Annotated in this window: 57 protein-coding genes and 1 pseudogene (2 of these 58 cut by a window edge); 31 read left to right on the top strand and 27 right to left on the bottom strand. The window is 70.4% G+C overall.

Annotated elements, in window-relative coordinates; translation table 11 throughout:
- Positions 1-349: the start of a serine/threonine-protein kinase gene (locus AB0G28_RS17550; RefSeq protein ID WP_361089416.1), read on the bottom strand. Its footprint begins 368 nt before the window's first position; the window shows 349 of its 717 coding nt (coding positions 1-349); the start codon lies at positions 347-349; its stop codon lies off the left edge, out of view.
- Positions 350-818: 469 nt separating this feature from the next.
- Here AB0G28_RS17550 and AB0G28_RS17545 point away from each other — a divergent pair, with 469 nt between their 5' ends.
- A complete protein-coding gene (locus AB0G28_RS17545) occupies positions 819-1,556 on the top strand; it encodes an ANTAR domain-containing protein (protein ID WP_361089414.1) in 738 nt (245 codons plus the stop codon).
- Between the two features lie 71 nt (positions 1,557-1,627).
- Here AB0G28_RS17545 and AB0G28_RS17540 read toward each other — a convergent pair whose 3' ends face one another.
- Both AB0G28_RS17540 and AB0G28_RS17535 read right to left on the bottom strand, forming a co-directional pair.
- On the bottom strand, positions 1,628-1,990 hold the full coding sequence (locus AB0G28_RS17540; RefSeq protein ID WP_361089412.1) for a hypothetical protein: 363 nt from the start codon (positions 1,988-1,990) through the stop codon (positions 1,628-1,630).
- Between the two features lie 473 nt (positions 1,991-2,463).
- A complete protein-coding gene (locus AB0G28_RS17535; protein WP_361089410.1) occupies positions 2,464-2,592 on the bottom strand; it encodes a hypothetical protein in 129 nt (42 codons plus the stop codon).
- A gap of 3 nt (positions 2,593-2,595) precedes the next feature.
- Between AB0G28_RS17535 and AB0G28_RS17530 the strand changes: the two genes are divergently transcribed.
- The 3 genes from AB0G28_RS17530 (at position 2,596) to AB0G28_RS17520 (ending at position 3,718) form a co-directional block, all read left to right on the top strand.
- Positions 2,596-3,003 carry a hypothetical protein gene (locus tag AB0G28_RS17530; protein WP_361089408.1) on the top strand — a complete coding sequence of 136 codons (408 nt, stop codon included), beginning with the start codon at positions 2,596-2,598 and terminating at the stop codon, positions 3,001-3,003.
- Positions 3,004-3,089: 86 nt separating this feature from the next.
- A complete protein-coding gene (locus tag AB0G28_RS17525) occupies positions 3,090-3,434 on the top strand; it encodes a hypothetical protein (RefSeq protein WP_361089406.1) in 345 nt (114 codons plus the stop codon).
- A gap of 122 nt (positions 3,435-3,556) precedes the next feature.
- Entirely contained in the window at positions 3,557-3,718 is a 162-nt protein-coding gene (locus tag AB0G28_RS17520; protein ID WP_361089404.1) for a hypothetical protein, read from the top strand.
- 339 nt (positions 3,719-4,057) lie between these two features.
- Here the strand turns inward: AB0G28_RS17520 and AB0G28_RS17515 are convergent, their stop codons facing one another.
- Entirely contained in the window at positions 4,058-5,053 is a 996-nt protein-coding gene (locus AB0G28_RS17515; protein WP_361089402.1) for an alpha/beta fold hydrolase, read from the bottom strand.
- A 633-nt stretch (positions 5,054-5,686) separates the two neighbouring features.
- Between AB0G28_RS17515 and AB0G28_RS17510 the strand changes: the two genes are divergently transcribed.
- From AB0G28_RS17510 to AB0G28_RS17500, 3 genes are all read left to right on the top strand, one after another.
- Complete coding sequence (locus tag AB0G28_RS17510; protein WP_361089400.1) at positions 5,687-5,902, top strand: hypothetical protein; 216 nt, start codon at positions 5,687-5,689, stop codon at positions 5,900-5,902.
- Positions 5,903-6,038: 136 nt separating this feature from the next.
- Positions 6,039-6,224: a hypothetical protein gene (locus AB0G28_RS17505; protein ID WP_361089398.1), complete on the top strand. Its 186-nt coding sequence runs from the start codon at positions 6,039-6,041 to the stop codon at positions 6,222-6,224.
- 714 nt (positions 6,225-6,938) lie between these two features.
- Positions 6,939-7,937, top strand: coding sequence for a chemotaxis protein CheB (locus AB0G28_RS17500; protein WP_361089396.1), 999 nt, complete (start codon positions 6,939-6,941; stop codon positions 7,935-7,937).
- A gap of 147 nt (positions 7,938-8,084) precedes the next feature.
- Here AB0G28_RS17500 and AB0G28_RS17495 read toward each other — a convergent pair whose 3' ends face one another.
- Entirely contained in the window at positions 8,085-8,225 is a 141-nt protein-coding gene (locus AB0G28_RS17495; RefSeq protein ID WP_361089394.1) for an ANTAR domain-containing protein, read from the bottom strand.
- 162 nt (positions 8,226-8,387) lie between these two features.
- Here AB0G28_RS17495 and AB0G28_RS17490 point away from each other — a divergent pair, with 162 nt between their 5' ends.
- Positions 8,388-8,546, top strand: coding sequence for an SDR family NAD(P)-dependent oxidoreductase (locus AB0G28_RS17490; RefSeq protein ID WP_361089392.1), 159 nt, complete (start codon positions 8,388-8,390; stop codon positions 8,544-8,546).
- A 9-nt stretch (positions 8,547-8,555) separates the two neighbouring features.
- Positions 8,556-8,768, top strand: coding sequence for an SDR family oxidoreductase (locus tag AB0G28_RS17485; protein WP_361089390.1), 213 nt, complete (start codon positions 8,556-8,558; stop codon positions 8,766-8,768).
- Between the two features lie 601 nt (positions 8,769-9,369).
- On the opposite strand, the gene AB0G28_RS17480 is transcribed toward AB0G28_RS17485, so the two are convergent.
- The 3 genes from AB0G28_RS17480 to AB0G28_RS17470 all read right to left on the bottom strand — a co-directional run bounded on the left by AB0G28_RS17480 (position 9,370) and on the right by AB0G28_RS17470 (position 11,832).
- The gene (locus tag AB0G28_RS17480) at positions 9,370-9,843 is read right to left on the bottom strand and encodes a hypothetical protein (RefSeq protein ID WP_361089388.1); all 474 of its coding nucleotides are present in this window, start codon (positions 9,841-9,843) and stop codon (positions 9,370-9,372) included.
- Positions 9,840-11,474, bottom strand: coding sequence for a cytochrome bc complex cytochrome b subunit (locus AB0G28_RS17475; RefSeq protein WP_361089386.1), 1,635 nt, complete (start codon positions 11,472-11,474; stop codon positions 9,840-9,842). The genes AB0G28_RS17480 and AB0G28_RS17475 overlap by 4 nt, the downstream gene beginning before the upstream one ends.
- 85 nt (positions 11,475-11,559) lie before the next feature.
- On the bottom strand, positions 11,560-11,832 hold the full coding sequence (locus AB0G28_RS17470) for a hypothetical protein (protein ID WP_361089385.1): 273 nt from the start codon (positions 11,830-11,832) through the stop codon (positions 11,560-11,562).
- A 346-nt stretch (positions 11,833-12,178) separates the two neighbouring features.
- Here AB0G28_RS17470 and AB0G28_RS17465 point away from each other — a divergent pair, with 346 nt between their 5' ends.
- From AB0G28_RS17465 to AB0G28_RS17455, 3 genes are all read left to right on the top strand, one after another.
- Positions 12,179-12,733 (top strand): DUF2231 domain-containing protein, encoded by a 555-nt coding sequence (locus tag AB0G28_RS17465; RefSeq protein WP_361089383.1) that lies wholly within the window; start codon positions 12,179-12,181, stop codon positions 12,731-12,733.
- Positions 12,733-13,218, top strand: a complete 486-nt coding sequence (locus tag AB0G28_RS17460) for a hypothetical protein (RefSeq protein WP_361089381.1) — start codon at positions 12,733-12,735, stop codon at positions 13,216-13,218. The genes AB0G28_RS17465 and AB0G28_RS17460 overlap by 1 nt, the downstream gene beginning before the upstream one ends.
- A gap of 99 nt (positions 13,219-13,317) precedes the next feature.
- Positions 13,318-13,707, top strand: coding sequence for a hypothetical protein (locus AB0G28_RS17455; protein WP_361089379.1), 390 nt, complete (start codon positions 13,318-13,320; stop codon positions 13,705-13,707).
- 56 nt (positions 13,708-13,763) lie between these two features.
- Here AB0G28_RS17455 and AB0G28_RS17450 read toward each other — a convergent pair whose 3' ends face one another.
- The 6 genes from AB0G28_RS17450 to AB0G28_RS17425 form a co-directional block, all read right to left on the bottom strand.
- A complete protein-coding gene (locus tag AB0G28_RS17450) occupies positions 13,764-15,182 on the bottom strand; it encodes a tetratricopeptide repeat protein (RefSeq protein ID WP_361089377.1) in 1,419 nt (472 codons plus the stop codon).
- Between the two features lie 30 nt (positions 15,183-15,212).
- Positions 15,213-16,157 carry an ATP-binding protein gene (locus tag AB0G28_RS17445; protein WP_361089375.1) on the bottom strand — a complete coding sequence of 315 codons (945 nt, stop codon included), beginning with the start codon at positions 16,155-16,157 and terminating at the stop codon, positions 15,213-15,215.
- Between the two features lie 360 nt (positions 16,158-16,517).
- Positions 16,518-17,510, bottom strand: coding sequence for an aminoglycoside phosphotransferase family protein (locus AB0G28_RS17440; protein WP_361089373.1), 993 nt, complete (start codon positions 17,508-17,510; stop codon positions 16,518-16,520).
- Between the two features lie 9 nt (positions 17,511-17,519).
- Positions 17,520-18,068: a DUF4267 domain-containing protein gene (locus AB0G28_RS17435; protein WP_361089554.1), complete on the bottom strand. Its 549-nt coding sequence runs from the start codon at positions 18,066-18,068 to the stop codon at positions 17,520-17,522.
- 164 nt (positions 18,069-18,232) lie between these two features.
- The gene (locus AB0G28_RS17430; RefSeq protein WP_361089371.1) at positions 18,233-18,886 is read right to left on the bottom strand and encodes a response regulator transcription factor; all 654 of its coding nucleotides are present in this window, start codon (positions 18,884-18,886) and stop codon (positions 18,233-18,235) included.
- Entirely contained in the window at positions 18,874-20,184 is a 1,311-nt protein-coding gene (locus AB0G28_RS17425; protein WP_361089369.1) for a histidine kinase, read from the bottom strand. Before AB0G28_RS17425 ends, AB0G28_RS17430 begins: the two co-directional genes overlap by 13 nt.
- Positions 20,185-20,383: 199 nt before the next feature.
- Here AB0G28_RS17425 and AB0G28_RS17420 point away from each other — a divergent pair, with 199 nt between their 5' ends.
- Entirely contained in the window at positions 20,384-21,514 is a 1,131-nt protein-coding gene (locus tag AB0G28_RS17420; RefSeq protein WP_361089367.1) for a serine hydrolase domain-containing protein, read from the top strand.
- A 5-nt stretch (positions 21,515-21,519) separates the two neighbouring features.
- Here the strand turns inward: AB0G28_RS17420 and AB0G28_RS17415 are convergent, their stop codons facing one another.
- Complete coding sequence (locus tag AB0G28_RS17415) at positions 21,520-22,983, bottom strand: FAD-dependent monooxygenase (RefSeq protein WP_361089365.1); 1,464 nt, start codon at positions 22,981-22,983, stop codon at positions 21,520-21,522.
- Between the two features lie 114 nt (positions 22,984-23,097).
- On the opposite strand from AB0G28_RS17415, the gene AB0G28_RS17410 reads away from it, so the two are divergent.
- Positions 23,098-24,063, top strand: a complete 966-nt coding sequence (locus AB0G28_RS17410; RefSeq protein WP_361089363.1) for an Lrp/AsnC family transcriptional regulator — start codon at positions 23,098-23,100, stop codon at positions 24,061-24,063.
- 344 nt (positions 24,064-24,407) lie between these two features.
- Here the strand turns inward: AB0G28_RS17410 and AB0G28_RS17405 are convergent, their stop codons facing one another.
- Both AB0G28_RS17405 and AB0G28_RS17400 read right to left on the bottom strand, forming a co-directional pair.
- Positions 24,408-25,043: an SDR family NAD(P)-dependent oxidoreductase gene (locus AB0G28_RS17405; RefSeq protein WP_361089361.1), complete on the bottom strand. Its 636-nt coding sequence runs from the start codon at positions 25,041-25,043 to the stop codon at positions 24,408-24,410.
- A 140-nt stretch (positions 25,044-25,183) separates the two neighbouring features.
- The gene (locus tag AB0G28_RS17400) at positions 25,184-25,870 is read right to left on the bottom strand and encodes a TetR family transcriptional regulator (protein ID WP_361089359.1); all 687 of its coding nucleotides are present in this window, start codon (positions 25,868-25,870) and stop codon (positions 25,184-25,186) included.
- Between the two features lie 74 nt (positions 25,871-25,944).
- Here AB0G28_RS17400 and AB0G28_RS17395 point away from each other — a divergent pair, with 74 nt between their 5' ends.
- Entirely contained in the window at positions 25,945-26,430 is a 486-nt protein-coding gene (locus tag AB0G28_RS17395) for an SRPBCC domain-containing protein (protein WP_361089357.1), read from the top strand.
- Positions 26,427-26,807, top strand: a complete 381-nt coding sequence (locus AB0G28_RS17390) for a DUF1304 domain-containing protein (RefSeq protein WP_361089355.1) — start codon at positions 26,427-26,429, stop codon at positions 26,805-26,807. Before AB0G28_RS17395 ends, AB0G28_RS17390 begins: the two co-directional genes overlap by 4 nt.
- Here the strand turns inward: AB0G28_RS17390 and AB0G28_RS17385 are convergent.
- The gene (locus AB0G28_RS17385; RefSeq protein ID WP_361089353.1) at positions 26,788-27,315 is read right to left on the bottom strand and encodes a hypothetical protein; all 528 of its coding nucleotides are present in this window, start codon (positions 27,313-27,315) and stop codon (positions 26,788-26,790) included. The genes AB0G28_RS17390 and AB0G28_RS17385 overlap by 20 nt on opposite strands.
- A 218-nt stretch (positions 27,316-27,533) precedes the next feature.
- Here AB0G28_RS17385 and AB0G28_RS17380 point away from each other — a divergent pair, with 218 nt between their 5' ends.
- The 7 genes from AB0G28_RS17380 (at position 27,534) to AB0G28_RS17350 (ending at position 34,876) form a co-directional block, all read left to right on the top strand.
- Positions 27,534-28,070, top strand: coding sequence for a hypothetical protein (locus AB0G28_RS17380; protein ID WP_361089351.1), 537 nt, complete (start codon positions 27,534-27,536; stop codon positions 28,068-28,070).
- Positions 28,071-28,165: 95 nt separating this feature from the next.
- Positions 28,166-29,008, top strand: a complete 843-nt coding sequence (locus tag AB0G28_RS17375) for a polyprenyl synthetase family protein (RefSeq protein WP_361089349.1) — start codon at positions 28,166-28,168, stop codon at positions 29,006-29,008.
- Entirely contained in the window at positions 28,996-31,029 is a 2,034-nt protein-coding gene (locus AB0G28_RS17370) for a hypothetical protein (protein ID WP_361089347.1), read from the top strand. The genes AB0G28_RS17375 and AB0G28_RS17370 overlap by 13 nt, the downstream gene beginning before the upstream one ends.
- Positions 31,026-32,075, top strand: a complete 1,050-nt coding sequence (locus tag AB0G28_RS17365; protein WP_361089345.1) for a VCBS repeat-containing protein — start codon at positions 31,026-31,028, stop codon at positions 32,073-32,075. The genes AB0G28_RS17370 and AB0G28_RS17365 overlap by 4 nt, the downstream gene beginning before the upstream one ends.
- A gap of 20 nt (positions 32,076-32,095) precedes the next feature.
- Entirely contained in the window at positions 32,096-33,697 is a 1,602-nt protein-coding gene (locus AB0G28_RS17360) for a hypothetical protein (protein WP_361089343.1), read from the top strand.
- 23 nt (positions 33,698-33,720) lie between these two features.
- The gene (locus tag AB0G28_RS17355) at positions 33,721-33,939 is read left to right on the top strand and encodes a hypothetical protein (RefSeq protein ID WP_361089341.1); all 219 of its coding nucleotides are present in this window, start codon (positions 33,721-33,723) and stop codon (positions 33,937-33,939) included.
- Between the two features lie 34 nt (positions 33,940-33,973).
- A complete protein-coding gene (locus AB0G28_RS17350) occupies positions 33,974-34,876 on the top strand; it encodes a glycoside hydrolase family 6 protein (protein WP_361089339.1) in 903 nt (300 codons plus the stop codon).
- Between the two features lie 278 nt (positions 34,877-35,154).
- On the opposite strand, the gene AB0G28_RS17345 is transcribed toward AB0G28_RS17350, so the two are convergent.
- Together AB0G28_RS17345 and AB0G28_RS17340 are read right to left on the bottom strand one after the other, a co-directional pair.
- Positions 35,155-35,937, bottom strand: coding sequence for a hypothetical protein (locus tag AB0G28_RS17345; protein WP_361089338.1), 783 nt, complete (start codon positions 35,935-35,937; stop codon positions 35,155-35,157).
- A 670-nt stretch (positions 35,938-36,607) separates the two neighbouring features.
- Complete coding sequence (locus tag AB0G28_RS17340) at positions 36,608-40,303, bottom strand: NB-ARC domain-containing protein (RefSeq protein WP_361089337.1); 3,696 nt, start codon at positions 40,301-40,303, stop codon at positions 36,608-36,610.
- Between the two features lie 345 nt (positions 40,304-40,648).
- Between AB0G28_RS17340 and AB0G28_RS17335 the strand changes: the two genes are divergently transcribed.
- The 4 genes and pseudogenes from AB0G28_RS17335 (at position 40,649) to AB0G28_RS17320 (ending at position 43,949) form a co-directional block, all read left to right on the top strand.
- Positions 40,649-40,789 carry a hypothetical protein gene (locus AB0G28_RS17335; RefSeq protein ID WP_361089336.1) on the top strand — a complete coding sequence of 47 codons (141 nt, stop codon included), beginning with the start codon at positions 40,649-40,651 and terminating at the stop codon, positions 40,787-40,789.
- 233 nt (positions 40,790-41,022) lie between these two features.
- On the top strand, positions 41,023-41,748 hold the full coding sequence (locus AB0G28_RS17330) for a hypothetical protein (RefSeq protein WP_361089334.1): 726 nt from the start codon (positions 41,023-41,025) through the stop codon (positions 41,746-41,748).
- A gap of 202 nt (positions 41,749-41,950) precedes the next feature.
- Complete coding sequence (gene sfnG, locus AB0G28_RS17325) at positions 41,951-43,081, top strand: dimethylsulfone monooxygenase SfnG (RefSeq protein ID WP_361089332.1); 1,131 nt, start codon at positions 41,951-41,953, stop codon at positions 43,079-43,081.
- Positions 43,078-43,949: pseudogene (locus AB0G28_RS17320) on the top strand (acyl-CoA dehydrogenase family protein). Before sfnG ends, AB0G28_RS17320 begins: the two are co-directional and overlap by 4 nt.
- A 145-nt stretch (positions 43,950-44,094) precedes the next feature.
- Here the strand turns inward: AB0G28_RS17320 and AB0G28_RS17315 are convergent.
- Positions 44,095-44,997: an endo-beta-N-acetylglucosaminidase H gene (locus tag AB0G28_RS17315; protein WP_361089330.1), complete on the bottom strand. Its 903-nt coding sequence runs from the start codon at positions 44,995-44,997 to the stop codon at positions 44,095-44,097.
- A 225-nt stretch (positions 44,998-45,222) separates the two neighbouring features.
- Between AB0G28_RS17315 and AB0G28_RS17310 the strand changes: the two genes are divergently transcribed.
- Positions 45,223-46,155, top strand: coding sequence for a hypothetical protein (locus tag AB0G28_RS17310; RefSeq protein WP_361089328.1), 933 nt, complete (start codon positions 45,223-45,225; stop codon positions 46,153-46,155).
- A 12-nt stretch (positions 46,156-46,167) separates the two neighbouring features.
- On the opposite strand, the gene AB0G28_RS17305 is transcribed toward AB0G28_RS17310, so the two are convergent.
- From AB0G28_RS17305 to AB0G28_RS17285, 5 genes are all read right to left on the bottom strand, one after another.
- On the bottom strand, positions 46,168-46,923 hold the full coding sequence (locus AB0G28_RS17305; RefSeq protein WP_361089327.1) for a hypothetical protein: 756 nt from the start codon (positions 46,921-46,923) through the stop codon (positions 46,168-46,170).
- A gap of 25 nt (positions 46,924-46,948) precedes the next feature.
- Entirely contained in the window at positions 46,949-51,520 is a 4,572-nt protein-coding gene (locus tag AB0G28_RS17300) for an RHS repeat-associated core domain-containing protein (RefSeq protein ID WP_361089325.1), read from the bottom strand.
- Positions 51,517-51,855, bottom strand: a complete 339-nt coding sequence (locus tag AB0G28_RS17295; protein ID WP_361089323.1) for a type VII secretion target — start codon at positions 51,853-51,855, stop codon at positions 51,517-51,519. The genes AB0G28_RS17300 and AB0G28_RS17295 overlap by 4 nt, the downstream gene beginning before the upstream one ends.
- 17 nt (positions 51,856-51,872) lie before the next feature.
- Positions 51,873-52,379, bottom strand: a complete 507-nt coding sequence (locus AB0G28_RS17290) for a YbaB/EbfC family nucleoid-associated protein (protein WP_361089321.1) — start codon at positions 52,377-52,379, stop codon at positions 51,873-51,875.
- Positions 52,380-52,495: 116 nt separating this feature from the next.
- A complete protein-coding gene (locus AB0G28_RS17285; RefSeq protein WP_361089319.1) occupies positions 52,496-53,071 on the bottom strand; it encodes a TetR family transcriptional regulator in 576 nt (191 codons plus the stop codon).
- Positions 53,072-53,171: 100 nt separating this feature from the next.
- Here AB0G28_RS17285 and AB0G28_RS17280 point away from each other — a divergent pair, with 100 nt between their 5' ends.
- From AB0G28_RS17280 to AB0G28_RS17270, 3 genes are all read left to right on the top strand, one after another.
- The gene (locus AB0G28_RS17280) at positions 53,172-53,726 is read left to right on the top strand and encodes a hypothetical protein (protein ID WP_361089317.1); all 555 of its coding nucleotides are present in this window, start codon (positions 53,172-53,174) and stop codon (positions 53,724-53,726) included.
- Positions 53,727-53,781: 55 nt separating this feature from the next.
- Complete coding sequence (locus AB0G28_RS17275) at positions 53,782-55,260, top strand: hypothetical protein (RefSeq protein WP_361089315.1); 1,479 nt, start codon at positions 53,782-53,784, stop codon at positions 55,258-55,260.
- A 62-nt stretch (positions 55,261-55,322) separates the two neighbouring features.
- The gene (locus AB0G28_RS17270) at positions 55,323-55,865 is read left to right on the top strand and encodes a hypothetical protein (protein WP_361089313.1); all 543 of its coding nucleotides are present in this window, start codon (positions 55,323-55,325) and stop codon (positions 55,863-55,865) included.
- A gap of 14 nt (positions 55,866-55,879) precedes the next feature.
- Here AB0G28_RS17270 and AB0G28_RS17265 read toward each other — a convergent pair whose 3' ends face one another.
- Positions 55,880-56,044 carry the final stretch of a VOC family protein gene (locus AB0G28_RS17265; RefSeq protein ID WP_361089311.1) on the bottom strand. Its footprint extends 231 nt past the window's final position, so only the last 165 of its 396 coding nucleotides appear in the window; its start codon lies off the right edge, out of view; it ends in the stop codon at positions 55,880-55,882.

The following is a 56,044-nucleotide window of genomic DNA, read 5'->3' as shown; positions in this document are numbered from 1 at the left end:
TGCCGGTGACGTGGGTGGCGTCCAGCTCGTGGGCGATGCCGAAGTCGCTGATCAGGGAGCCTTCCGCGCCGAGCAGGACGTTGGCCGGTTTGAGGTCGCGGTGCACAATCCGCCGATCGTGGACGTGGGCCGGTGCCTCGGCCAGCTGGTGCGCCAGCTCGGTGACCTGTGCGGTCGGCAGCGGGCCGGCGAGCAGCCGCTGGGCGAGGTTCTCGCCGTCGACGAGCTGCATGATCAGGTAGGGCCGGTCGCCGTCGGTGCCGCTGTCGTAGAGGGCGACGATGCGTGGGTGGTCGATGCCGGCCTGGTAGACCCGGGCGGTGCCGCCGCGGCCGATCAGCCCGGCCACCTCGTAACGGTCCGCGATCAGCTCGGGGGCGTCGGCGGGAGACCACCACGGTGGGACACCGGCCGCATCGACCTAAAGCCGCGGCGACGTCAGGGGGCGTCCCCGGTGGCCTCACCGAGCATGGACACCCCTGATCACTCGGGGCGAGGGCAGTGGGCCGGGCATGGGGTGGACCTCCGCGGGCGAGCAGGAACACCGGCCGTGGGCGTCGGCGCGGCACCGGACTACGGCTGCTGGGCTGAACCACGCAGGGCATCCGACTTTACGCCGTCGATCGGGGGCTACCTGCGCCGTTGTGCGAATCCCGACAACGTGGTTCACCCTTGCGGTGAATGGGCAATAACACTTGTCACGCAGGCGGTTGTCTGCGCCGACGCTCGGAATTACGGTGTCGCGACGACCGCCCTGTTGGAGCTCACCGCCTCGTGCGTCGTGCGGTGGCCACACGACACGCAGGTGGAGAGGAGCGATGACCATGTCGCGCGCGGTGCTGGACGCGATCGCCGCCGACCCGGCGTTCGGGGCGACGGCCGCCCCGTACCTGGTGCTCGACCCGGACCTGCGGATCCACGCCGCGAACCCCGCCTACACCGACGCAACGTTGACCACGGCCGCCGAGCTGGCCGGCACGTATCTGTTCGACGCATTCCCGGACAACCCCGCCGACGCGGAAGCCGACGGTGTCGTCAACCTGTCCGGTTCGCTGGAGCGGGTGCTGCGCCGCGGGCGCCGTGACTACATGGGACTGCAACGCTACGACGTGCCGGACCCCCGGGACCGGTCCCGGTTCGTGCCCAAGGTGTGGGCGCCGCTGAACGTGCCGCTGCGGGACGCCGACGGCCGGGTCGCCGGCATCCTGCACCACGTCGAAGACGTCACCGACCTCGACGCGGCGCTCACCGACGGCGACGGGACCGGTTGGTCGCCGGACCAGCCCCGCCGGCTGTACGAGGCCGTGCAGCTTGCGTCCCGGTTGCGTCACGCCCACGGCGAGGCCCAGCGCGAGAACCGGCATCTCCGTGAGGCGCTGCGCACCCGCGGCGTCATCGAGCAGGCGAAAGGCGTCCTGATCGGCCAACGCGGCTGCGGCCCCGACGAGGCGTTCGCCATCCTCGTGCGGCTGTCACAGGAGACCAACACCAAGCTCTACGACGTCGCCCGAGCTCTTCTGGACAGTGTCATCAACGGGCATCAGCCCACGGCCTGAGCCGGACGAACTGCGTCGCCGGCGGCGCGATCTTTCTTGAGAAAGAGACGATGGCTCGGTGCAGTCGTCGGTCACGTGAGGTCGTCGGCGCGCCGGCGATCGGCGCGCGCTGCGGATCGGTGGTCAGCGGCCTTGCGGTGGTGTTCCTGCGCGGCAGCGCCGTGGCCGTGGGCCGCCTGTTCGTGTCGCTCGGCGGCGCGATCGTGAGCTTGTGCCGCGCGTCGCAGCGCGGCGTGCAGCCGGGCCCGCGCGGTCCGTTCCCGTTGCTGCGCTGCCTGGAGCGCGGCCTCCGCGCCCTGCTTCCAGGCGTCGGCGTCGCTGGAGCGCCGGCGGGTGGCGAGGTCTGCCCGCCGCCGGCGGAGGTTGTCCGCGCGCTCCGCGGCGAGGCGCGCGGCCTCCGCGGCGACCGCGCCAGGATCGTCCGAGACGTCCATTCGACGACGATCCCACGTTTCCCCGGCGCGGTGTCCGCAGTCGGGCCGACGGAGCCACATCCGCTAGCTATTGGCTGGAACGCCGACGGCGAGGCAGCCTTGGATTCGGTGCCGGTACGGCGGTATGCCCGGGCCACGCGGGGCCGACAGGATTCGTCGATCTCGGCGCGCGGCTGCTGGAGCTGCACACCACCGCGGTGGCGGCGACCGTGTGCGTCCACCGGCGTTGTCTCGAGGCGTCCGGGTTCGCCTGGCGCCTGCACCGCATCGACGTCGCATGCGGTGATAGACCCAGGCCAAGGGTGCGCTCATGGCGGTCCGGCAGATCGGTGCGGACGAGGCGTTCATCTTGCTGGTGGGCGATCCGAGCGAAAGAACAGCACGCTGTGTTCGCTCGCCGAGCGCTTCGTCGCCGGGGTCCTGAACATCAACGGGCAGCCCCGCATCTGAATCAACGGGCCTCGACCGGATCGTCAGGCGACGACGGTGAACAGGCCCGCGAAGCCGATCGCGTAGATGACGAGGACGGCTTCGCCGGAACGCAGGGAAGCGGCCAGGGACAGCATGGACAGAAAGGCGTCGCCGCGGGCGATGGCGGACACCACATGAACGTCGGGTATGTCGATCCGCCGTCCTTACTGGCCGAGCCGCGACCGATGGCCCTTTACCCGATCCAGCACGCCGGGCCGCTGGTCGAGCTGACCGGCCCTAAGTTCAGGGCCGCCCGCCGGGCCACCACCGATTTCAACAAGACCGAGCTGCCAGCTGTCGAGATCGCCGGTCCGGATGCCGATTTGTCTCGATGCCCAGCACATGTCGTCACCGTGCACGACACCGGCGAGGGGCTCGGTGACCCGTTCGCCGGGCTGTCGCCCGCCGCCCGCAACATCGGCGGCCGCGGGCGGCGGATTACCCCACCAGGTGTGCAGCCGAGTCGGCCTGCGTCGCGACGAGACCGGCTTCCCCGTCCGCCTCACCGCGGGACGACCTGGGTTTCGCCACCGGCGCACTGACACATCTGCTCGTTTGTGGGCAGGTTCCCCGGGTATCTACCGGCGAGTAGGAGTCGGGTGAGAGACATCCGGCCGAAGGGAGCACCATGACCAGCGCAGCACGCCCGGCCGGACCCGTGTCCGGGCAGCCTGTTCCCGCGAACGCGGCTCCGGCCGGCCCGCAGGCGAGGGACCTCGGTCCGGCGACGTCCGGACACGCCACCGGCGCGGAGACGAAACCGGCTTTCAAGACGACCGAGTTCTTCGTTTTCCTGGCCGGTGTCGTGGCGATCGTGATCACCGCCCTGACGGTCGACGGTGACGCCAGTACCGGTGGTGACCCGTTCAACGCCGAACAAGCGTTGCGCTACATCACGTTCCTCGCCATCGGCTACATGATCAGCCGCGGCTTGGCCAAGGCGGGTGCCCGTCAGCGCGCCGACCGCCGCTGATAGATCCGCGGACCGCTCATTTCGGTGGGGCGGACAGCATGCGCTGAGCCCGGGAGCGTCAGTCGCGCTCTCGGGCTCAGCGGGTGTTTGAACCTGGTCCGGGTGGACGAGGTGGGGGCGATGTGTCTTCAGCGGTCACCGCGGTACTGTCGCCGTTGATCGACGGGGCCGACCCGGTCGTGCTCGGCCGGGCGGGATACAGCTTCAGCTGGCGCGCCGGCTGTCCGGGCGGGTCCGTAGCCGGGGCGCCGTCCAGCCTGCCGCCGAGCCCGGCCCACTGCTGACCACGCGCTGAGTGTTGTCAGGGCGCCGGTACGCAGTCTGACAGAGGATGCCTTCGGCTACCTGGAGTCCCGCGACACGGTGGCGATCGGCCGCTTCCGAGCTCTGGTCGGGATCATCACGACGTCCTCATTGATCGGACGGCCCGGCGGTGCCGTGCGGTCGGAGGCGTGCGGCGAGTTCGGTGGGCTGATTCCGGTCCGGCCGGGGACCGGAAAGAAGCGCGTCATGCATGCCCTCATGCCGCCGTGGTGGTGAGGGAATTGCCTGTGGTGGCTTGCTCGCCGCGTCGGCATTGTCCACGGTAGGCCGCCGCGGCAGGGCTCGTCGCCGATGCGATATCACCCCGCGACCGCTACCTCGCGACCCTGTCGACTGTTGGTGCCCAGCCACTCGAGCAGCGTTTGGTAGACGGCATCGTCGTGGAGCAGGCTGAAGTGGTGCAGCCCGCCGAGCCAGGCGATGTCGGCGGCTTCGGGCAGGTCGTCGTCGGTGATCGGTGACACCAGGAGGTCGCCGACGAGGCGGCCCCAGGTGCTTCCTTCGGTCCGGGACAGCGTTGCGGACACGAACAACCGGCGGATTCCCGCCCCGCCTTCCGGCCGCCACGGTGAATTCGCGCCGGTGTCCCACTGCGTCCGGTGGATGTAGCCGTGGGCGAGGTCCTGGATGCCGTCGCTGCGGATGGCGAGCAGCCGCGCGAGGGGAGCGGTCAGGGATGACTTGCTCAGCAGCTCGGCAAGCTGGGCGACGCGGCGTTCCAGCGGTGCTCCGGTGTGCGGGGTGCCCAGGCAGACCAGCCGGCTCGCGAGAGGCAGCCACGGCGCATTCCGCTCGTGTGCCTGGTCGAGGGCACTTCGGGCTACCAGGCCGCCCATGGAGTGTCCGATGAGGACGATGTCGGTGATGGGCACCGGCCACGAAGCGACGAGCCGGGTCAGCAGGGTGACGAGGTCGCCGCCGTTGTCGGAGACGTGGCGGCCGGAGTTGTAGCGCACGTACACGGCGCTGGTACCCAGGTCCTCGGCGAGGCGCGTCCCGAAGTTCCTCCCGCGGAACCAGCACCGTTCGGTTTCGACGAGCCCGTGCAGGAAGACCACCAGGCGGCCGGTCGCGTCGGGGAAGGCGGTGGAGAGGGATCGGTGGTCGAGGCCGACCGGTCGCCGGGCGGACCGGACGGTCATTTCCGCGGTCGTCGCTCGCTTGGCCGTGGGCAGGTGTGCGCCGAACATTCCGTGGGCGATACCGGTGGCGCAGTGCGCGGGTGGCGATTCGAGGGCGAGGGCCGTGAGCCCGCTCGCCAGGTCGCCGAGCGCTGAAGTGGCCGTTTTGATCATGTGCTTCTTTCGTGCTGCGTCGCCGCAGGACCGGCAAGCTTCGAGGGGCGGATACCCACCGCTGGACGCACTATGCCGATCGGCGCAGGCCTTCGATGTGACGTGTGCTGGGTGGTCACCGAGTTCGTGGGGATCGATGGTCCGCCGAGGTTCACCACCGCAGCGGGTGACCGTTTTCCGACGGTCTCGAACGGGCGCCGCACCGTATTTGAGTGATTTGAGTGCCGCTTGCGCGCTAGCAGGTACCGGACACCGACACCGACGTGGCCGTGGGTCAGAAACCGCAGCAGGTAGGGCAGCGTCGACACACGGGCGGTCTACGCGGCCGGAACGTCCGCGAGCCGCCGGTCCAGCAGCACCCGGTTTCCGGCGGCCGGACAGCGCTTCGGCTCGGTTGCGGCGCGGCATGTCGTGTCCCACCATCTGCGAGAACTCGACGACCTGACGCCCAGGCATTGCGCCAAGCTGACGCCCGCTGCAGACGGTCACTCTCGAGGTGTCTTCGGGCGGCCGTGCGGCCGGGTCTTCGCGGGAGGAGCTCGCGCAGAAGATCAGGACGGTGCTGGCCGGGCACTGACTGAAAGAGCTGGACCAGGGTTACAGCATGGGCTTGGGCGCGACGACGGCCTCGCGGTGACCGGGCTCGCCGACGTCGTCGCGGCCTTGGCCGAGGCCACGGTGGACACGCTGGTGATCGGCGATCCGGCCGACACACCGGTCTGGCTGGGTAATAACCCCGGGGAACTCCCGACCGACGCGAAGGCCTGCGGGCTTCCGGTGTCGACGGTGGCCGCGAGCACCCGGTTGACGAAGTCCTGCCTGAGTGGCCCTGGCGACCGGGGGCGGTGACCGTCATGGACGAGCGTGTCGAGCTCAAGGACGGAGTAGGGACACTCTTGCGGCACAGCTGACCACCTTGCCGGCAGGCCTCTTACTGGTGCGCGCGGCCGGGTGTGAGCAGCACATGCGGGGGTAGCCGCCCTTCATGACGACTTCACCTTTCGAGCCGAACCCGCACGCAGGCGAGGAACGGATCGCGGCGGCCGATCCGGGCCCCGGCGCACCCGAACCCGCGGAAGGATACGGGCCCGGCGAGAACGAGCCCGACGTCATCCTGCCGGCGGACGAGTCGGACGCCGGTCCGGACGCCCCGGAGGTAGGCGACGCCTGACCGGGACCTCCCGTCAGAACGGGTTTCACGACGAGCTTTCGCGCGGCAGCCGGCCGGCGTGCCAAGCTCACCGGGTGGGACGCCGTCACCCGCGTGCTGACGCTGCTGCCGGGGACTTTCCCGCTACATCGTTGTGATGCAGCACCTGGCTCCCGGCGTGCTGAGCATTTGCCGCGGATCCTCGCCGATGGGACCGCGCTGCCGGTCGTGGCACCCGTCCACGGCTCCCCGCTGCTGCCCTGACGGGTTCTGGTAGTCGCGCCAGGGCAGGACCTGGAGCCGCCACCAAGGCACGGTGGCCACGATGCTCGCCGACGGGGGCCCGCTCTACCGGCCCTCCGCCGATTCGCCATGCTGGCTGTCGTGGTCGGCGCCCGGGCCGTCGCCGTGGTGGTGTCCGGTAGCGGCAATGATGTCCCCACCGGGGCGACCGCCGTCCGCCGGTCGCCGGTACGGTCATGGCCACCGCGGCGGCTCCGGCGATGTCCGGAGCGTCCATCCCGCGCGGCTCGATCGTCGACGCGGTGCCGACCTCGACAACATCGCGCTCTGCGGTCGCTGACCGAGTCCTTCGACCTCGGCTCGCCTCGTGCGGCTGCTGGAACCGCCGAAGAAGCCGGGCCCGGCCGCAGGGGTCCGGACCGCGGCCGCGAGGAGCCGTCGGCGCCGGTTCGCCCGTCTCGGCGTGGGTACTCCGGTGGTCAGGAGGCTCTCATGACCGTCCGGCCGCGAGACGTGGTTGTCGTCGGCGCTTCGGCCGGTGGTGTCGAAGCCCTGATCGCGATGGCCGCCCGGCTGCCCGCCGATCTGCCGGCCGCCGTACTGGTCGCGCTGCACATGCCCAGCGGGGGGACGAGCTCGCTGCCCGCCATCCTCGACCGGGCCGGCCCGCTGCCGGCTCGGGCCGCGCGGACGGGCGAACCGCTGGAACACGGGCGTGTCTACGTCGCACGCCCGGACCACCACCTGCTGGTGGCCGACGGCGTGGTCGCGCTGTCCCACGGGCCGACCGAGAGCGGGCACCGCCCGGCGATCAACGCCTTGTTCCGCTCCGCGGCGGTCGCGCGGGGCGCCGCGGTGACCGGGTTGCTGCTGAGCGGCGTGCTCGACGACGGCGTGGCGGGGTTGCAGGCGATCGCCGCCCGAGGTGGCCGGGTGGTGGTCCAGGACCCGCGGGACGCGCTGTACCCCGGCATGCCCGAGCACGCGCTGCAGGCGGTCACCCCCGACCGGGTGGTGCCCGCGGCCGGGCTCGGTGAGGTGCTCGCCGAACTCACCCGCGAGCAGGTCGAAGTGGAGTCCGAGCCGGTGCCGGAGTTGCTGCGGTGGGAGAACGACATCGCGAGCATCGGGCGTGTGGGAAAAGGGATGAGTGCCATGGGCGGACCCTCGGAGTTCGCGTGCCCGGACTGTCACGGCGTGCTCGCCGACGTCGAGCCGGGCGTGCGCTACCGCTGCCGGGTCGGGCACGCCTGGACCGCCGAAGCGCTGCTCGCGGCCCAGGGCGATGTCGTCGAGAACGCGGTCTGGACGGCCGTACGGGCGCTCGAGGAGAAGGCGACGCTGCACCACCGGCTGGCCGCACTGGCCCGTGAACGCCGCAGCCACCAGATCGCCGAGCGGTATGACGCCGAAGCGCGGAAGGCACTGGACGCCGCCGATGTGCTCCGGCGCCAGGCGATCGAAGACGAGGAGAGCGCCGCGTCCGGGTGATCGTCCTGCCGCACGGAAACACGATCGCGCCGCGGGGATGCCTCCGGCGGGGCGGGGCATCCGCGGTGCGGGCTCTCGGTTGTCGGTCATCGGGCCGAGATACCTGGGACTTCCGTTCTTTCTCAAGCGCAAACCGGAACGGCGGCGTCACTCGCTTTCGGCGGGGGCCAGCGTGGTGTGGTTGCGGACGAGGGTGGCGGCGATGTCGGCCAGTTTGACGTTGAGGTCTTGGGAGGCGTGGCGCAGCAGGTGGAAGGCGGCGTGGGCGTCGATGCCCTGGCGTGCCATCAAGATCCCCTTGGCCTGCCCGATCAACGTCTCGGGAGGCGATCGCCCGGCGGAGCTGGATGCGTTCGAGGTCGGCGATCTCGCCGCCGCGGGCCTGCTGGGGATTTCGACCGAGCAGTTCGACCGGGTGCTGAAGACCAACCTGTACGCGATGTTCTGGCTGTGCAAGGCGGCCGTGCCGCACATGAGCAGGGGTCGGCGATCATCAACACGTCGTCGATCCAGGCGTTCCAGCCGTCGCCGGAGCTGCTGGACTACGCCACGACCAAGGCGGGCATCGTCAACTTCACCAAGGGGCTGGCGCAGGACCTGGCGGACTAGGGGATCCGGGTGAATTCGGTGGCGCCGGGTCCGGTGTGGACGCCGCTGATCCCGGCCACCATGCCCGCGGAGAAGGTGGGCTCTTTCGGGGAGCAGACGCCGATGGGTCGGGCCGGGCAGCCGGCCGAACTCGCGCCGGCGTTCGTGTTCTTCGCGTCGCAGGAATCCAGCTACGTCACCGGCGAGGTCCTCGGGGTCACCGGTGGTCAGCCGCTGACCTGATCGGGTTCTGTTGCTGCAGAATCGCTTCCGCTCGGCGAAGGGTGGGGGAGACCTGCGAGCGGAAGCGTTGGCTTGGGGCCGGTACGGGGTCGCCTCTCGGCGAGTGGCGCGACCCGGCTCCGGGGCAAACCGGTGATCCGGGAGGGCTGAAGGGGTGAGGCCCGGGGAACTCCGCCGTACCGACACCCTCTACAACGCCGCTCACGGCGTGGTGTTCCCCGCCGACGGCGGCGGTGGGCGTGACGTGCGTCGCGCACAGGTCGACCGCGTTGACGGGCCAGCCACGGAGGTCGCCGCAGCGCGGTGATCGAGGTCCGCTCCCAGAGCGCGACTACCTACTTGCTGTGCGACGTCGTTGCCCGTGACGCAACCGGACTGACCGTGTAGCTGCGGTGCGCGGCAGCGGATGGCGGCGGGCGCCGCGGAAACGATGTCCCCGCCCGACAGCGCGCCGTGGCCGGAGTAGAGGAGTGGATGGGTGGCTGACCGGCGGTTGGCACAGGAATGCCGCGTGGCGGTGCCGTCTGCGGGGCGAGTGGCCGCTCGTTCGACGGCAGAGCGCCCGATCGAGTGAACTGACGGCAGCAACCCGGGAGCGGGCTCAGCGGGCCGCGACCGGGATAGTGCCCGCCAGACAGCCGCGCCGCTGTGCGGACACGCCCAATTGGCCGACGTCGTCGATGATCAGCTCCGCGCTCGCACCGGGGCGGGGTGGGATCAGCACGAACAGCACCTGCCGCTGCTGGTCGGCGGCGCAGACCCACGGTAGCGACGGCTCAGTGAGCTGGAGGCCGACTGTGAGGCGGTGCCCGCTGACACACACGGTGACCGCAGGGGAGCCTTCGGACAGTTCCACCCGGCAGCCCGCGGCCAGTGGCCAGAGGCCGCGTTCCCATTCCCAGGCGGTGGGAGCGGCCAGGCCCGCTTCCGTCAGCATCCCGAAGAGCCGGCGGTGATCCGCGGGGCGTCCGGGTTGCAGGAGCAGCACCGGGTAGGAGCTGGTGTCTTCGTAGACGAGGACGTCGATCTGCCAGCGTGACGGCACGGCCGTGCCGCCGGGCCCCGGCGGGCTCATGACGGCTGCCCGCCCTCTTCGGTGGTGGGTTCCCCGCCGAGGCCGTGGCGCATCGTCCCGCGCCGGACGGCGGCCTCGAGGGCGGCGGTCTCCTCCGGCGGGTCGGGGCGCAGCAGGCTGCCCGGGACCGGGTGCCCGGCGGCGCCCAGCTTGTTGGGCTTCTTCGGCACGGGCGCTCCTTGGTAGGTCAGGGCCTTGCCGTCGAGTGGCTGGTGGATTTCGAGGTAGGTGCCGGCCGGGGACCGGGTGATGATCCCGGTTTCGATGCCGTGCTCGAGCACTTCGCGGTCCGAGCGCTGCAGGGCAAGGCAGATGCGGTAGGTCAGCACATACGCGATCGGCGGGGCGATCAGCAGGCCGATGCGTCCGGCCCAGGTGGTGGCGTTGAGCGAGATGTCGAACTGCAGCGCGATGATGTCGTTGAACGACGACAGCGTCAGGACGGCGTAAAGGGCCAGCGCCATCATGCCGATGCTCGTGCGCACCGGAGCGTCGCGCGGCCGCTGGAGGAGGTTGTGGTGGGCGGTGTCCCGCGACAGCCGCCGTTCGATCCACGGGTAGGAGATCAGTGGCACGAAGAGCACGGTCATGCCGATGACGCCGGCGAAGAACGGCTGCGGGATGGTGTGGTTGCCGGGGAAGAGTTCCCACGGCGGGTAGACGCGCAGCAGGCCGTCGGCAAACCCCATGTACCAGTCGGGCTGGGACCCGGCGGAGACCTTGGACGGGTCGTAGGGGCCGAACTTCCACACCGGGTTGATCTGGAACAGCCCGGACATCAGCGCCAGCAGCCCGGTGACGACCGCGAAGAACGCCCCGCCCTTGAGGGCGAACACCGGCAGGATCCGGACGCCGACGACGTTGGTCTCCTTCCGCCGGACGCCGGGGAACTGGGTGTGCTTCTGGTACCAGACCAGGGCCAGATGCACGCCGACGAGCGCGAGCATGATGCCGGGGATCAGCAGGATGTGGACGGTGTAGAGCCGGGGGATGATGACGTCGCCGGGGAATTCGCCGCCGAAGATCGCCCAGTGCAGCCAGGTCCCGATCACCGGCAGGGACAGCACGATCCCGGACAGCGTGGCGCGGATGCCGGTGCCGGAGAGCAGGTCGTCGGGCAGGGAGTAGCCGAAGAATCCTTCGAACATGCCGAGGATCAGCAGCAGGGCGCCGATCACCCAGTTGGCTTCGCGGGGACGGCGGAAGGCTCCGGTGAAGAAGATCCGGAGCATGTGCACCATCATCGCGCCGACGAAGATGAGCGCGGCCCAGTGGTGCAGTTGCCGCATGAAGAGCCCGCCGCGGACCTCGAACGACAGGTTCAGCGTGGTGGCGAACGCCCGGGACATGGGGACGCCGCGCAGGTCCGCGTAGACGCCCTGGTAGGTCACTTCCTGCATGGACGGGTCGAAGAACAGCGTCAGGTACACGCCGCTGAGCAGGAGCACGATGAAGCTGTAGAGCGCGACCTCGCCGAGCAGGAAGGACCAGTGCGTCGGGAAGACCTTGTTGAACTGGTGACGCAGGCCGGCGGCCACGTGCAGCCGCTGGTCGGCGGCCTCGGCCGCCGAGGCCGCGGCGCGGGTCGCCCGGCTGCGACCCCGGGTCGGCGAAAGGTGACTTGGGCTCATGGTTCCTCCGCGCGGATCGGCGACCGTCAGCCGCGCATACCCAGGCCCGTTCCCGACAACCTCTGAAACCGGCGATCCTTCGGATTCAGCCGTGCCGGGTGTCGGACCGCACGTCCGCCGTCGTGGCGACGCTGCCGTTGACGGCGACGCCGTGCGCCCTTCCGGCAGCCGCCGCGCTGGTCGCGGGCGGGGCCGCGTGCCGGTCGAACGGAGGTGAGAACGACGTGCCCGCAAGTGCGACGTATCCGGCCGCCAGCGCGACCACCCAGCGCCACAGCGGACGGTAGCGGACCGGTTCGGCGCCGTCGGGCACCGCGTGCGCCCGGGCGTGATTCGGTGTCGGAAGCCAGGAGGGCATCATCGGGGTCTCCATCCTCGAGGGGCGGCCGAGAGCAGATGTACCCGGCGCGGACCAGGCCAACCGACTCCTTCCCGACTATCGGGTGGCGCCCAGGTACGGATGCAAGAAGTGCCTGGCTGACCGAGCGCATGCAGACCGGCACCAGGCCGTCATCACCTGGACGCGGGCATTGGCCGCGGATCCCGCGACGCGCGCGGGCCTACGTGACCGGCCGCACGCAAAGGCGCCGAACCTACGCCGGGGAACTCGCCGCGGGTGCCGCAGCGTGGTGGCTTACCACGCTGTCGACGGGGTTGACCGGCCGTTGCGCGGGTAGCCGAAAGCCATGACGGACGGTGGACCTGTGAACGACGCGACTGTGGCCGAACCCCATCGCCTGCTCTCGGCGGTGGAGCGGGCACGGATCCTGGACGGTCCCGCCGAGGCCTTCGCGAAGCCGTTGCGGCGGTTCTTCGGCGGCCGGGCGGGGCGGTCGTTGCGCGGGCGCGAGCTCGGGCACCCGCTGCACCCGCTCGCGGTTACCCTGCCGATCGGGGCGTGGCTGTGCTCGTCGCTGCTGGACTTCCTGCCGGGCAACGATGCCGCCGCCCGGCGGCTGGTGGCCGTTGGGCTGCTGGCCACACCGCCGACGATGGTGCTGGGCGCGGCGGACTACAGCGGGCTGGACGTCCGCCAGCGCCGCGTCGGCCTGGCTCACGCCGCGGGCAACGCGCTCGCCGCGGTCGTGTTCGCGAAGTCGTATGCCGCTCGTCTTCGGGGCGCGAAGGGAGCGGGCAGGACGCTGAACCTGGTCGGTCTGCTCGTGCTCAGTGCCGGTGGCGCGCTCGGTGGTCACCTTTCCTACGCCCAGGGCGCCGGGGTCTTCCGCTGGCAGTCCGCGAACGAAGGCGGTGCGTGATGACCGACTACCTGGCCATCTACCTGCGCGACCAGCTCGCCCTGGGCATCACCTGGCGAGCCCTCGCCCGACGCGCCCGCGACAACAACAAAGGCACCGAGCGGGGCAAGGCGTTGGCAGAGGTCGCCGACGGCATCGCGGAGGACGTGCGCACATTCGAGGCGATCATGCGCGCGCTCGGGGTCCGGCCCAACCCGGCCAAGGTCGTCCTCGCGGCGGCCGGGGAGCGGCTGGGGCGGCTCAAGCGCAACGGCCGGTGGGTGTCGTACTCGCCGTTGAGCCGGTTCGTGGAGCTGGAAGGCCTCGCGATGGGCATCGAGGGCAAGAAGATCCTGTGGCACACGCTGGGCGAGCTGGCCGGGTTGCGGGAGCGGTTGCCGGACATGGACTTCGACGAGCTGCTCGCTCGCGCCGGCCGGCAGCGGCAGACCTTGGAGCCCTTCCGGCGCGAGGCCGGTATGCGGGCGTTCGCCGCGAAAACCTGATCACGGGTTTCTCGCTGCCGGAGCCCCGGTTCACGGCCGCGGTCGCCAGCGGGTCCACGACCGGCGATCCGTCCGCTCACCGGTTGCGGCGGCGCAGCGGTGGCACAGGACCAGCCGCTGGTCGGTCGTGTCGGCCAGCCAGCGGGCGTCCAGCCACAGCACGTGCGGGAAACGCCGCAACCCGGCCTTGTGCAACGGGATCCCGCGCAGCGTCTGGAGGAGGGAGTGCCCTGGCAGGCGACGAAGACCTGGAAAGCCAGCAAAGGCCCAGATTTTATGGTCAAGAAGACTCGCATCCTCGACCTTTACGACCACCCGCCCGCCGACGGGCGAGTGATCTGCGCCGACGAGTTCGGGCCACTGAACCTGCAGCCACGTCCCGGCCGCGGCTGGTTCCCGAAGGGGCGCCCGGCCCGGCAGCGTGCCACTTACACCCGCACCAAAGGCATCCGGCACATCGGCATTGCAGGACGTCCGCTTGACCTGTGACTGGCCGGCTACCATGCTATGCGCTGCCGTGCCCCGGTTACTTCAATATCGACCGGTCAGGTCAGTAGAACGAGCTTTTCCCGGACAGATTCGCCCTCGGGGTGGTGCAGATCGTCGAATATCACTGCTGCCTGCCGCCAGGCTGTAAGAGCCTTGTCGTGGGCGCTTCGAAGGGCGTACACGTCGCCGATCTGGGCGAGCGTGTGTGCTTCCCAATAGCGTGATCCGAGTTTCCGATCGATGGCCAGTGATTGTTTATGAGCCGCGATTGAACGACCGTATTGGCGTAGTTGTTTGTGGGTGTATCCGAGGGTGCTCAGCGCCGTGGCTTCGCCCTCTGTGTGGCCCAGTTCGCGGTACAGCCTGAGCGCTCGTTCGACGAGAGGCAGTGCTTCGGCTGGGAAGCCGAGTAACGCGCGTTGACGTGCAACAGCGTTGAGTGCGTCTGCCTGGCGTTCCAGGTTCGGCTGGTCGCGGGTGAGTTCCCAGGCGCGGAGGGCGTGACGCAATGCGTCGCTGTAGCGCTGCTGCAGCTCGTACACGAGGACGTACCCGTGGTGGACGGCGACGGGACAACTGCAGCCACCGCCCGCTTGTGGCAGGAGTTCGGTGGCCTCGTCGAGGACGATCGTGGACTCTTCGATGCGGCCCAGACGCGCAAGGGCCCGAGCAAGGGCCGCCAAGATGGCCAGGCGTCCGTGGTCGTCGGTCGCCACCTCCAGCGCCCTTCGGTGCACAGCGGCTCGTTCGTGGAGCTGTCCGCTGCGGCCGAGGAAGATGTCGAGTGCCCGCGCGAGGCATCGCACATGGCCGGCGAGCTTGTTGCGGGTGGCGAAGTCGATGACTGCCAGCAAGGTCGCGTTTTCCCGGCTCAGCCAGGCCATGGCGTCCTGGTAGCCGGACAGGTGGGGCGGCATTGACCGTGGCGGTGTGGGGCGGATCTGGCCGTCTCGGCAGGGCAGGAGGTGGCGGTCCGCCACGGTCATGGCTTTCGCGTAGAAGTCGGTGATGCTCACCTTGACGGCGTTGAGATCTGGTTCGTCGCGTTCGGCGCACTCCTTTGCGTACACGCGAAGGAGGTCGTGGAAGCGGTAGCGGCCTGGTTGGTGTTCCTCGAGCAGGTGGGCGGCGGTGAGAGTGGTCAGCAGCGGTCCGACTTTGCCGTCCCCGACAAGCGCACTGCAGGCCAGTCGGTCGATGTCGGGGCCGGGGTGCACGCCGAGCAGGCGGAAGAGGCGTGCGGCGGGTTCGGAGAGTACCTGGTAGGACCAGGAGAGTACGGCACGGACGTCCAGGTCGCGTTCGCCGAGGTCCAGCAGGTCGAGGCGCTCGCGTTCGTTGCGCAACTGCTCGGTCAACCGGCTGAGTGACAGGTTCGGCTGGTTCGCCGCTCGGGCGGCGACGATGCTGAGTGCGAGGGGAAGCCGGGCACATTGCTCGACTAATTGCGCAGCGGCTTCCGGTTCGGCGTCCACCCGGTCCGGGGAGACGTGACAGGTGAGGACTCAGACCGCGTCATCGAAGGGCAGCACGTCCAGCTCAAGCCGGTGGGCGCCTTCACGAATCACCAGGCTGTCCAGCCGGTTGCGGCTGGTGATGACGACTAGGCAGGTGGGCGAGTTGGGCAACAGCGGCCGAACCTGATCGGCGGAGCGCGCGTTGTCCAGCAGGATCAGCATCCGGCGCTCGGCGACCAGGCTGCGATACAGTGCCGAACGCGCGTCCAGTTCACCCGGGATTGCTGACGGCGCGACGTCGAGTGCTTCGAGGAACCCGTGCAATGCTTGCGCTGGTTCGAGTTGTGCGCGGGGGTCGAAGCCTCGTAGGTCGACGTGCAACTGCCCGTCGGGGAACCGGTCCTGGACTGCGTTGGCCCATCGGGTCGCCAGTGTCGTTTTTCCGATGCCGGCCGTTCCTGCGATGGCGGTGATCACGACGGTCGGGGCGTCGTGCTGGTCGAGCACCGTTCCCAGGCGATCCAGCTCGTCTGTGCGGCCGACGAAGTGCCGGCTTGCCGACGGAAGCTGGCGCGGCGTCGACGTACTCGCCGGCGACTGTGTCGATGCCTCACCAAGCAGGCGCATCCAGGCGGTCGTGTCGGTCTCTTTGACAGTGACGTGGACGGGTCGGTACTCGGCAGGTGTGCCGCCATCGCTGTGCCGCACCACCTCGTCGAAGAACCATGACGATGCGATAACTCCCAGTGGCCCTGCTGACCGGGCGAAGGCGGCCTTGAACGCCGCGGCGTCCAGCAACCGGAAAGCATGGTTGATCGCCGTCGCCACCACCCCGTGGTCGTCGTAGCGTATCTCGCCGGCATGCAACGCCATCCTTAGCCGGATTTGCCGCGCCGGGTCGTTGGTCTCGTTGTAAGTGCGGAGTTCCGCACTGAGCCTATCGGGTAGAGACTCGACAAGCACGCTCTTCGGCACCGTGGCCGGAATGATCACCAGTACTCCGTCGCCGCAGTCCTGGTGATCACACTCGGCCAAGGACACAGAAGTCGTAGCCATTGCAGCGGTCAGTACCCGGTAGAGGCCGGATCGGATCCCAACCCGATCACGGTCGGTTCTCGTGGGTGATCCGAAACGCTCGACGTCCACTGCAAGTATCGTGCGATGCACTGCAGATCTCAGGCTGGGCATGGTTACCTCGGTCGAGGGCCGGGAAGTTCGCTTCTGACCAGGATGAGCACCGCGCAGTGCCGTCGCAAGCACCTTCACCGTCCCGGCAAACGCCACCAGGCCCGGAAATGGAGAGCTGCGCAAGTGAAGCAGCCCCGTTCTCAGCGCGCTCCGCTCGACCGAGCGCTACGCCGGAGGCAGGAGCGCCAACGCCTCTTTCGCGTTGTGCTCGGCGATCCCGTGCATGAAAGCACGATCGGGGAAGTTCCCGTCGAGCAGACGCAGCGGCCCGGCCACCAGCGACAGCCGCATCGCTAGCAGGTAGAAGTCGAGCCGACGCTGATCGAGGGCGGGCCGGGCCAGCGCGGTGTAGTGCTTGCCGAAGCGGAGCCGGAGGAAGACGTGCTCCCACTCGACGTCGAAGTGCATCAGGCCCTCGATGTCGATCAGCACAGGGTGCCCGTCGGCGTCGATCAGGACGTGGTCGGGTCCGAGTTCTCCGTGGATCAGCCCGTACTCCGCGCGAGCACGGACCGAACCGGCCAATTCCCGCAGGCGGTCGCGCAACGCGGGGCTGGCGGCCGCGATGTGCCCGTGGCGCTCGGCCGCCTCCTCGAGGTCCCGTAGCGCGCGGTCGAGAACTCGCCGCTCGCACGAGCCCCCGGGCACCGATCCGCTCCGGTTCAGCAGGTCGACCCTGCCGTAGTGCCGGCTCCGGTGCCGGTGCATCACTTCGAGCGTCTCGGCGAGTTCGCCCAGGGCTTTCGCGGCACGCGTGTAATCGGTTTCGAAGAGCGCTTCGAGCGTGCCACCGGGGACGTCCTCGACCACGGCGACGTCCGCCGGATAGCGGCGACGGCTGTCGTCGACCAGGTGTATCCGGGGAGTTCGGACTCCGAGTTCGGCCAAGCTGCGCTGCGCGGCCAAGAACGGGGCCAGGCCTGAGGCAGGCGCGAACGGGTCAGCAGGGTCGGCGTCCTCTTCGCCGGGCCAGAAGTTTTCGGTTTCGGCCCAGTTGTAGACGATCACGCTGGCTGTGCGGGTTCCGGCAAGGTGGATCCGGTACACCCCTTTCTTGCTGCCGCCGCGCAACCGGTCGACCGCGAGCACCCGGCATCCCGCTCCCAGCGCTTCACGCATGAGCCCCGAGAGGTGGTCGCCGTCAGCGAATTGAGGCATCCCCGAAACCTATCGAAGAGACGCTGAGCGCGGGCTGGAACCTCCCCGGCCTCCGGTCACCGACGAACGGAACCGCCGAGCCGTCGGACGTAGCCCCTGCGCGCGTGTTTTCACCTTCACCCTCAGGTGGGCTTTGGCAACCTGTTTAAGGACGCGAAGAACTCTGCGGTGGTGTGTCGAGTGGGGCAGGCGTGCGCGCCGATCTTTCCGGTGACGATCTCCGGAGCGGTGCAGAGGGTGGTTATGCCGTGCCAGAGGCAGTCCTGCGTAGCCGTGCGGGCAGGTCAGGCGCAGCGGCAGCGTAGGCCGACTGTCGATCCTCTTCTGTGCAGCTGTCAGGCGGGCTGTGCGGCGGGCGCCGGCGGTGGCCTTGTGCGCCTCACCGGTCTCCCGGAGGGTCAGCAGGCCGGTGATCGCGATCAGCGCCGAGGTGAGGCCCTGGATGCCGAACGCGGCGGCGAGGGGGCCGTGGTGGGCCAAGAGGTTGATCATGTCGCCGTATGGGGCGGCGGCCTCCATCAGCAGGACCCAGTCCAGGGCGCGGCGGCGGCCCGTCAGCAGGAGGAAGACTACCGGCGGTAGCGACGAGAATCGCCGCGCTCATCGCAGGCGGCCGCGGCAGTCGGACAGCGTTTCGCCCGCCGACGCTCGCTCGTCGGCATGACCGGACATTCGACGGGGGAATGAGTCGCTCGGCTGCGGCGGAGTATCGCCGGCGGCTGTCAGTGGCCTGGATCGAGGAGGGTGAGTACGGCGCGAACGCGGCGGTGGTGATGGTCGCCGGGGTGCAGGCCGAGTTTGGCGAAGATCGACGAGATGTGCTTGTCGACTGTGCCGGCAGCGACTACCAGGGTCGCGGCGATGGCGCTGTTGCCGAGTCCTTCGGCCATCAGGCCGAGCACCCGTCGTTCCTGCGGGGTGAGCGTGTCCAGGCCGGGGCCGGTCGCGCTGCGGCGGCGCAGCAGCGCTGCCACCACCTCGGGGTCCAGTGCGGTTCCTCCGCCGGCCACGCGACGCAGTGCCGCGACCAGTTCGCCGGTGTCGGTCATCCGGTCTTTCAGCAGGTAGCCCAGCCCGTCGGGGCCGCTGGTGATCAGTTCGGCTGCCTGGCCGACTCGCAGGTACTGGGACAGCATCAGCAGTCCGACTTCCGGTGCGTGCGCGCGGATGCGGCGTGCGGCGCGCAGGCCTTCGTCGGTGTGGGTGGGTGGCATTCGCACGTCGATCACCGCCGCGTCCGGGCGCAGCTCGTGTACGGCGGTGAGCAGGTCTTCGGCGTTCGCGGTCGCCGCCGCCACGGTGCATCCGGCTTCGCCGAGGATCAGCGTCAGGCCGTGGCGGATCAGGGCCGAGTCGTCGGCGATCACGACCCGCACGGCAGGCTCGCTTCCACCACGGTCCCGCCCGTTCGGCCGGTGCGGACGGCGAGCCGGCCCCCGGCCGCGTCGACGCGATCGGCCAGCCCTCGCAGTCCCGTGCCGCGTGCGGGGTCGGCGCCGCCATGGCCGTTGTCGGCGACGGTGATCCGCAGCCGGGTGGCGTCGCGGGCGAGTGCGATGCGCGCCCGGGTGGCCGCGGCGTGCTTGATCGTGTTGGTCAGTGCCTCGGCGGCCACGTAGTAGGCCGCGGCGGCGGTCGGGACCGGCAGCGGGCCGGCCCGGCCGGAGAGTTCGACCGGCAGCGGAACCTGCCAGGCCAGCTCGGTGAGTGCGGCGTCCAAGCCGTCGTCGGCCAGTGCCGCGGGGTGGGCGTGGTGGCAGATGTGCCGCAACTGCACGCGCGCGTCGGCGAGGATCGTGCGCACCCGGCTCAGCGTGTGTGCGGCGTCGGCAGCGCTGTCGAGGTGACGGGTGAGCACGTCGAGCAGGACGGCGGCGGACACCAGGTGCTGTTGGACGCCGTCGTGCAGGTCGCGTTCGATCCGCCGCCGCTCGATGTCGGCCACAGCCAGCACACGCGCCCGCGACGCCCGCAGCCGGGCCAGCGTGCGGCAGGCCACCGTGATCAGGAAACCGACCGGCGTGATCACGAGCAGCCCGAACAGGCCGTGCAGCAACCAGGCCGGTGGGTCGCCGCGCAATCCGGTCACTTCGACGGCCAGGTAGGCGAGCAACGCCGCCCCGCCGGGCACCAGCACCGGCAGCACCGGGCCGATCCCCGCCCGATCCGGCCTGCGCAGCCTGATCACCACCGTCACGCACCCTGCGACCGTGGCGGCGACGACCACCGCGACGCCCAGAGCGCGCGCCGGAAGAGGGCCGGTCATCAACCCACCGGCGACCACCGCCACCCCGTAACCGGCGATCGGCATCGCCCGGCCCGACACGCGCCTGGGCAGCTGGCTGAGCAGCACGTGGACCAGCGCCGCCGCCACCAGGTTGCCGGCCGGCGCGCCACCGAACCCAGGCGAGCCCGACGCCGACGCCGAGGCCAGCAGCACCAGCCAGGCCATCCCGAAGCCGCCGAGCAACAGGCCCGGTCCGCCGGCGCCGAGCCGGGTCCGGCAGAGCAGGCCGATGGCGCTGAACGAACCGCCCACGGCGAACACGAGCAGCTGCGTGTCCGGCGGCACGACCGGCCGGACGGCCTCCGCGGCGGCGGCCAGAACCGCGGCCGTGAGCGCGCCGACGGCCAGGACCACCGAGGCGGACGGGCGGAATCCGATGCTGTCCACCCCACCGATTCTGCCGATCTCAGCGGCCTGCCCGGCGGTTCGCGGCCCGAGTTGCCCGGTCCGGCCGCACACCGGCACCGCCATCCGGCGGCATCGCGGTGGGGTTCACCCCCAGCCGCACATCGTGGTGCCGGCCCGGCTGTGTCCGGCGGCGCGAGGCAGTGGACTACCGGGGCACCCAGTCCGAAGGAGATTCCCCATGAGGTTGATCAACTCGCTGGCAGCTGCCCTGCTCGCCGTTCCGGTCACGACCGGCGCGACACCCGCGACCCTGCCGCCGCTGGATCCCGCCGCGGTGGCCGCGGCCGTGCGGCAGGCGCCGGGCGGCCCGGTCCTCGGCATCCTGGCCACAGTGGACGGTCGGGACGGCGCGTTGCGGGTGACCGCCGGCCGGGCCGACGTGCGAACCGATCGGCCCGTGCGGGCCGACGGCCGGTTCCGGATCGCCAGTATCACCAAGACGTTCGTGGCCACCACGGTCCTGCAGCTGGTCGCCGAGCACCGTCTCGGCCTGGACGATCCGGTGCAGCGGTTCCTGCCCGGCGTGCTGCCGGCGAGCTACCCGCCGATCCCGGTGCGCGAACTGCTCCAGCACACCAGCGGCCTTTACGACTACGGCCAGGAAATCATGACCACACCGGCACAGGTGCTGCGCGACCGGTGGCGGCACCGGAGCCCCCGCGAACTGGTGGACATCGCGACCGCGCACCCGCTCGCCTTCCCGCCCGGCACCCGGCTGGCCTATTCCAACACCGGCTACGTGCTGCTCGGCATGGTGATCCGGGCGGTCACCGCGCACTGGTGGGGCGACGAAGTCCGCACCCGGCTGCTGGCGCCACTGCACCTGACCGGCACCACCGTGCCCGGCGACGACCCCGCCATCCCCGGACCGCACGCCCACGGCTACGTCGTCAACGGCGACCGGCCCGAGCTGGTGGACCTCACCACCTACAACCCCTCCTGGGCGGACGCCGCCGGCGACATGATCTCCTCCGCCCGCGACCTGCACACCTTCTTCGCCGCGCTGCTGGCCGGACGGCTGCTCCCCGCCGCCCTGCTCGATCAGATGCTGACCCCGTACCCGAACGGCACCTTGGGTGGCCTCGCCGGCTACGGACTCGGCATCATGACCCTCCGGCTACCCCCGGCCTGCGGCGGCCAGACCCTGTACGGCCACGGAGCAGGCATCGTCGGCTTCGCCGGCTTGGCCTTCAGTACCCGCGACGGGCAGCGCAGCTTCGTCGTCTCGGTCAACACCACCGCGTTCGACGCCGAACAGAGCCCGATCTCCACGCTGCTGTCCATCAACCAAACAGTGTTCTGCGGCTGACCGGCTCAGGAGCGGTCGAGCTCTGTTCGTCGGTGCGGCTCGCCGAACCAGTGGCCGAGGGCCGGCTCGAGGTCGTCCGGGTTGCCTGCCCAGCACACGTAACCGTCCGGCCTGATGAGCATCGGTTCGGTACCGGTGCCCTGGCCCGCGCGGTCGACCCGGTCCTGCCAGAGGGTGGCGACCTTGGCGAACCTGTCGAGGGGGTCGATCAGGACGCCGCGGCCGGGTCGCAGCAGCTCGTGCGACCGGACCGGGCCGAGGTCGAGGTCCGGCGCGGGGAGGCCGACGAGCGGCAGGTCCTCGGCGGCCGGCATCGGGTAGCGGATGCCCATCCCGGACAACACGTCGTCGAGGTGGTACTGCACGTCCCGCAGTCGTGCCAGAGCGGCGAACAGGTCTTTCGCGGCCGTCAGGTCCGGGTCGCCGGTGCCCTGGTGGTCCATCAGCAGGCTTTGCGCTTGGACGTTGCGCAGCACGGCGGCCGCGACCGGGTGGCGTTCGGTGTGGTAGGTGTCGAGCAGGTGTTCCGGGGCCCAGCCCCGCACCGCGGCGCCGAGTTTCCACCCGAGGTTGAGCGCGTCCTGGAGACCGGTGTTCATGCCTTGCGCGCCGATCGGGAGGTGGACGTGCGCGGCGTCGCCGGCCAGGAACACCCGCCCGTGCCGGTACCGCGCCGCCTGCCGGGCGGCGTTGGTGATGCGGCGGGCGTAGCACAGTTCGAGCAGCTGCACCCGGGAGCCGAAGACGGCCCGCAGCCCGTCGCGGATCTCGTCCTCGGTGACCGGGACCTCGCGGGGCACTGACCGGCCGGGCCCACCCAGCGCGAGCCGCCGCAGTGGCCTGCCCCGCGGATCGGTGCCGAGCGGGAACACCGACGCCCAGTGCCCGTCCTCGCTGCGGGCGTGCGTCATCGCCGGGTCGTCGCCGCTCAACCGCACGTCGGCGGCGACCGTGGTGATCGTGCCTGCCCTGCCGGGGAACGCGGCCCCCAGCAGGGACCGCACCGTGCTGCGGCCACCGTCGGCCGCGACGAGGTATCGGGAGCGGATGACGTCGCCGCTCGCGAAGGTCGCGGTGACCCCGTCCTCGTCCTGGGCGAGGCCGGTCAGTTCGTAGCTGCGCCGCACGGGGATGCCTTGTGCGGCAAGGTGCCGCTCGAGGAAGCCTTCGATCACCACCTGCGGAACCGACCGCCACGGATGGCGGTGCCTGTCCCGGGTGAGGGGGAGCGTGATCCCGGCGAAGTGGGCGGTGCCGGCCGGGTAGTTCCCGGTGGCCAGCAACGGTTCCAGCAAGCCGCGCTGGTCGAACGCCTCCTGCGTGCGAGACTGCACGCCGCCCGCCTTCGACAACGTGCTGCGCTGCGGCAGCTTGTCGACCAGCACGGGCGGTACTCCCGCCACCCGCAGCTCGTTGGCCAGCATCATGCCGGTCGGGCCCGCGCCGACGACGAGCACATCGGTGTCCATGGGTTTCTCCTGGTTGTGTCGATCAGGACGGGAGCAACGCTCCGCCTGCCGACGCGGTTCCGCCAGAAGTAGGCCGGATCGAGCCGGTATCCGACGCGAATTAGGCTTGTGCCGGTGGAATCCGACTACGACGAGCTGGATCGCCGGCTCGTGCACGCCCTGCAGGTCAACGGCCGGGCGCCCTTCAGCACGATCGCCGAAGTTCTCGGCGTCGCGGATCGCACCATCGCCCGCCGGTACGCCCGGTTGCGGTCGGCGGGGGCGGTGCGGGTGCTCGGCGGGGTCGATCCGGCCGCCCTGGGTGCGGTGCTGTGGTTCCTGCGGGTGCGCTGCGCGCCCGCCGCGTCGATCCCGGTCGCCGAAGCGCTGGCCCGGCGCCCGGACACGTCCTGGGTGAGCATCACCTCCGGAGGCACGGAGATCACCTGCACGGTCCGCACGGAGAGCGAAGCCGACAGCGAGGCGCTGCTGCTGGCGAAGCTGCCCCGTACTCCTCGCGTGGAGGGCGTGACCGCGCACTCCGTGCTGCACGCGTTCTACGGCGGTCCGGACAGCCTGGTCGCCAAACTCGGTTCGCTGGACGAGGAGGAGATCGAACGGCTGCGTCCGCCCCCGGTACCCCATCGACCGGGACCGGTACGGCTCGACGACGGGGATCGCAAGCTCCTCGCCGCGCTGGCCGCCGACGGCCGGGCCGAGCTCGAGCGGCTGGCCGCGGTGACCGGCTGGTCCCCGACGACGGTCCGGCGCCGGATGACCGAGCTGCGCGAACGCGGGGTGCTGTACCTGGACATCGACGTCGACGGAAGCATGTTCGGTGTCGGCCCCCGAACCATGCTCTGGCTCTCGGTCGCCCCCGCGCACCTGGAAGAGGCCGGTGCGGCACTGGCCGGGCACCAGGAGATCGCGTTCGCCGCCGCCACGACCGGGCCGACGAACCTGTACGCCAGCGTGGTGTGCGCGAACCAGCGGGAGCTGTACCGGTACTTGACCACCAGCGTCGCCGCGCTGCCGGCGATCACCCACATCGAGACCGCGCCGGTGATCAAGACCGTCAAGCGGGCGGCGAACCGGATGTAGCGTCCACACCGGACGTGCCGGCGGCCGGGGGCACGGCACCACGACCAGCCGGGCGCCGCGCAGGTCCGTGCGTTGCCAGGCGGTCCCGATGTCGCTCAGGGGGACCCGCACCACGTCGAAAGTGAGCTCGCCGGATCGCGTCCACGCCACGACCTGGTCGTGGAGCCGCTTCACGGTCTGCGGGTCGAGTCCTGAGGCCGCGCCGCGGATTTCGACCCCCGACGTGCGCAGGCTCTCCGCCCCGGCCGCATCGTCGACGACGTGTTCCGCGAGTGCCTGGAGGTGGTCATCGACGGTGTCACGGCGAAGGCCGGTCCTCCGTCCTGACCGGCCGGCGGGCCGGGCTACGCGTCGTGGAAGGAGGCCGGTTCGGCCGGGATCCGTTGGGACATCAGGCAGAACTCGTTGCCTTCGGGATCCTCCAGTACCACCCAGGAGCCGCTGCCGGTGATGGCCGAGCGCCGGGCGCCGAGACCGAGCAGCCGGGCAAGTTCCTCGTCCTGTCCGCGATCGGTCGGGCAGACATCGAAATGCATCCGGTTCTTGGTCGTCTTCGGCTCGTCGACACGGATGAACAGGATGTCCGGACTGGTCGTCGCTCCCCGGATCGCCACCCCGATCCCATCGCGGGCGAAGACTCGATAGCCCAGTACCTCGCACCAAAATCCGGCGATCAGTTCGGGATCGTGGCAGTCGATGATGATGTCGCCCACGCGGCTCGTCATGGGACGGAAGCGTATCGGGGGATGGAGGAAAGCGGTCAGTGCATTGGCTTTGCCGTCGATGACTGCAGGTCCGTTGCCGGACAGGGCACGCACCACAGTGGCGGCGACAGCCTCGGCGCTGCGCGTGCCGCGGGGGTTCATCGGCGTCCTCGTGGGGCCGGGACTGACCGCCACCACGCGGACCCCGGTGCCGCGGGTTTCGGCCCACAGCGCCTGGGTGAACGAGACGACATACGCCTTCGTCGCCGCGTACACCGCCAGGTAGGGGGCGGGGATGTACCCGCCGGTGCTGGCGATGTTGAGCCCGGCCGCGAGTGGTCAGCGAGAAGGCGTCCGGCTTCTTCAGCGCGGCGGAGCAGCCTCTCGTGGCGACGAGCACCCGCGCTGATGACGGGTCAGCGTGGTTTCGCGGGTGCCGGGAATGTGGCCAGTCCTGCTTCGGCCAGGCGGGCGGCACGGCGGACGTCCCGGCTCACGGCTTCGATAGCGTCCGGCAAGGGGTGGCCGGGGCGCACGTGGGTCCGGAGGGCGCGGAACTGGACCCGCCACAGGCCGAGGAGCGTCGCCGCGGCGAGCTGGGGTTCGGGGTCGTCGGGGCGCAGTCCGCCGCGGGTGGCGAGCGCTTCGGCGGCGATGTCGACGAACCGGTCGGCGATGTCGCTCTGATATGCCCGCAGTGACGGGGTGTTCCGGATCAGGTCGCCGAACTTCCGGTACTGCGCCAGCGCGCGGTCGGCGTCGGCGTCGGTGGCGAGAGCCGTGGCGAGGCCGTCCCGTTCGTGGTCGAGGATCGTCAGCATCGCGCTGACCGGGGGCAGCGCCGGGTCCGGCAGGTGGGTGCGCAACGCGTCGGCGGTTGTCTCGAGCCGGTCCAGGAGCAGCGCTTCCTTGCTCGGGAAGTAGTTGAAGACGGTTTTCTCGGACACTCCGCACGCTTCGCCGACGTCGGCCACCCGGACGGCGTCGAAGCCGCGTTCGAGGAACATCCGCGCGGCGGTGTCCGACAGCTGCCGGCGCATCGCCCGTTTCTTGCGCTCCCGCAACCCTTCGACGGCCGGCCGGCCGGCTCCCGTTGTCGTCATGCGACCATCCTACTTCAGCCACATGAAAAATTCTGCTACAGTAATTTTATAGCCACTGAAGTTAGGAGTCCGCAGTGTCCGAGATCCACATCGTTCGCGACTACCCCCACTCGGCCGTGAAGGTCTGGCGGGCCATGACCGACCCGGAGCTGATCCCGTACTGGACCTCGACCGGCAAAGGCGCCCGCGCGGTCGGGTTCGAGCCGGTGGCCGGCAACAAGTTCCAGTTCGTCGCCAAGCCGATGCCCGGCTGGCGGGGCATCGTCGACTGCGAGGTGCTCGAGGTCCGCGAGCGGGAACTGCTGCACTACACCTGGGTCGGCGCGGAAGGGGAGACACCCAGCCACGTCCGCTACCGGCTCGAGCCCACAGCCGAGGGAACCCGCTTCACCTACCACCACACCGGATTCACCGGCGTCGGTGGGTTCGCCATGGCCAAGCTGCTCGGCGCGGTCCGGACCAAGATGCTCACCGTGGGAGTGCCCGCCCTGCTCGCCGAACTGGACGAGACCGGCGCACTGCTCCCGGACGCGCCCCTGCGGCTGGCGCGACCCCGATGAACATCCCCGCACAGCTGCTCGCGCTGGCCGCGGCGCTGATGCACCTGTGGATCTTCACGATGGAAAGTGTCCGCTTCGGGCGACCCGAGGTGCACGCCATGTTCGAGGTGCGCGCGGCGGATCTCGCCGTCGTGCGCCCCTGGGCGTTCCACCAGGGCTGCTACAACGCACTCCTGGCCCTGCAGGTGCTCGCCGGGCTGACCGCGGCCCACTCGGGCGCGATCGAGGCCGGCCAAGCCCTCGTCCTGGCCGCCGGCGTGTCCATGCTCGCGGCGAGCGTGGCGCTGATCGCCTTCGACCCCCGCCGGGGGCGGATCAAGGGCTTGATCGGCCAGGGCGCACCCGCCCTGGCCACCCTCATCGCCATGATGGCCTGAGTCGCCCCCGGGGACGGGAACCGCGTCCGCCCACCTTGCCCCGGTGATTTCGGCCGGGCCACGCCCATCGCGAACGTTGCGCGGCACCGCGTTGCGAACGAGGCGACCTGCTTCGACCTGTGGGCAGCTTGGGACCGCAGGGGTCCGGCCGCGGAGCGGTCCGGCGCCCCTGCGGACCGCTACCGACCCGCCGCAACCGGCTGGAGCAGAGGACGAGGTCGTAGCTCTCCGAGTTGCCGGAGGCGAAACCGGCATCCACCCGGTCGTCGTGCTCGGCGATCGACGTCACCGACTCGCTCAGGCGCAGCTCCGAGGTTTCGGGCAGCGCGTCGGCCAGGATCCGGGACAGGTCCTCGCGGGCGATTTCGATGTCGTCGGGCGACCGGCCGACAGGCACGCCGTTTTCGTCCACGAAGTGCACCTGCTCGGTCATGCGGATACGCGCGTCGCGGATGTCGATGGGCGAACCGTCTTGCTCGGTCCGGGTGGATCCGTCGGCGAATCTCATTCAAGGTGTGGCCAGAGCGATCGGGCCGACGACATCCGCCCGGGCTGGGACACCCCGTCCCGCGTTGGTTGTAGACCAGAAATATGTACGGTTGGCGCCTTTCGAACTAGGCCATTCTGGTGACAAGCTGTGCCGTTGATAACGGGGCATTGGCAAGCTGCGACGTGATCAGCGTCCGTTGTGACGACGGAGCACTGAATACGTGGCGGGGGGCTGCGGTGACGCATGACGACGAACGACGACTTTCCCGGGAACTGAGCAGACGCCGGTTCGTGCGCTGCTCAATGGTGTTGGCGGGAACGGCCGCCCTGGCCGTCGGTGGTGTCTCCGTTGCGGAAGCCACGGAATTCTCCTGGCCGGATGATGACCTCGGCGCGGTGCTCGCGCTGTGCCGGGCGGTCGCCACGGCCCCTGCGCCGCTACCGTCCTTCGGCGAAGAAGGCACGCCGCTCTCGCGGGCGACCCGGAACCGGCTTGAGCAGCGGCTCGGCTCCCTGGCGCCCGCCAGGCGAGCACAGGCACAGCAGGGTGCGCGGGTGTTGCGGGAACTCGGCGCCGCGGGCGCGGACAAGGCGTGCGTGATCGCGGGCCTCGGCCGCAGGATCCAAGGTGACCCTGGTGCGAAACGGCTGCTCACACCCGTCACGGCGCTCGCTCTCTCGACGGTGACGATGCACTTCGACGCCGCGGCCGACGCTTCCGCCGAGCTGTGGCTCGACTTCGCGAAGCACTACCATTTGCGCGTCTCGGGATGACGCGCCCGGTCATACGGGACCGGGCCTACGCGCTTCGAGTGCGGGAACAGCTGACTGACTTGCTCGCCGGGATTCCGGCAAACCAGCGTGTGCTGGTGGCGCCGCTGGTGCGGGCCGGGGGCAAGGGGCTGCGTTCGCACCTGATCGAGGTGTGTTCCCGGTTCGGCAGGCCCCGCCGGGACCGGCTGGTGGCTCTCGGCGCGGTGGTCGAGCTCCTGCATGTCGCGTCGTTGCTGCACGACGACGTCATCGACCGAGCTGCCACGCGTCGTGGTGACACCGCCGCGCACGTCGTCGCCGGACCGGAACCGGCTGTTGTGGCGGGAGCGTTGTGCATGGCACGTGCCGCGCGGGAAGCGGCGCGGCTCGGGTCCGGTATCAGCCGTGCCGTCGCCGCGGTCACCGCCGAGCTGGCTTACGGGGAGTTGCTCGACGTCGAACGATCCTTCGACACGCATCTTCCCGTCGACCGCTACTTGGAACTCGTTCGCCGGAAGACCGGGGAATTGTTCCGCTTTTGCTGCGTCCTCGGCGCTCTCGAAGCGGGCGCGGAACCCGCCGTGCTCGCGGCGCTCACGGAGTTCGGCGTCGAGCTGGGCACGGCGTTCCAGATCATGGACGACTGCCTGGACCTGCAGGAGGATCCTGGGGGCAAGCCCACCGGTACGGACCACGTTCTGGGGTTGTTCGGCCTGCCCACCCTCTACGCGATCCAGCGGAACACGCCGGGGTTGCCGGAACTGCTGCTCTCACCGGGTTTTTCGCGGGACGACCTGCCGGAGGTGCGCGCGCTGGTCGAGGCGGGCGGCGGATTCGCCCGTGCTGAGGCGTTGGCCCGGGAGCACTTCGAGCGCGCGGTCACTTCGCTCGGTGCACTGGCGAGTACCGCGCCGGGTCGCGAGCTCCTCCGCCTCCAGGACGTCCTGTGGCCGAACTGATCACGGTGGACGCCGCGGTGGTCGGTGATGGGGTCGCAGGGTGTGCCACCGCGGCCGAGCTGGCCCGTCACGGCCTTGTCACCACCATCCTTGTCGGGCGGCCGCGGGAGACGGGCGGCGACTACGACGTCCTGCTGACTGAGCGCATGGCGCGGCTGGTCGCGCCGACGGTTCCGCTCCGGCGAGCGGGTGCGTACAGGGCGCACTTCGGCGACGACGTGACCGCCGGCTGGGCCGACGCCGGGCTGGTGATCTGCCGCAAGTCCGATCTGGAGCGGCGCGCCGCCGAACGCGCGGAACAAGCAGGTAGCCGGAGGATGGCGGCAGACTTCGTCGCTGTCGAGGGCGACACCCTGCACCTCGCGCTACCGGAGGGCGGAAGCGTCCTGGTCCGGGCGCGGCACGTCGTGCTGGCGACCGGGTGGACCTCGTCATCGCGTCGCGCCTCGCACGGCGACGCGGTGATCTGCACGCGCCGGTTCCGCGGCGCCTTCAGCACCGGCACGGATGTCCACCTCCGGATCCCCTCGCGGCACGGCACGGCGGTATCGATCCGCGTGCTGCCCGCACCGGACGATGACCATCAGGTCAGCGTCACCGTCACCGCGCTGGACGACTGCGGTGAGATCGACGCCGGAAGGCTGATGGGACAGGCGCTCGAAACCCTCATCGGAGCCGATTCGCGGTACCGCTCTCTCGTCGCCACGAGTCCTTTGGTGGCCGGGGTCGCCGGGACGTCGTTCACCCCCGGCGCGTCCGTCACCGAGGGCAGGCTGGTGGTCGGAGACGCGCTGGGCCTGCTCGACCCTTTCGCCGGGCAAGCTCTGGACAACGGTGTCCGGAGCGCGCTCCTGGCCGCGGAGTCGATCGTGACCCACCGCGATGACCCGGGCGCGGCGGCACAGCGGTACCGGGCCGGCGTTGCCGGGACGTTCGCCGGCTACGGCGAGGGCGTGCACGAGCTGTCCCGGCACTTCCACCTGGCTTGGCGCGTGCTCGCGGCGACCGCGCACAGCGAGAACCCGTTCTTCGTCAAGGCCCGCACCGCGGTGCTGGTGCCAGGTGGGTTCGCCACCCTGACCCCGGAGTCCGCCGTTCTCGCCGGTTCCCGGCCGGCCCGCGCACTGCACCCGTTCCTCGCCGGCTGCTCCGAACTGGCACTCGCCGCGGTGCGCGACCGGTGGCCCTTCGTCGCGTCGATCGTCGCCGCCGGCCGGCACGAGGGCCGGCAGAACCTCCGGCCCGCCCTGCTGTTCGGGGCTGCGCTGTGTGCCGAGGGCGCTCCGCCCGACATCCGCCGCGCGGACGTCGGCGCCGCCGTCGAACTGACCACACTCGGCATGCTGGGGCTGACCGCGTCACCGGTCACCACAACACCCGTCCGCGGGGTCGACTGGGCGTCGGCGAGCGCGATCCTCGCGGGCGACTTCCTGCTGGCGCAAGCCGGAAACCTGATCGCGGGCCGGGACGGGGACTTGGACACCGCCTTCGCGGACTGGCTGGCCGAGCTGGCCGAGCACCGTGGTGACCAGCTCGGAGAGACCCCGAGGACGCGCGACCCGTCGCCGTTTCTCGCCGCGCTGTTCGAGTTCCCGGCCCGGATCGGGGCCCAGCTCGCGGGCGCGTCCGACGAAACCGTGGCGCTGCTGCGCGAGCTGGGCGCGAGCCTCGGACGGCTCTTCGGCCACACCGAAGACCTGCTGGCCCTCAGCGGCCTGCCCACCCGGCTCGACACCACGCTGCCCGGCCTCTTCGACGTACGGCTGTCCGCCCTGCCGCACCTGCTGAGCGGCGAGGGCGACGTGACGGCGGAAGCCTTGGCAGCCGACCCGGTCATGTGGACACGGGCAGTACACCTCACCCGCGTTCACGCTCGAGCCGAGTACAGCGCGGCGACCGAGCTGGCCCGCCGCATCCCGGCACCCACCGCCCGGGCGATCCTGCTCGACTTCTGCCGCGCCATGGCGGAACCGGCACTGACACCACCCCGAGAACCCACCGGAGAAAGGACGTCCGCATGATCCGCCCGATCACGACGATCGTCACCACGCTGCTGCTCGGCAGCTCACTCGTGACCGGGGCGAACACCGCCGCGGCAGAACCATCGACCACGGCGATCGCCCTGCCCGTCATACCCGCCACCAGTCCATTGCGCGAGCTGCTGAGATCAGGGCCGGGTGCGCACCGGCAGGCGCACACGGCACTGGCCGCGGGACGGGGGGACATCACCGGTGACGGCCGCCCCGACCTGGTCACCGTGTCCACGGGGACCAACCAGATCAGCGTCCACGCCGGCACCGCCGACGGAACCGGCGCGTTCAGCTCCAGCACGGCGATCGGGACCACCGGCGCCGACCGCACCTGGCTCGGACAGGGTGACCTCACCGGCGACGGCAACCGCGACATCCTGACCTTCGCCACGGACGGGAGCATGCACATCGCCGCGCACTCCGGGACGTTCAACGGCACCGCGACCCTGAACCCCGAGTACACCTGGTCCACCGGCTGGCAGGCAGGCAGCCTCTGGGCGCTCGCCGACTTCGTCGGCCGCGACCCCAACGACCCCACCACGCTCGACGGACTCGCGGACATCCTTTTCCGCTACAGCGGGGACAACGGGTACTACCTCTACGTCAACGAGGGTCCGGACGCCGGCGGCAGGCCGCAGCTGAGCAACCGCGGGAAACTTCTCGACAACATGCAGGCCGTGACCTCGATGTCGATCGCCGACGTCACCGCGGACGGTTTCCCCGACCTCTACATGACCTTCACCGACGGCAGCGCCCGGCTGCTGGACATCTTCGCCGAACTCGACTCCAGCGGTCACTGGCAGGCCAAGTTCTACACCCTCCAGCCGACTGGTGTCGTCGCCGCGGACACGCGGACGCTCACCGACGTCAACGGCGACGGCCTGCCCGACCTCGTGATCTGGCACAAGGCCACCGGCACCGTGACCGCTGACCTCCACAGTGGACTGTGGAACCCGGCGGCGCCTTCGGCGTTGTTCGACACCGCACACGAACGCACGCTGACCACCGGCTGGACCGGCTACCGGCTCGCCGCCTGAGGCGCCACGAAGGAGGAACCGTGCTCGACCCGGCCACCGAGACCCGGCTGACTCACGGCAAAGGGCTCATCAAAGAACGCTTCTGGACCCACTCCAACATCACCTCCGTCGGGGTGGGGGCCCGCCAGCGAGGCGGGGAGTGGACCGACGAACCCGCCGTCACCGTCGGCGTGGTCAAGAAACGCAGGCCCGGCTACCTCCGCGCCGACGAGATCCTGCCCGACCGCATCGACGTCGACGGCATCAGCCACAAGGTGGACGTGGTCGAGACGGGAGTCGTCCGCTTCTGCGGGCAGCAGGAATTCCCGGGCGCCGGCAACGACCCGAAGAAGAAGTGGATGCTCGCCGTGCAGACCCGGCCACTGCAGGCCGGCGCCGCCATCGTCGACCTGACCACTCGTCACACCGCCGACGGCGGGGGAATCGAGTACTACGGCGGCACGATCGCGGCGTTCGTCAAGGACGCCCAGGGCGTCGTCCACGCCCTCTCCAACGCGCACGTGATGGTCAACCTCGACCGGCTCCACCAGGCCGAGCCGGTGATCGGCGACAAGATGACCCAGCCGTTCCCCGATTCGGACAACGAAGCGGCCTCCGTCGTCGGAGAGCTTTCCGGCTACGTGCCCTACCTGACCGGCATCTTCGCGAAGAACACGATGGACTGCGCCATCGCGCGGCTGTACGACCAGAGCGGCTGGACCACCAGCTACCCCGGCAACCGCATGAGCCCGAACAGCCCGCAGAACAAGGCGATCGGGCTGTTCTTCGCGTCGAACTCGGACCATTCGCGCTGCTTCATCGTCAGGCTCGAACCGATGCTGCAGCGGCTCGGCGTGTCGATGGTCGTCGCCGACAGCACGTTCGACGTCAGCGGCTACCAGATGTTCGAGCCGATCGAAAAGGTCGGAGCCAGAACCGGCTACAGCTCGACCCAGATCGTGAACGTCATGGACTCCACGAAAGTCCACATGGACGACGGCCGTTACTACAGCTTCGACAACCTCATCGCGACCGAGCGGATGGGCTGGCCCGGCGATTCGGGCTCGCTCGTGCGTCTGGGCGGCGACGGCATCACCCCGGTCATCCTCGAGAACGTGCCCGACAGCGGATGCGGAGTCTTCGACTCGGTGGGGAACATGTACGCGCTGCCCCTCAACGGCGACATCCCGCTCGCCGACAACATCCGCGACAACTTCCTCGCCCAGACAAGGCTGGGGAGCCTGCTGACCCACCTGTTCTACCTCAACGCCGAGACGGTGACGAACCGCAGCATCGAGTCCCCCGCTTCCGACTACGAGAAGGCCGGTGCTCGCGGTCTCTACGACAAGTACCGGAACTACGTGGCCTCGGCCATGGCCAATCCCCGCGACCCGGCGTATGTGGTGACGCAGCAGCACCTCGACGACACCGCTTCCGCGATCAACGGCGCGGCGCTGCACATGACCCAGCAGGAGACCGACGCGCTCAAGAGCATCTACAACACCGTCATCACCCCCACCCTCGGCATGCACTACGACCAGGTTCTGACCCACATGAACAACGACACCGTCTACCACAGCGTCCTCGACACCCTGACGAAAGTGCCCACCATCGTCACCGAGGGAGTGGTCGGCCCGGGCTGAGAGGCGGCGGAACAGTGGATCCCATGGCCGGGCTCCCCGGAGAAGAAGACCAGGAAGCGTTGCGCCTGCTCATCCGGCGGGACCCCACCCTGCACGGCGGCGGCTTCACCTTTCGCGACGGAGAGTGGCTCATTTGGCTCGCCGTCGCGAAAGGTGAAGACACCTCGCAGCGGCCGCGTGAGTTCCGCGGTTACCGGATAGCGTGGGAGGATTCGGGGCCCTTCTACGCGAACAGGCGGTGAGGAGCCGATGAAACCAGTCGGCAGGCGAGCTCGGGTGCGCCGGTGGACAGCACTCGGCGTGGGCGCCGGTCTCGTGGTGCTGTCCGCATGCGGGCCCGCCGGCACCGCCATCGACCCGCCGGCACCGGGACGCCCGTTTCCGCTGCTCCAAGGCACTCGCGGACTCTACGTCGACCCGGACAATCCCGCGGCGCTCTGGCTGCGCACGGCACCGGCCGACCCGCGGGCGGAACTCATCCGGACGCACATCGCGACCAGACCGGCGGCGCACCTCGTCACGGCACCAACAGCCGAGGTGGCGGCCGACGTGCGTCGCGTCGCGTCCGGCGCGGCCGGCGCGCACCTGCTTCCGGTGTTCCTGGCGAGCCCGGACCGGACGGGCGGGTGTGCGAGCGACCACCACGGCTGGTTCGCCGAGCTGGCACACGGCCTGGGAAACACCCCGGCTCTCGTGGTCGTCCAGGCAGGTCACGCCTGCGCCGACCGTGCACAAGTCCTCTCCGACGCGGTAAGCACGATCCGGCAAGCCACGACGGCGACGGTCCTGATCGACGTCAGTGACGCGGCTTCACCTCAAGACGCGGCCGCCCTGCTGGCCCCGGCGGGCGCCGACGGTTTCGCCGTGAACGTCGGCGGCTACACACCGATCGACAAAGCGACCACCACCGTGAACGCGATCCGCGCAGCCGCCGGAAGGACCGGCTACACCGCTGTCGTGGACGGCAGCCGCAACGACGTTCCGGTCGCCGGCACCTGCAACCCGCCGGGCGCCCGCGCCGGCCAGTACATGTCGCTGACACCCCGCCAGGACGACGTGCAGCAGTTGTGGCTGACAACGCCCGGCATCTCGGACGGTTCCTGCGGAACCGCGCCGAGCAGCCGGGCAGGCGAGTTCGTCCCCGATCTCGCCGCCGCGCTGGCCCAGCAGCCCACCTGATCAAGCGGCTACTCCGGCGTCCGCCGCAGATCAACCTGAAGCGATGTTCTCCCTACCAGCATCGAACGCCGGGACGGAAACGTCAGCAGCGATGTGCTGTCGGACTGCCTTCCAGTCTCCAGCACGTGCAGTGACCCGCCCGGCAACCGTGTCTCCGCTGCCCCAGAGCGTGGGTGGAACCATGACGGATCAGCGGCAGAGTGCGGATCGACGTTTCGTTGTTCTCGTCTGGGCTTGGAGGTTGTTGTGGCGTGGGCGGACCGTGCGAGCCCGGCGGCTCACGGCGTGACGTCGAAGCGGTCCAGCAGCATGTAGGTGCCGCTGCGTTTGACGGCCCGGATGGTGTGGCGGCCCGGCGACAGGCCGCAGGCGCTGAACACGCTCTGCTGGGCGTGCCGGACCTGGCTCGTGGTGTCGACGGTGCGCTGGAAGACTTCGTCCAGGTAGATGTCCATCCGGCCCTCGTCGGAGTAGGTCTCGCTGAAGAGCGCGATGCCGGTCCCGGTGAAGGCGTAGGCGACCTGGCTGCCGTCCGCCATCGTGGCGTGCACGTCGTCGTGGAAGTCGCCCAAGCCGCGCCTGCCGGCGGCGTACCACGGTCCGCTGTAGACGATGCCGGTCGCGTCGTCGTTGAGCGTCGCCGTCTCGGCGGTCGGGCAGTGCGGGGCGGGGGCGGCCGGGGCAGCCGGCGGTGGTGGGGCGACGCTCCGGCGGGTCGGCGAGTGTGTCGGCGTGGCCGGCTGCGTGGTCGAGGTGGCCGGCGGCGTGGCCGAGGTCGTGGGCGCGGCGGACTGAGCCGGGATGGCACTCGACGGCAGCGGGGCGGCCGGCTCGAGCGGCACCGACCAAAACGCCGCCTCGCGCGACGACTGCGCCGGGCGGGACATCGTCGTCAGCATCGCGATGCTCGCCACCACTACTGCCGCGCCCGCGACCACGACCGCCCAGCGGATCCGCGCGCCCGCGCGCCGTTGCGCGTCGGCCGCTTCCCAGGCCTGCCGTTCCAGCCGCGCGCGGCGCTCGTCCGGGTCGGCGTCCGCTTTCCTTGGCTGTCCGGGCATCACCGGCAGCTGGGTTGTCCCGATCGGACGGGTCCACCCCCGGCCTTCCGCAGCACCTCCTCGACGGTCAAGCCCGCTGCTGGCTCTTCGCCGGCCGGCACGCGCCATCGGTGAACCTCCGAACTCCCAGACGATCGAGCACTCCGGCTCGTGATGCCGAGATCCTAGAAATCCGGCCCCCTGCTGGCAAACCTGACAGGCCCCGGACGGCGGTCCAGCTGAAAGTCGCGATCCTCGGCGTGGTGCCACCGAAGGCCGACAGATCAGCATCCGGACCGGATGCGACCTCGGCACTGCCGCCGGGTGCGTGCCCTTGACCCGGAGCCGCTCAGCGAACACCTGACCCTGCTCGGGGACGCGCGACCGCCCGGGCGTCGGCGACCGGGTCGGGTCAGCCGTTCAACGCCGCGCCGGCCATCGGCTCCAGTTGAGACGCGGAACGACGGTAAACCGGCAAGCCGCGCGGCCAACCCCGGCGCCGTGGGGTTCGGCGAGGACTTGCCGGGCTCTCGGTCAGGTGTGACGTCCAGGGAGGTTTCCCGGGTCGAGGTGACTGGTGGCGCGAGGACCCGACAGCTCCGATGACGCCGGTCAGCTGACCGCGACGGCCGTCGGGACGCGATCGGCCAGGTGTCCTCGTGATTACGGACGGGACCAACTCGGAAGATCGTCAATTGCCCGGCAGCCAGGATTCCCGCTCCGTGTGGCTGTCCGTGCTGATGATGTCGGCGAGTTGGTCGAACACGCCGGCGTTCGGGGTGGTGCGCGTGACGCCTGGCCACCAGCGTTGCACGGTTTCGATGTGCTGAGCGAGCAGTACGGCGGTCGGCTCGCCGACGCTCGAGCCGCTTGGCTCGGGCAGCGCCAGACATGCGGCCACGGCAGTTTCCAGCACCGCCGGCCGGCCGGTCAGCGCCGCGTCGGCGAGCGTGCGCCGCCATTCCGCCCAGTCGCGGCGCGGCGTGACTTCGGCGTTCTGACCGGATTCCGTGTCGTGATCGTACGGACCGTCCGGCGGCCCGAGCGGTGCTGGGACCAGCTCGGGACGCCGGGGGTGCGTCGCAGGCAGGTAGGCGGCCAGGCAGGCCGCACGCCGGTGGTCGCGGTCCTCGTCCGCGGGGCCGGTCTCGAGCCGGTCCTCGGCCAGGATGTCGTCGAGCCAGGCCGGGTCGAGCGGCAACCGGTCCGCCTCGGGCAGGGTGCTCAGCAAGGGCGCGAACCGGGACTCGACCCGGCACGAGGTGCCGTCCCCGTGGTGGTGCGGTGCGCAGGCGGCGATCAGTGCGTCCCGGGCCAGTTCGGCGCGTAGGGGGCCGGTTTCGCAGCGGGCCAGCACGGTCAGAGCGTGCGCGCGGTCACACGAGTCGGCCATTGCGGACGCGACGGGCGCGATCGCGGCGATCGTGCCCGGCGGCAGGTCGACGGCATGCCGCACAACGACCTCGGCGTCCGCCGGATCGTGCCGGCTGTTCAGGGTCTCCCGCAACGCGAACACCGCGAACAGCTGCCGGGGATCGGTGATGCCCGCCGTCAAGCCGTGCAGCCCGGTGTGCCGCAGCGGGACCTGTTCGACCGCGTCGACGGCCTGGGCGGTGATGGTGGTCCGCAGCGGTTCCCGGGCCAGCAGGGCCAGCTGGGTGAGGACCATCGCTCGGGCGAGGCCTGCCTCGGCCGGCACGGCGGCCGGCACGGACGGCAGTGCCGAGGCAGGCAGGTACGGCGCGAGGTCGATCAGCAACATCGCGCGGGTGTCCGGTTCGTCGATGCCGGTCACCATGGCCAGTGCCGTCAGCCGCTGAGCTGCCGAAAGCCGAGGTGCCAATCGGGTGAACGCGGTGGCCCGGTCCTTCGGGTGGTCCAGTTCCAGCAGGAGGCCCAGCGCGCGGGTCAGCAGTTCCGGGGGGAGGTGTGGAGCGAGTGCTGCCAATGCCCGGCCCCGGCCGGTCGCGGTCGGTAGCTCGGCTGCCTGGTCGACCAGGCCGGCCAATCGATCCGGTGACAGGTACGGCGCCAGCTCACACAGCTTTGGCACGGACGTGTCCCCGGCGGCGAGCGCGGTGCGCAACCGCTGCCGTCGTTCTTCGGGCAGCACGGTGAGGGCGAACGCGATGCTGGCCGGCTCCGCGTCCAGGGTGACCTCCGCGGCGAGTTCGACCGTGGCCGGCCGAGCCGCTTCCGGCAGCGCGGCGAACAACGCGGTGAGCCGCTGGTACTTCGCCGGGGAGTTGGTGCGCACCCGCAGGAGCGTCGACCACACTGCCCGATAGTCGTTGTCGGGCTCGTCCACGGCCGTCGCGATGTCGGTGAGCAGTTCGGCGCGCTCGGGGGCCGCGGCATCGACCAGCAATCCGGTCAGGGTCAGGAGTCGTTGCCACGGCCAACGCCGATTGCGGGCCAGCGCGCGTACCGACGGCCGCAGTTCGGGCAGCCGGCGCGCCGCGATGACCAGGTCGTCGGCGTGCCGCCATGCACCGGGCTCGTCGAGCACTGCGAGAAGCCGGTCGCGGACCAGCTCTGGCACGTGGCCGGCCAGCCGGGACAGCACCCAGACCAGCTCTGTCGGTGCCTCCTGCTCGGCCAAGGCGATCGCGGTCCGGGCCAGTTCGGCCCGTTCCCGTTCCGGCACCGCGGGCACTAGGGACGCCAGCGCCCATACCCGCTCCTTGGCCGTGCCGATCGCGGCGGCGGCCACGCGGGCCTGGATCAGCAGCCGGCTCCGGTCCACGGTGTCCGGCGTGGACAGTCGCACCAGCGCGCTGAACACTCTGGCCCGCTCCAGTGGGGCGTGCAGCAGACCGCCATAGGTCCATGCCGTGCTGAACGACCAGATCCGCCGGCGCACCAGCGCGACCATCAGCGGGACCGGAACGTTCGCCGCGATGCCCAGCAACGAGCTGCGGATCAGTGTGTAGTGCATCTCCAGCGCGCGGTAGCGGGCCAGGTCCGCGGCATCCGTGGCGCGATCGGCGGCTTGCTCGGCGCACCGGTGGGCCCGGTCCACATCGGCCAGGTACTCCGCGATCGAGCCGGTTGTGTCGTGGAGGTCGAACCACCGGCTGCGCACCGGTCCCTGGTCTGGTGGTGTTTCCACGGCCAGTAACCGGTGCAGCAGATCGGCCCGGCCGCCCTGCGCCAGGTGCAGCCCGACGTGGGCCACGCCGTAGTGGTCGGCGACATCGACAGACGGCAGTCCGGCGGACAGCTCGCCCCAGTCCGTCAGGTAGGAGCGGGCGAGACGCTCGTGCAGTCCGGTCAGGGCCGAACCGACGCGCACGCTCACGTACTGGTAGAGCAGGTCGTGCAGCAGGAACGTGCCGTCCTTGACGTGGTGGGTCAGCAGCGACCGGCCGGCCAGCCGGCGGATCGTCCGTCGCGGGTCGAGGTCCAGGCCGAGCAGCGACCACCACCGCGAGGCCACCGACACCGGGACCGCGCCGCGTCCGGCGAACACCGCCAGCGCGTCGTAGCCGGCTCGCTCGGTTTCGTCCAGAGTGGACGTGCTGACCTCGAACGCGGCTAGCAGCGAGACATGGGGATAGTCCCGGAACGCTTTCTCCAGCGCCGACAAAGGAACCGAGCCGAGCAGCTCGTCCAGTTCGTCCCAGCCGTAGCCGTCGGCGACCAGAGCGCCGCAGATGGCCAGGGCCAGCGGCAGCCCGGCGCAACGCGCGCGGACCGCGTCGGCGGCCGGCGGGAGCGGACCGGGCGGCGCGTCCGCGTAGCGCCGGAGCACCTCGGCCGCGCCCGCGTCGCCGAAGTGCTGAACCGGGCAGAGTTCGGTGCCGTGCGGCAGCGCGTCCCGCTCGGTGGTGGTGACCAGCAGCGCGCCGCCCGGCCCGAGCACGTCCAGCGCCTGAAGCTGGGCCAGCGATCGCAGGTTGTCCAGCACGATCAGGATCCGGGCATGGGCCAGCCGTTCCTGGAGCAGGGATCGCAGATCGCCGGCCTGATCGGCCGCCGGCTCGCCCAGCGCGCGCAGCACCGCGGCTTGGGCTGCGGCCTCCATGGGGGTGCGCCGTAGGTCCAGCCACAGCACACCGTCCGGGTAGCGGGTCCGGACCTGCGGATCGGCGGCGACGACCTGGGCCGACATGGTCTTGCCGCTGCCGCTCATCCCGATCAGCGCGACCAGGCTTCCCCGGCTGCCCGACGGCGGTGCGGTCAGCAACTCCACCACCCGTTCCTCGACGGCCGGTCGGGGCACGAACCGCTCGGACGGATACGGCGCCGGCAGGCCGCTGACCGCCGTCGTGGTGCCGGCGTTCGACGCCGGGCCGACGTCCTGGTCAAGCAGGGCCTGCCAGTCGGCTCTGGTCGGCGCCGGTCGGCCGGACCACTGGGCGAGCACGTCGCCGACCCTGGTCAATTGATCGACGCTGCGCGGCCGCCTGCCGGCGAACCAACCGCTCAGCGTCTGCTCCGAGACCCGGGACTGAGTCGCCAGATACCCCTGGCGATACCGCTTACCAGCGCTCTCCAGTCGCTGCCGGGCCTGGGCGCGCAGAGCCGACAGTTGTCGTTGAACGGCCGGTTGGTCCGCCTCGGCCGTCATCCTGCCTCCGCCAGCATCTCGAACCCGGGCGGCGGTCTCCGACTCGGATCCGACTCGGAGACCGCCGCCCTGCCGCTGACCTGCATGATAACGAGCTACGCCGCTATGCGTCTCCGAGATCGGTTCACCGGCGGCCGCCAGTGCTGTGCACTCGGGCCCATGACCACGACGAAGCCCAAGCGGCACAAAACTTTCAGGCGGCTCGCCCGCACTGCCGCCTTCAGCCTGATCCGAGGCGCCGCCACGGCCGCCGGCTCGGCCCTCGTCGCCGCCGCTGTCTGGTGGCTTGAACACCATTAGGCCGATTCGTGCGGCAGCGGAGGAACAGCGGCAGCATCGACCACGTCATCGCGGCGGTCAGCAGGGCCGTGAACCCCGCCGGGCCGCGCCGGCTGAGCGGCGCGATGTCCTCGCCATCGCGGCCGTCCGGCGTAATCCTGATCCCGGTGGAACCTCGTGCCTGCCGCCGGCGTCGGACCAGGCGCGGTTCCGAACGGGGACCGGCAGGATCAGCGGTTGAAGGAGCTGGTGTGGTGTCATTCCGCGGAGCGCTCACGGTCCCCGTCGTCTGTGTGGTGCTGGCCTTGGCCGGCTGCGGCACCGACGACCCGCCTCGCGGTCCCGCGGCTGCCGGACCCGACACGGTCGCGACGTCTTCGGACACACCCTCGGAGACGAGGGCTCCGACGTCACAGCCGCCGACGTTCACCGAGGCGGGCTGGTACGGCACGCACCCCCTCCGGATGGACGACAGCATCGAGGAGAACGTGCTGAAGTCGAGGGCGATCATCCTCACCGGGACGACCGGTCGCGACTGGAGTGCCCGCCAGTACACCGGCGGCCTGAACCACGGGTGGTTCCTCGTCTACCGCAAGGCCGCGGTGAGCGCCGGAACTGTCCGGGCACCCGCCTCCGACTGCACGATGCCGGTCCAGGGACACCCGGGCTACTGCATCGGTTCGGCCGCCGCCTATGGCATTCACCTTTACGGGGACGACCCGCTGGAGGAAGGGATCTACCAGGCGACCCGTGTCCTGCTGTTCGACCAGAACACCAGCCGGATCGACACCGACAACGGCACGGTCCCGGCCGGGCAGAAGTTCCGGGTCGTCCTGGACTCGCGCATGCTGGCCTACCGGCCGGACACCTTCGAGTCCGGCGATATCGCCGTGGTCTGGCTGGACTCCACGACACGCGATGACTCGATCAGGGGGTTCAAGGAGCTGCCCGTGGACGCGTTCCTGCCGGTCACGTCCTGATCGGCGCGTCCCCCGAGGGGGAACACCGCGACACTGATCCGCGGAGCCGCTTCGCCCGTATCCGAGGTCATGACTCCGGAACTGTAGGCGCCGCGGCGCCGCGGGGACAGTGCGGCGCCCGCTCGTCCATTGCTTGGGACTCCGGGTTCTCATGTCGTGGATGCCGTTGCCGCGACGGATGCCGTACCCCACTCTGCCGATCATGACCCAGATCCACGAACCTCTGAAATTCGCCTATTGGGTGCCGAACGTCAGCGGCGGCCTCGTCACCAGCGATATCGAGCAGCGCACCGATTGGGGATACGAATACAACCGGGATCTCGCGGTCATCGCCGAGAACAACGGTTTCGAGTACGCCCTCACGCAGGTGCGGTACACCGCCAGCTACGGCGCCGCATACCAACACGAGTCGACCGGCTTCAGCCTCGCACTTCTGCTGGCGACGCAGCGGCTGAAGGTGATCGCCGCGGTGCACCCCGGGCTGTGGCACCCGGGTGTGCTGGCGAAGTTCGTGGCGAGCGCGGACGTCCTCTCCGGCGGCCGGGCCGCGGTGAACGTCGTCAGCGGCTGGTTCAAGGACGAGTTCACCGGGCTCGGCGAACCCTGGCTGGAGCACGACGAGCGCTACCGCCGGTCCGAAGAGTTCATCCGGGTGCTCAAGCAACTGTGGACGAACGACCACGCCGAGTTCTCCGGCGACTTCTACCGGATCCACGATTTCGACATCAAACCCAAGCCGTTGCCGGGTGACGGCCGCCCGCACCCGGAGATCTTCCAGGGCGGCAACTCCACCGTCGCGCGCAAGCTGGCCGGCCGCGTGTCGGACTGGTACTTCAGCAACGGCAAGGACTACGAGGGATTCAGCGAACAGGTCGCCGAGGTTCGCGGTTACGCCGCCGAGAACGACCACGCCGTCCGATTCGGCCTGAACGGCTTCGTGATCGCCCGGGAAAGCGAGTCCGAAGCGCGGGACGTGTTGCGCGAGATCGTCACCAAAGCCAATGTGGAAGCGGTCGAGGGGTTCCGTTCGGCGGTGCGGCAGGCGGGCAACTCCACCGCGGACAAAAAGGGCATGTGGGCGGATTCGGAGTTCGCCGACCTCGTCCAGTACAACGACGGCTTCCGCACCCGGCTCATCGGCACCCCGGAACAGATCGCCGAACGGGCCATCGAATACAAGCGCCGCGGCGCCGGCCTGCTGCTGCTCGGCTTCCTGCACTTCCAGGAGGAGATCGAGTACTTCGGGAAGCACGTGCTGCCGATCATCCGCGAACTGGAAGCCGATCTCGACCGCAGTGCCGCGACACCCGAACCCGCGAGGAGCCGAGCATGACCGACTGGATCGAACGCGCCCGTGAGGTCGCCGCGAAACTCGCGTGGACGCGGTCGAGCGCGACCGCCGAGGCGAAACCCCGCACCAGGAAGTCCAGCTGCTGAAGGACACCGGCCTGGTCACCCTGCTCGGCCCGGCCGAACACGGCGGAGGTGGGCAGACCTGGGAGACCGCGTACCAGGTGATCCGCGAGATCGCCAGCGCCGACGGCTCGATCGGCCAGCTGCTGGGTTACCACTACCTGTGGGCCTGGACGGCGCGCCTGGTGACCACCGACGTCCAGCTCGCCGCCGTCGAAGAGCTGTACGGCGACTCGATCGTCTACAACGGACACAAGTCGTTCTCCACCGGCAGCAAGGTGTCCGACCTGACCGTGCCGGCGATCCAGCTCGTCTTCACGAACTTCTACCTGGGCATCGCGCAGGGAGCACTGGAGACAGCGCTCGCGTACACCAGGGAGCGGACCCGCGCGTGGCCCTACGGCGGAGACGACAAGCAGACGGCCTCGGCGGAGTGGTACATCCTCGACGGCTACGGCGACCTGCAGTCGAAGCTGTGGGCCGCGGCAGCCCTGGTCGACAAGGCGGGTGCGGCCATCTCTCGCGTGCTGCACGCCCCGAGGGAGCACTTGACACCCGAAGCACGTGGAGAGGTGGCGGTCCTGATCGCCGCGGCGAAGCAACGCACGGTGGACACGGGCCTGGAGATCGCGACGAAGATCTTCGAGCTGACCGGCGCGCGGGCGAGCGCGCCGAAGTACGGCCTGGACCGCTTCTGGCGCAACCTGCGGACCCACTCGCTGCACGACCCGTTGCCGTACAAACGCCGCGAGGTGGGCGAGTACCCGACGCCGACCTGGTACACCTGAGGCGACAGACGATCGAGTGGATGTGCCGCGGGCGCACGCCTGGCAGCTTCTGCGGACGCTGCACCGGATCTCCGGCAAGGTGCTCGCCCGCGTCGAGTGCGCACACGGGGAAGCGACGGGGATCGTTCCTCGACAGCTGAAGTGGCTAGTTCGTGTACACGGCGTCCTTGCCGTACAGGGGTTTGGTGAAGCTGGAGATGTACGTGTGTACGTCGGCGGCACCGAGGTTGTAGGTCAGGTACACGCCGTAGCCTTCGTTCACGGTTCGCTGGGCGAGGCCGGCGGCGGTGCCGGCGGATGTCGCCGCGATCTGGACTGCCGCGGGGGAGAGCCCGGATTTGGGTAGGGCGATGTTCGGTACGCCCCAAGTGCCGTAGTAGGGGTTCCAGGCGTAGTTGAACTTCGAGGTGATGTCCGTGCCGCCGTAGGACAGCCTTGATGCCGCCGGGCCGATGTTGTACAGCGAGATCAGCTTGGTGGGCATCGCCGCGCGCAGGGCCGTGACGAGGTGGACGAACGAGCCGGCGTTGGGCTGGCCGGTGCCATTCTTGCCGTACTCGGAGTATTCGTCGTCGAAGTCGATGCCGTCGAGCCCGTACCTGGTCACGGTGTCGGACAGCTGTTTGGCGAAGGCCGCGGCCGCTTGCTGGGAGGGGAAGTTGGCGAACCCGGCGCCCTGGTGGTTGCCGAGGATCGACAACAGGACCTTGATGCCTTTGGCTTGCAGCGGGCGAACTTGAGTGCTCACGTTGTCGAGGACGTTCTGCACGTTCGGGTTGAAGTACAGGTATGCCGACTTCGTCGCGGTGTCGTAGTTGATGTTGGCGGCGAAGATGACGCCGATGTCGAACACGTTGCCGCCGCCTTGGGCGAGCGCGTACTTGCCCACGTTCAGCATGCTGTTGTTGTTCACCTCGACGTAGGCCACGGTGATCGGCCCGGTCTTGCGCGGCGCGGCGGACGTACTCGCCGCACTCGTGCCTGTCGTCATGCCCGTCAAGAGGGCGGCGCCTGCCAGCAACGCGGTGATCCGACCAAGCTTGACCACGGTAGCTCAACTCCTGCCGAGTGGTTTGAACCATTGTCCACGTATGTGCTTTTCCGGCACCTTGTCAAGAGAAGTGATCGAGCAACGCGCCCGGTACCTCGATCGGCCTACGCGGTTCGTCGGACTCCGCGCCTCGCCCGGGGCAGGAGCCGGGTGAAATCGCCCCTGCCCTCGCGCGGATTTGTGCTTAGCTGTAGCTGACAGCACGATCACTGGGGGGTTCGGATGAGAGTTCGTCATGGGGTCACCGCGGTTCTGGCCGTCGGGGTGATGGCGTTCGGCGCCCTACCGGCTCAAGCGAGCGCCGCTGCCCTGGTCGCCGAGCCCACCGTCACTTCGGCCGAGTATCCCGACGATGGTGCGTGGCACCCCGGTGCCGGCTTGCCGGGCTCGTTCACCTTCGATGCCGGCGGCGACGGCGCGGTCGTGGGGTTCTACTACGGGAACACCGATCCGGCGGGCACCTTCGTGGCGGCGGACCACCCCGGTGGGTCGGCGACGGTTTCCTACACCCCGCAGGCCTCCGGCCCCGATGATCTCTACGTCGCGAGCGTCGACAGCGTGGGCAACCGGTCGCCGCAGCATGTTCATCACTTCTATGTCGAGTCGACGGAGCCGCGGGTCAGCGGGCCCCGGGAAACCGGTGTCGGTGTGCCCGCGGAGTTCGGCTTCTCGCCTGGTATGGCCGACGTCGTCTCCTACACCTACCGGATCGACGACGGGCCGGAGACCACCGTCGCGGCTTCGGCCGGGACCACGACCGCGGACGTCGTCACCGCGGCCTTGGGATACCACACGCTCAAGGTGTGGAGCACGACCAGCACGGGTTTGCGGTCCGGCACCGCCGGCACGAGCTACACGGCCAGTGACGCTCCCCTGGTGGCGAGCACCGACTACCCGGACTCCGAGGCCGGCGGCGGACCCGGCGTCACCGGCGTCTTCGCCTTGACCCCCCGCTCGCCGGGTGTCGTCGGCTACGTCTACTACGTCAACTGGGACTTCGACAACCCGACCGTGGTCCCGGCCGGCGCCGATGGGCGGGCAAGCTTCACCTTCACCCCCGACGCGTCGGGGTTCTACCCCTTCCAGGTCTACAGCCGGACAGCCGATGGCACCCAGTCGAAGGTCGGCCGCGACTACTACGTCATGGTGAGGTAGGCCGCGACGGTCTCAGGCGGGGAAGTCCGCGTGCTCGATGTTCGGTCCGTACAGCGCGGCCTTGACCGCTTCCAGCAGCTCCTCGAGACCGGACGGCGTGGCCGCGCCGTCCGGTCCGGTGAGGGTCCAGGTGCCGGTCCAGGTGATCGTGTACACCTCGTGCCGGTAGTTCTCGAACTCCACGAACAGGTCGTCCCGGCCCTCGCCGCGGGTCACGGTGCCGATCATGGACTTGAGCCCGGCGAACCCGCGTTTGGCCTGGACGGACCCCGTGGCGCCGCGGTAACGGTACTTCAGGTACGGGGACGGCGAGCGGTCCCAGCGGGTCCCGCGGATGCCGGAGCCGCGGCTGTAGCGGTACTCGGCGTCTTGGAGGCTCTCGTCGCCGGCCACCTCGCAGCGGTAGACCGGGATGACCGCCCGGACGGCGTCGTTCATCTCGGCGTCGTCCGGGTACAGGCGGTGCAGGGGCGGTGCGGCGGCGGCCACCGCGTCGAAGCCGTATCCCGGGTGGGAAAAGCCTTCGGCCGGCGTCAGCGGGGCGTCGGTGGTCAGTTCGGTGCTGTGCGAGCGGGCGAAGGAGAGCAGCGCGACGGCCAGGCCTTCGTCGTACGAATCCAGGGCGTATGCCTGGAACGCGCGCTTGCCGTCGGCGTACAGGGCGGCGCAGGAGTCGAAGCCGGGGGCGGCCGCCCAGTGCCAGGCGTCGGGCAGGTCGTCGAGAGCGGCGACGCCGGGCATCGCCGCGTAGGTTTCGCGTGGGTCCATCGTTCGCCTCCCGATCTTGCCCTCGTCAGTGCAACTTACACGGGTGCCGTGGCCCCGGCTCCGTCTCGGCGTACCGGTCTTCGAGTTGCGCACCTTCGGACGAATTCTGCGATTTGCCCATGGCTTCCATGTCGTCGGTGTTGTTGTACCAGGCCGCGCGTTCCGCGTCGGTCATGTTGTGGCCCTCGTCGCGCCAGTGCTCCACCACCGGCGGGACGTGCTCGTAGGTCAGGTTCCGTTTGCCGTTCGCGTCGAGGTAGGGAATCGGGCGGCCCTGCGCGTCGACCCAGTGCAGCTGGTCGTGCGGGATGCGGGCGCCGCTCGCGTCCCGGGGGACGCCGCCGAGGGCCCGGCCCTCCACGGTCCACTTCGTCGCCATCGCGTCGTGCGTGGACTGCCAGTAGCTCTTCGGGTATTCGGTGCCCCGGTTGTGGATGTGGTCGGCGGGCGGCAGAGCGGGGTCCCGGGCCCACTGCTGGCTCGCCGGGTCCCGGTAGCCGGCCAGGCCCAGCGGGTCGGCCACGGCGAGGGGGTTCGGGACGTACGTGTAGTGGTTCGCGGACGGGGTCAGTCCGATGGGGTCCGGCGACAGGTACCGCGCGGTGTGCGGGTCGTAGTAGCGGTGCACGTTGTAGTGCAGCCCGGTTTCGTCGTCGTGGTACTGGCCCGGGAAGCGGAGCGGGCAGGCGGTTCCGTCCGGAGTGGACATCGTGATGGTGTTGCCCCACAGGCCGCTCGTCCGGTACCAGGCGACCCGGCCGGTCGCGTCGACCAGTTCGGTCGGCGTGCCGATCAGGTCGGCGACGATGGCGTGGAAGCGGGCGTCGACCACCTCCGCGGGCGCGTCGGCCAGCCAGGAGCGGGTGGTCTGCGCGATCGGTTCGGCCGAGCCGCCGCGGTAGTCCCAGGACGTGACGGTGGTCCGGCCGTCGACGGTACGGGCGGCTTCGGCCAGGACGGAGCCGTCCCAGGAGAACGTGGTTTCTTCGGCGACGCCGCCGTCGGGGGTGAGGCGCTGCTTGGCGATCCGGCGGCCGAACGGGTCGTAGCGGTACCGCCAGCGGGTGCCGTCCGGCGTGGTGACGCCGATGAGCTGGTCACGGTCGTCCCACGTGTACTCGCGGATCCGGCGCCGGCCGGACAGGCTGCGGCGGACTTCCCGGACGACCCGGCCGGAAGCGTCGTAGGTGTAGGAAGTCCGGCCCGCGCCGCGCAGCAGCGTCCCGTCCAGCGCGCGGGGACCGGCCACGTCCGAGGCGTCCTCCGTGGACGGACCGGGTTGGGCGGAGACCAGGTTTCCCAGCGCGTCGTAGGCGTACTGTTCGGTCCAGCCCGCGGCTTGCACGCCGGTGACACGGCCACCCGGGGTGAGCGCGAAGACGCGCGGACCGTGCACCCGGTCGTCGATCGCGAGCACCTGACCGTCGGCGCGGTAACGGAAACGGCGTTCCTCGAGCGGGCGGTCCGGTTCGCCGGCGGAAAAGAGCGTTTGACCGGTGAGGCGGCCCAGTTCGTCGTGCGACTGGGCCAGGCTCGCGTTTTCGCCGAGCCGGCGGAGCACCTCCCGGCCTTCCCGGTACTCGAAGGTGACCGTTCCGGCGGTCCCGGTCATCGCGGTTTCCCGGCGCAGCCGGTCGTAGTGCCACCGCGCTTCGACGCCGGACGGGGTGATCCGGCGGACGCGGCGGCCGGTCAGGTCGTATTCGCTGCGCAGCACCCGGCCGTCGACGGACTCGGCGACCGGGCGGCCGAGCAGGTCGCGTTCGTAGGTCACTTCGACAGCGTCGCCGGCGACCCGGCGGAGCCGGCCGCCTTCGTCGTAGTCGTAGTCGATGGCCGTTCCGCCGGAGACCTGCCGGGACACCCGGCCGCGGACGTCGCGGGTCAGTTCGGTCACGGCGCCGCCCGCTTCGGCACGCGAGATCATCGCGCCCATCGCGTCGACCCGGTATTCGAGCGCGCGGCCGGTGAAATCCTGTTCGCCGATCAGGTTTCCGGCCGGATCGTAGCGGTAGGACCACGTTTGCCCGGCCGGGTTGCGGACGCCGGTGAGGCGCAGTTCGGTGTCGTGGGTGAAGGTGTGCCGGATGCCGTCCTGGCCGGTGCGCGCGGTGAGCAGGCCGAACGGGCCGCGTTCGAAGACCGTCGTCGCGCCGGTGGCCGAGCGGGCCCGGACCAAGCTGCCTTCGAGGTCGTAGAACCGTTCCTCGCGAGCGCCGTCGGCGGCGACGCGCCAGGTCAGCGCGCCTTCGCGGGTCCAGCCGTACCGGGTGGTGCGGCCGCGCGGGCCGGTCGCTTCGATCGCCCGGCCGAAGCCGTCGAGCCGGAACGTGGTGGTTTCGCCGTCCGGCGAGGTGATCGACAGCGGACGGCCGGCGCCGTCGCTGGTGTACGTCCAGCGGGCGCCGTCCGGTTCGACGGTGGCGGCCAGGTGGCCGCGCTCGTCCAGTTCGCTGGTCGCGACCGCGCCCAGTGGGTCCACTGTGGACACGATGCGGCCGGCGTCGTCGTAGGTGTGCCGCCAGACCGCGCCGTTCGGCTGGGTCACGGTGACCGGTAGCCGCCAGCGCGGGTCGTATTCGATGGTGAGCGCGGTGCCGTCGGGGTATTCGATCCGCGTCGGGTCGCCGTTCTCGTCGCGTTCGTAGCGGGTGACCGCACCGAGCTTGTCCGTGAACGACAGGAGGCGGTGGAACCGGTCGAACTCGGGACGTTCGACACCGCCGTTCGGGTCGACCACCGCGGTGATGTGGTTGTGCTCGTCGTAGTGGTATTCGGTGCGCCCGCCGAGGCTGTCGGTGACGACGGTGACCCGGCCGGCCAGGTCGTAGTCGAAGGTCGCGTCGAGGTAGCCGTCGCGACCGGTTCCGCGGACGACGCGGCCGTCCGGGCCGTACTCGTACTCGTAGCGGTAGCCGGTGCGGTCGGTCCAGGCGACGATCCGGTCCGCGCCGTCGTAGTCGTACTGGTAAGGCGCGCCGGTGGAGTTCACGATGCCGGAGAGCCGGCCGCGCCGGTCGTAGCGGAACGACACGATCGGCACGTCTTCGCCGTGTTCGCCGCCGCCGAGCAGGCGGTATCCGGCGATGCGGAGGCCGCCCGCGCCGTCGACGGTGTCGACGCCGACCCGGTAGCCGCCGGAATGCGTGACCGTGAGCGGACGGCCGGCCTCGTCGCGCAGGTAGTCGACGCGGTGCCCGCTGCGGTCCGACAGCGAGCTGATCTGCCATTCGCCCGGCGTCGTCGGGTGCGCGGCGAACCGGCGGGTCCAGCCGGACTCCTCGTCGACGAGCAGGTAGGTTTCCGCGGCGGCATCCCAGCTCAACGGCCAGCGGGCGCCGAAGCTCGGCAGCACCGGAGAGCCGTCGCGGGCGGGGTGGATGTAGCTGAGCACTTCCGCGTCCTGGCCGTAGTACCGGACGAAGTCGTCGGTCAGCACCAACCGCTGGTCCACTGTGGACGCCCAGCCGGGGCCGAAGGAACGGCCCTCGGCATAGCCGGAGGCGTACGCGCGGTTGAGCACCAGCGGCAGCAGCCCGGGCAGGTCGACGTCGGTGCCCGCGGTGATCATCTGGCCGGACACCGCGTCGACCGGGTCGCCGCCCTTGCCGTCGCAGCCGCCGGTGCCCTCGGACTTCTGCCCGCCGGCCGCCTCCGGGTCGTGGCCGCCGGACGCGTTCGGGTCGCCGCCATGGGCGCCGTCGGGCGGCGTGCCGTCGGGGACACCGCCGTCCGGCTCCGGCGCGGACGACGGCGAGGTGCCCTCGTGCGGGGCGCCGGGTTCGTGCGGGGCGGAGTGGCCGGGTTCGGCCGACGAGACGTGCGTGCCGCCTTCGCCGGGACGTCCGTGCAGCTCGGACATCACCTTCTTGACCGCGGCGAAGATCTCTTCGAGCTTCGACATCAGCGGCCGCAGCTTCTCGACCGAGTTGATCAGCTTCTTGATCAGCGCGCCGATCTTCTCGATCCACGCCGACACCTGCTCGACCACCTGCGCCACCACGACCGGCGTGCCGAGCCCGAGCGAGCAGACCTCCTCCAGCGCGTCCTGGATGAAGTCGCCGACCGCCTGGGTGATCATGTCGCGGACCATGGCGCGCACCGCGGCGGTGATCACCCCGACGATCTCGACCACGGTGCTGATCCCGTTCGCGCAGGTCGCGGCCGCGTTGAGGTGGTCGATCTTGGTCCCGACGTTCGCGCGGTAGGCGTCCGCGGCCTGGCCGGTCCAGTGCGCGGTGTCCTTCCGCACGCTGTCGCCGAGGTCCTTGGCCGCTTTTTCCACGGCCTTCGCGATGTTGCCCCACGTCTGGGCGTAGGCGGTGATCTGGTCGGCGTCGCCCGCCAGCTGGTTCAGCGCGTCCTGCAACGGCTGGACGTGCTCGATCAGCCAGTTGAGGCCGTAGGAGATGAGCGTGCCGACCGGGTTCATCGCGATGGTCAGCAGGTCCATCGCGGTGCCGAGCGCGGCGATGCCGCCCTCGATCCACGAACCGGACTTGATGCCGTCGTAGGCGCCGATCGCGTCGTCGAGGACGTTGATGCCGGTGTGCCAGGTCGTCGAGTCCTGTTTGGCGGCGACCAGCGGATTGCTCACGGCAGGTCCTTGCCGAGGCCGGTGATCCGCCGCGAGTGCGCCTGTTCGGCGTCCTGGTAGGTCTGCGCCGCCTGCCGGATCGACTGCGACAGCGTGCCCATGGCCTGCTGCGCGGCGCCGAGGGTGACCAGGCCGGGAGTGCTGACCGCGAGCACCATCGGCACGAAGAGCGGTCCGCAGATCATGCCGTACGCCTGCACGCCCATGGTGACCTGCTCGGCCGCGGCGAGCGCCTGCCCCAGTGTCTGCCCGACCTGCTCGACCGCTTTCGCGTGGGTGAGCAGTTCGTCCGGGCGGACTTGGTAGCCGCCGCCGTTCGTCTCCCCGTCCGGCATGGTCGCCTCCGTCCCGGCTATTCGCGGATCATGACCGGGCCGCCGAAGCCCTCGTCGTCATCGTCGGGCGGGGCCGGCCGCCGGGGCGGGCGCGGTGGCGGTGGGGGCGTGGCCCCGGGCTCGTCGGCGAGCCGGCCGATCCGGCTCTCCGGTGCCGGCGGAGTCCGGTCCGGCTCGGGTTCCGGCTCCGGGAACTTCGCCCGGTAGCTGCCGAGGATGACGTCGCGGGTCCCGGGATCGTCGGCGATGGTGTCCGCCATGACCTCGCCGAGCCGGTCCGGCAGCTTCGCCTGCGCGGTGCGGAGCGCGGACAGCACCGCTTTCGCGACCTGGTCGCCGGACATCTCCCGGACGCGGTCGGTGATCCGCAGGTCGGTGACGTTGCCGGCGGAGTCGACGGTGACCGTGGCGGTGCCGTCCTTGCTGGCCGCCGACACCGAGACCTGCTCGACGGCCTGCTGCATCGCGCGGTAGCGCCGCGCTTTCTGTTGCGCTTGCGCGACCAATTGGTCGACGCGGGCCACCGCATTCTCTGCTTTGTCCGATATCGGGTCGCTCATCCGGTTTGTTTCCGCCCCCTCGCCGAGTCGGTACGAGGAAACCATCGGAAACGGGCCGGTGTGCGGCGGACGTTCGGGAATTACACCGAATGGCGCACCGTGGCGCCGAGCCGGTCCAGGATTCCTTCGACGCCGAGGAGGAACGTTTCGCAGATCGGCGCCGGGTCGGTGAGGCAGCCCGCGGCCATGGCGCCGTCGCGGAGCATGACGAACTGCCGTGCGGCCGGCTCGGGTGCCGCTTCCCCGGTTCGGGCCAGCAGTTCGGTCACGGTGTCCAGGAACCACTGCCGGTGGGTGAGAACGGCCTGGTGGACCGGGTGGGCGGGGTCGGGGTATTCGGCGGCGGCGTTGAGGAACGCGCAACCCCGGAATCCCGGTGAACGGATGCCGTCGGCGATCGTCGCGGCGACCGCCCGGACGACGTCGGCGGCCGGCCCGCCCGCGGCCCGGGCCGCGTCGATCTGGGCGCGGATGGCCTTGTCGGCGGCGGTCAGGTAGGCGACCAGCAGGTCGTCCTTGCTCGGGAAGTGCCGGTACAGCGTTGCCCGCGTCACGCCGGCGTCGGCGATGACCCGGTCGATGCCGACCGAGTGCAGTCCCTCGGAGTAGAACAGCCGGCTCGCGGAACCGAGCAGCCGGGCGCGGGCTTCGGACATGACCCGAGGTTAGCAGATAGAACGGTCGGTCTTGACGGCCGCCGGGACCGCTGCCATAGTCACCGACAAGACAGATCGTTCTATCTAGTTGGAGGACTCAATGGCCACCGACACCGTTCCGGCCACGGGTATCGCGCAGCCCTTGCGGCGGCTCTACTTCGTCCGGTTCGCGTTCGCCGTCGTCTGGGCGGGCCTGCTGTTCGCGACGGCGACGAGCCTCGGGCCGGTCAGCACCGCGCTGCTGGTGCTGTATCCGCTGTTCGACGTGGCCGCCGCGGTGGTCGACGCCCGCACCGCGAAGGCGGGCAAGCCGGTCCTGGCGCTGTATGTGAACGTCGTGGTCAGCCTGCTCGCGGGCGTCGGCCTCGCCTTCGCGTCCGGGATCCCGGATGTCCTGCGGGTGTGGGGGAGCTGGGCGATCGTCGCCGGCCTGGTCCAGCTGGCGGTCGCCGTCGTCCGCCGCGGCCTGGGCGGTCAGTGGCCCCTGATCCTCAGCGGCGCGATCTCCGTCGTGGCGGGCACGTCGTTCCTCGTCCAGGCCACAATGGACGGTGCGTCCCTGAAGTCCCTGGCCGGTTACGCGACCCTGGGCGGCATCTTCTTCCTGGTCTCCGCGCTGCGGCTGGGCCGCACGCCGGGAGCGGCGAACGTGTAACGCGCCGGCGCCGGCTCCCGACTTCGATCAAGCGGCGGGCGAGGGCGGTGAGCCGATGGGCGAGGATCTTGCCGAGCGGGTCCGGGAAACGCAGGCGGACGCGGCGCGGATGGTGGGGCGGAACCTGCGCACCGTGGCGCTGGCCACGGCGTGCGGATCCCTTGTCCTGCTGTTCGGCCCCGGCCTCCTGATCCGGTTGTCCGCCGCGCTGGGACTGTCCGTGAAGCGCACGGACGTGACCTGGCCGATCATCACGGCCTGCGCGATGTACGGGATCGCGCGACTGTTGCCGGCGCTCGGCATCGCGGTCGTTTACGCGTTCGTCTGGGTCAAGGCACGCCGCGTCAACGCTCGTGTCGCGCGCGATCCCGGACGCGCCGCCCTGATCGTTCCGCCGTCCTCGGGGCAGCTGGCCCTGCTCAAGAAGGTCGCCGGGCACGGCCGCGCGGTCCAGCGGATCCTGCTGCGGCTCGTGGTCGTCCTGCTGGTGGCGACCGCCGTGGTCTGGGTGGCGGTCCTGACCGCGCGGCAGTCGCGCGGCGCGTCCGGCTGGGTGCTCGGCCTGACGCTGTTCTTCGCGGCGGCGGTGCTCGTCCTGCTCGTCGCCCTGAGCGGGCGGTTCCGCCGCTGGCAGGTGGCGCGGCACGTCCGGACGTGGTCGGAGAACCCCGCGCTGTCGGCGAAACTGTCCTCGATCGGGCCGGACGAGGACGGTCGCCGGGCCACGCTCGTCCCGGACCTGACCGTCGTGTTCGCCGGGCGGCGGCATGTGCAGATGCGCGGCGCCGGGCCGGTGTCCGCCACGCGCAACGTCCTGAACCGGCCACCGCTGAAGATCGCCTACCTCAGGCTGTTCGACAACCAGGCCAGGACGCGGGACTTCCTGCGTGGGGCCTGGCGCGAGGTCGGGTACGTCCACCTGCTGCGCAGCGCGGCCTCGGTCAGCCCGGCGGAACTGCGCGAGGCGCGGCGGACCGGCGGTCTCGACACGATGTTCGTCACCTCGCCCCGGGTCTTCCGCCGGCGGCTCGCCGACCGGCCCGCCACGCCGCTGGGGCCGGGTGCCCACCGGCTCGGCGCCGTGACCGACCTCCCGCTGAAGGTGTACGACCCGCACGGCAGCTACCCGGTCAGCGCGGTGCTCTGCCACGGCAGCTTCTGGCAGATGGCCGTCGACCTCCTGCTCGCGCGGGTCGACCTGACCGTGCTGGACCTGTCCGGATACCGGCCGGGCAACACCGGCACCCAGTTCGAGCTCCAGCGGGTGGTGGACCGGATCCCGGTCGGGAAGGCCGTCCTGCTCTGCGATTCGCGCAGTGACCGGGTGTTCCTGGAGGCGCAGATCCGGCACCACTGGGCGCAGATGGCCGCGGGTTCGCCCAACAGCGGGGCCGGCAGCCGCCGGATCACCGTCTGGGTGACCGACACGGACTCCGACTACAGCGGCCCGCTCAAGCGGTCCCGGCGGTTCGGCGAGTACCGCCGCGGCCTGTCCCGGTGGATGATCGCGGACGTGCTCGGCCTCACCGGATGAGCCGGCCGGTGCCCGAGGTCGCCGATGGTGCGCGTGCGCGGCGAAATACCTAAAGTACCCGCGTGGCCTTCCTGCTTTCCCGGTACTTCGGTGCTCGGTCCATTCCCGTCGAGGACGTCCGGTCGGCACTGTGGACCGAGGGCGTCGACGAACAGTCCTACGCCGCTTACCCGGGGGCGATTCTCGAGCAGTACAAGATCTACGTCGAGATGGCCGACCGGATCAGCGCCCGCCGCGCGCTCGCCAACGCGTTCTTCCTGAGCCTCAACACGGCGACGCTCACCGCGGGCGCGGCGCTGTGGCGCGCGTCGGTGCTGCCCACCTGGGTGCTCGTCCTGCCGCTGGCCTTGCTGCTGGTCCAGACCGCGGCCTGGTTCTGGCTCGTGCGGTCGTACCGGCAGCTCAACACGGCCAAGTACATCGTGATCGGCATGCTGGAGGAGAAGCTGCCCGCCTCGCCGTACTGGCGGGCGGAGTGGAAGGCCCTCGGGGAAGGCAAGGACAAGGCGCTCTACTGGCCGCTGACCCATCTCGAGCAGTGGCTGCCCGTCACGCTGGCCGTGCTCTACGTCTTCGGCTTCGTGGTCGCCGTCGTGACCGGCTGAACCCGGCCGGTTCGCTACCGGTCGTGGTGGCAGACGGCTTCCAGCTTGAGGCCGAACGGGTCGAGCCAGAACAGCGCGAAGTACGGCGGCGGGTATTGCGGGAAGTCCCGCGGTTCGTGCAGCACGGTGTTCCCGATCGAACGCACGTGGTCGTGGACGGCGTGGACGGCCGCGCGGGT

Origin of the sequence: Amycolatopsis sp. NPDC021455, from assembly GCF_040640995.1 — a bacterium.
Classification (GTDB): Bacteria; Actinomycetota; Actinomycetes; order Mycobacteriales; family Pseudonocardiaceae; genus Amycolatopsis.
The sequence above is the reverse complement of the archived record's forward strand: the minus strand, read 5'-3'. Positions and strand labels throughout refer to the sequence as shown.

Bases quoted from the DNA above. Each gene is read 5' to 3' on its own strand.
- AB0G28_RS17545 (WP_361089414.1), top strand. From the start codon at position 819: ATGACCATGTCGCGCGCGGTGCTGGACGCGATCGCCGCCGACCCGGCG.
- AB0G28_RS17540 (WP_361089412.1), bottom strand. From the start codon at position 1,990: ATGGACGTCTCGGACGATCCTGGCGCGGTCGCCGCGGAGGCCGCGCGC.
- AB0G28_RS17530 (WP_361089408.1), top strand. From the start codon at position 2,596: ATGAACGTCGGGTATGTCGATCCGCCGTCCTTACTGGCCGAGCCGCGA.
- AB0G28_RS17525 (WP_361089406.1), top strand. From the start codon at position 3,090: ATGACCAGCGCAGCACGCCCGGCCGGACCCGTGTCCGGGCAGCCTGTT.
- AB0G28_RS17515 (WP_361089402.1), bottom strand. From the start codon at position 5,053: ATGATCAAAACGGCCACTTCAGCGCTCGGCGACCTGGCGAGCGGGCTC.
- AB0G28_RS17505 (WP_361089398.1), top strand. From the start codon at position 6,039: ATGACGACTTCACCTTTCGAGCCGAACCCGCACGCAGGCGAGGAACGG.
- AB0G28_RS17500 (WP_361089396.1), top strand. From the start codon at position 6,939: ATGACCGTCCGGCCGCGAGACGTGGTTGTCGTCGGCGCTTCGGCCGGT.
- AB0G28_RS17495 (WP_361089394.1), bottom strand. From the start codon at position 8,225: ATGGCACGCCAGGGCATCGACGCCCACGCCGCCTTCCACCTGCTGCGC.
- AB0G28_RS17480 (WP_361089388.1), bottom strand. From the start codon at position 9,843: ATGAGCCCGCCGGGGCCCGGCGGCACGGCCGTGCCGTCACGCTGGCAG.
- AB0G28_RS17475 (WP_361089386.1), bottom strand. From the start codon at position 11,474: ATGAGCCCAAGTCACCTTTCGCCGACCCGGGGTCGCAGCCGGGCGACC.
- AB0G28_RS17470 (WP_361089385.1), bottom strand. From the start codon at position 11,832: ATGCCCTCCTGGCTTCCGACACCGAATCACGCCCGGGCGCACGCGGTG.
- AB0G28_RS17460 (WP_361089381.1), top strand. From the start codon at position 12,733: ATGACCGACTACCTGGCCATCTACCTGCGCGACCAGCTCGCCCTGGGC.
- AB0G28_RS17440 (WP_361089373.1), bottom strand. From the start codon at position 17,510: ATGCCTCAATTCGCTGACGGCGACCACCTCTCGGGGCTCATGCGTGAA.
- AB0G28_RS17420 (WP_361089367.1), top strand. From the start codon at position 20,384: ATGAGGTTGATCAACTCGCTGGCAGCTGCCCTGCTCGCCGTTCCGGTC.
- AB0G28_RS17415 (WP_361089365.1), bottom strand. From the start codon at position 22,983: ATGGACACCGATGTGCTCGTCGTCGGCGCGGGCCCGACCGGCATGATG.
- AB0G28_RS17400 (WP_361089359.1), bottom strand. From the start codon at position 25,870: ATGACGACAACGGGAGCCGGCCGGCCGGCCGTCGAAGGGTTGCGGGAG.
- AB0G28_RS17390 (WP_361089355.1), top strand. From the start codon at position 26,427: ATGAACATCCCCGCACAGCTGCTCGCGCTGGCCGCGGCGCTGATGCAC.
- AB0G28_RS17385 (WP_361089353.1), bottom strand. From the start codon at position 27,315: ATGAGATTCGCCGACGGATCCACCCGGACCGAGCAAGACGGTTCGCCC.
- AB0G28_RS17365 (WP_361089345.1), top strand. From the start codon at position 31,026: ATGATCCGCCCGATCACGACGATCGTCACCACGCTGCTGCTCGGCAGC.
- AB0G28_RS17355 (WP_361089341.1), top strand. From the start codon at position 33,721: ATGGCCGGGCTCCCCGGAGAAGAAGACCAGGAAGCGTTGCGCCTGCTC.
- AB0G28_RS17345 (WP_361089338.1), bottom strand. From the start codon at position 35,937: ATGCCCGGACAGCCAAGGAAAGCGGACGCCGACCCGGACGAGCGCCGC.
- AB0G28_RS17335 (WP_361089336.1), top strand. From the start codon at position 40,649: ATGACCACGACGAAGCCCAAGCGGCACAAAACTTTCAGGCGGCTCGCC.
- sfnG (WP_361089332.1), top strand. From the start codon at position 41,951: ATGACCCAGATCCACGAACCTCTGAAATTCGCCTATTGGGTGCCGAAC.
- AB0G28_RS17310 (WP_361089328.1), top strand. From the start codon at position 45,223: ATGAGAGTTCGTCATGGGGTCACCGCGGTTCTGGCCGTCGGGGTGATG.
- AB0G28_RS17305 (WP_361089327.1), bottom strand. From the start codon at position 46,923: ATGGACCCACGCGAAACCTACGCGGCGATGCCCGGCGTCGCCGCTCTC.
- AB0G28_RS17295 (WP_361089323.1), bottom strand. From the start codon at position 51,855: ATGCCGGACGGGGAGACGAACGGCGGCGGCTACCAAGTCCGCCCGGAC.
- AB0G28_RS17285 (WP_361089319.1), bottom strand. From the start codon at position 53,071: ATGTCCGAAGCCCGCGCCCGGCTGCTCGGTTCCGCGAGCCGGCTGTTC.
- AB0G28_RS17280 (WP_361089317.1), top strand. From the start codon at position 53,172: ATGGCCACCGACACCGTTCCGGCCACGGGTATCGCGCAGCCCTTGCGG.
- AB0G28_RS17275 (WP_361089315.1), top strand. From the start codon at position 53,782: ATGGGCGAGGATCTTGCCGAGCGGGTCCGGGAAACGCAGGCGGACGCG.